Genomic DNA, 55,889 nt, shown 5'->3' with positions numbered 1-55,889 from the left:
CCGCTAAACACGGGGGCTGCGCGGCGGACACGCCGACGTCACAGCTACTGCCACGCCATTTTTGCAGAACTTGACGCACACAACTGCGGAAGCGAAGTCGCGGCTGATCGAGGCGACACTGAAGCCGGGCGCGAATGTATCGGCCATCGCCAGACAAGCGGGGATGGCGCCAGCCCAGCTGTTCGGCTGGCGGAGCAAGGCGATCAAGAGCGGTGCGGTCACGCCGCGGCGAGATGCGGATCGGCTTGGCTTTGTCGAGGTCACCCAAGCGGCGTCCGCGTCGGTGGAGATCGAGCTGGGTGGCGTGGTCATTCGCGCCGGTGCCGATATCAATGAGGAGCAGCTGGTGCGGATCATCCGGGCGGTTCGCCAGGCATGATCCCGGCCGGCGTGAAGGTGTTGGTCGCCAGTCATCCCGTCGATTTTAGAAAAGGTCCCGACGGCCTTCTGGCGGTGGTGCGCGATGCCGGTTCGGATCCGTTCAACGGCGCGCTTTATGTCTTCCGCGCCAAAAGAGCGGACAGGATCAAGATCGTCTGGTGGGACGGCAGCGGCGTGTGTCTTTATGCCAAGCGACTGGACGACGCGAAGTTCTGCTGGCCGCGGATCGGCCACCACCGGGTCCAGCTCAATCATGCTCAGCTCATGGCTCTGGTTGACGGAATGGACTGGAAACGGGTTCGGACGGAGACCGTCAGGCGGCCGCAATCGGTTGGGTAAAACCCTGCGGCATGATGAATCAGGGAGCTGAAAAAGCGGGAAAATTGCCCGCGAATATGCTCTGATTTTGGCCATGTCGGCACCCGAACTCGCGCTCCCGGACGACGTTGACGCGCTCAAGGCGATGGTTATTGCCATGGCCGAAAAGGCCGCCCTTCTGGAGGAGCGCAACCTCCATCTCGAGCTGGTCAACAAGAGCGCCGATGAGCGGATCGCACGCCTGACGACGGTCGTGAAGATGCTGGAGCGGGCGCGCTTCGGCACCCGCTCCGAAAGGTTGCGGACCGGCGCGCTGAGCGAGGAACAGTATGCGCTGGTCTTCGACGAGATCGAAACCGGCGTGGCGGCCATCGAAGCGCAGATGGAGAAGTCTGCGGGCGGCTCGAAAGCGAAGCGCGCTCCGCGTCCTCGCAAAGGCTTTGCGGCCCATCTCGAACGGGTCGAGGTGGTTATCGAGCCCGAAACGCCTGCTGGCTGCGAAGCGCTGGAAAAGATCCTGATCGGCGAGGACGTCTCCGAACGGCTCGATGTCACCCCGGCGAAGTTCCGGGTGATCGTCACGCGTCGCCCCAAATATGCCTACAAGGGTTGGGACGGCGTCACCCAGGCAGCCGCACCCGCCCGCATCATCGAAAGCGGCATTCCGACCGAAGCGCTGCTGGCGCAGATCGCAGTGTCGAAATACGCCGATGGCCTGCCGCTCTACCGCCAGGAAGCGATCTATGCCCGCGATCAGGTCGAGATCGACCGGTCACAGATGGCGCAGTGGATGGGCAAGGTCGGCTTCGAGCTCGAGCCGCTCGCCGATTACGCACTGACCCGCATCAAGCAGGGTGAGCGGGTCTTTGCCGATGAAACCACCCTGCCAACGCTGGCCCCAGGATCGGGCAAGGCCAAGACGGCCTACCTCTGGACCTATCTCCGCGATGATCGGCCGTTCGGTGGCAGCGGACCGCCCATCGTCGCCTACCGCTTCGAAGACAGCCGTGCCGGCGAATGTGTCGCCCGCCATCTGGACGGCTATCGCGGCATCCTGCAGGTTGACGGATACGCCGCCTATAACCGGCTGGCCCGATCGGATCGGGGCAATGACGGCGTGACGCTGGCGGCGTGCTGGTCGCACGTGCGGCGCAAGTTCTACGAACTGCATGCCGCAGGCTCCTCCGTTATTGCCTCGCAGACGGTGGCGCAGATGGCCCCGCTGTGGGCCGCCGAGGAGGCCGTGCGCGGCCAGGACCCGGTACTTCGGATAGCTGCGCGTCAGGAGAAATCCGCCGCCGTCGTTGCCGCTCTCTTTGCGCTGTGGGAAAAGGAGCTGCCGAAGCTGTCGGGAAAATCGAAGCCCGCTGAGGCGATCCGCTATGCGCTCGGCCGGCGTGCCGCGCTGGAGCGCTTCCTCACCGACGGCCGCATCGAAATCGACTCCAACACCGTCGAGCGCGCCATCCGGCCACAGACAATTACCCGAAAGAACAGCCTCTTCGCTGGCAGCGACGGCGGCGGACGGACATGGGCCACCATCGCCACGCTGCTGACCACCGCCAAGATGAACCAGGTCGATCCGCACGCCTGGCTCACCCAGACCCTCGAGCGTATCGCCAATGGCTGGCCAAACAGCGATATCGAGGCGCTTATGCCTTGGAACTACCAGCGCTGAACGGCATCAGCTACCCGCTTACTGTATACCGATACACTTGAACGGCTATACTAGCGAGTGATGGCGTTCCACATCAAAAATCCCGAGACCGACGCACTGGCCCGCCGGGTCGCCGCACTTAAGAGAACTGGTCTGACAGAGGCCGTCCATGCCGCGCTCAAGCATGAGCTTGAGCGCGAACAGGCTAGACCGTCCCTCGTAGAGATCGGCGTCAGGTTCTGCCGAGATCTGCGAGCCCGGGGCAAGCCTGATCACGGCAGGCCCGCCGACAAGGCGTTTCGCGACAGCCTGTACGAGAATGATGATGTTCATCGACGCCTCGGCCCTGACGGCGCTGATGACCAACGAGGATGATGCGCGCGAACTCCTGGTCGGGACCCGGCGCGGCTGAACGGTGTTGAACCGGACTTTACTTGGCTGGCCACGGTCCAGATTGGATCACGTTCAAGAACCTAAAATGCGGCGGGCTTGCTTCGGATGGTTAAGGCCAGGAGCGCCTCCGAAAGTCGTTTCTTCGCCCGCTCCACCCCGTTCTCGTCGATTGCCTCAACATCGAGGAACAAGTCGAGACCAGTCGTATGCTCGCTGATGACCTGAGGGCGCTGGGCGAGTTCACCCAGGAGGCCCTCGACTTCGTAGGGGACAACCTCCCGGCTGATCCCCTTCATGGCAATCGGTGCTAATGGACGCGCCCGGACAAGGTCGCGCACGAGCGCGTAAGTCTCATAGCTGAGGCAGATGCCGCCGGGCTCGGCAATCGACTGCAGCCGGGCCGCCAAGTTCGCCTCGGCTCCAATAATCGTGTAGTCCATCCGATCATCGGAACCGAAGTTCCCAACATTGCAATAGCCCGTGTTGATGCCCATGCGAGCTCGGAAGGGCCGTTCAACTCCGCGGTCATGCCACACCCTGTTCAACTGCTCCAGCCGACGCTGCATGTCGACAGCCATGCGCAAGCAGGCTCTCGCGTCTTCCTCGACGCCCTGCGTCTCGGGGTCTCCGAAGAACACAAGAAGCGCGTCGCCGATGAACTTGTCGACGGTGCCGCCGTGTTTGAGCGCGATCGTCGACATCTCGGTGAAGTACTCGTTGAGGAGAAGCGTCAGGTCCTCGGGCTGGAGCCGTTCCACGATCGCGGTGAAATCCTTGACGTCGGAGAAAAAGATCGTGAGCTTCTTGCGCTCGGTTGCGATGGTGACGTCCTTCTGGCCGCTGAAGATGCTTTTGTAGATTTGAGGCGAAAGGTATTTGGCGATCTTCAATGAAATCGCGGCCAGAAAGTCGTTTGCCTCGGAAAGCTCCTTGTTGATGCCCTGAATCAACGCGGACTGCCGACGCTGCAGGAGAATGAACGTCAGGCCCGCCGCCGCCGCGAAACCGAAATATAGGAGCAGATACTTGAAGGTGAGGACGTTCGCAGCAATAGGCTGATTGACTGATATCTCCTGGATCCCTCGGACATCCCCTACCTTCCAGTCCGTCTTGGGGCTGTCCGGGTGTGAGTTATGGCAGGTCACGCAGACCTGTCCCATTACAACAGGGGCCACGGCGCGGACCTGCCGGTCAAACAGTGAACCCGAGACTTCGATGATCGGCTCCTTCGGGTTGGCGCGCAAAGCAAAGATTGCATTCCGCTCGAATACATCGAGCTGGTGGGGGGCGCGACCTTTGAAAGGCAGATCCGAGACGAACCGATATTTGACGGACCCGTCGTGAGCGCTGATGCGCTTGCCGAGTTCGATCGAGAGGGTTGCTGGAATAGGGATCGCGCCTGGCACGTCCCGGTAGTTGTGCGTCGCAGTCACGGCGCCGTTAGCTTGCAGCACGCGTCCCACGACGTCGCTGCCGTAGAATCCGCGCATCTCGTCGATGATGCGGCTGATTTCGCTGGCTTGCCTGCGCAGCATCCGTTCCGATAGGTCTCGGAGGTCGAGCCAGGCTGCGACGGGCAAACCGATAAGGCCGATGACCACTGCCGTGACCAGGAGCGGTCCCATGGTGCGCTGCTGACGCGCAATCTGTTCACTCAGTCCAGCCATTGTGCAAGCCCCCGGCCGTCACAGTATCTGAACTATAGCTCATTCCCGGCACGGTACCAGAGTCAGTCTTGGCTCGATGAAAACACGTCAGCCCTGCAACCTCGGACCGACCTTGAGCGGTTGCTAAGCCCCGACCCTCACAGCGGATTTCGCATTCTGGCGCTAGACGGGCAGTGAATCAGTGAGGGGGATGTCGCAAAGTCGGTTGTGACCCGGAATGCGCTCCGCGATAACCGCTCAGGGGTCAAAAATTCACCTCTGGCAAGGTTGAGACTTCTGCGGCCGGAGAGCGCGTCGGAAAAGAAAGTGTCCCGCCAAACGTATCCGCGTTTCGGCCGCACTATGGAATGGGACACCGCGGCGGCTGACGCGGTGCTGCGCGCTGCCGGCGGCATGACGCGCACGCTGGATAGCGCGCCGCTCGCCTGCGGTAAGCGCAACCAGAGCGACGACGAGGATTTCGCGAATCCGCATTTCATTGCCAGCGGCAAGGCTGCCACGGCCGCTTAGGCACCATGATGAACTCCGATCCCATCCCGGCTCGTCGCCCGCGCAAATGACGCTGTCGCGCATGCGACGCTTGAGTGAAGCACTTATTTTCAGCCGAACGCTCGTGGCAGGGAGTAACTATCCGGTGTGGATCGTGGCAGAGGCCCTTCGCGTGTTAGGCTGCTTGCATGGAGATCGACACCGACAAGATCGACGAAGCCGTTCTGGGCCTGCTTTGGCTGACGCTGCATGAAGAGAGGCGCGCCTGGAAGGGTTTGGATTGGAACGCTCTGGATCGCTTGCACGAGAAGGGGCTGATCGCGAATCCAGCAAACAAGGCGAAGTCAGTGGTTCTGACAGATGAAGGACTGCGGCGTGCGCAGGAGCTATTCCGAACCCTGTTCACCCGTCCGGCGCCATGAGCCATGAGCGCTGGGAGGGCGCCGCGAGATGATGGCGCACCTGGCTGAATTTCGATAGTGGCGGCGCGCTGACCGCAGGCGGGACGGGCAGTGCCCTCGCCGTGGCGGCCAAACTCGTCTTCGTCACCTAGGCCAACGGGGGCATCCTGTCTGTTAAGGCAGTGGCAGAGAACACCGCAGTCGCGACGCTAAATGTCAACGGCATTGGCGCGAGGTCCATCCGCAAGATGCTTTCTGCCGGCGAATCGGCGCTTCCCGGGCCGAGTTGCAGGCAGGCAGCGGGTCTGCGCCCGCTGCTGGTACATGGATGTTTAAAGGGCAGACTACCACAAGGAATGTGTCATCATGGCTGCGGATTTCCGAAGGCAGGTTTCTCAAGAACGAGCACATGACTACCAAGAGGGGATGTGTGAGTGCTCTTAACTTGGAATCCCTCGTCGGACAGCGTTTCGATGAACGCGGGCAACAACGTTTGAGGTGCGCCTCACAATATTGGAAAGCACCCTTCGCGCCTTGCCTGGGCCGATGTTGCGCTGCATGTGCTGATAGACGGCCAGCAGCAGGACGATATCGTTCGGTAGAAGGATATTGCCGAGGCGCCGGCTGCCAAGATTCAGGCGATCGAACCGGGCATGCACCGGGGAGCAGCTCAATAACATTTTTGCAGTCTGGATGTGCGGCTTGGCAATGTCGATCCCGTGGATCGAGCTGGGTTTCAGCTTGGATATCTCATAGGCGACAACACCCATATTGCAGCCAACATCGAGAATGGATTTCCCGGCGTAGTCGACCTTTGCGGAGAATAGCCCGTCCAGTCTGTCGTCCCACGTTCCGGCAAAACCCCTTTTGAATCTTGACCACCACAAATCATCAGCTCCTTTGGAAAGAGCCCCCTTGAGCGCCTCCTACCACGAGAGAATTAATGGTCGATACCCATTCAACTGGAATTGATCACATTGACGAACCAAGGCAGGGACGTGTGCGGCGGCGTCACAACCCCATCACCCTGAGTGCCGCCGGAACCGGATAGCGGTTGCCGTCATAGCGCAGCCGGTAGGTCCGCTTCACAGACTTGGCGGGATGGGACTTGCATTCGCCATCTTTGTCGGGGGAGGGATTGTCGGTATCCGTCCGCTCGACCGCAATGATGTCACGATAGCCGTGGTGGCGCGCCGGGCTCATCGCCAGGCTGACCTGGCTGGAATGAAACGATCCGGCGCAACTGGCATCGCCTTCGCCGCCATGGCCGGCAACCACGAGGCCGTCGAGCACCAAGCGCAGCGCATCGCTGGCGACGGCATAGAGCCGCAGGTCGGTTTCAGTGAAGGGAGTAGCCTGCGAATGGTTTGCCATTTCGATGCGCAGGCCGAAGGCGGTGACCTCAGGGGCCAGTGCGTAGCGGCCGGTGTCGAATTCCACCTTACGGATCGCGATGGCATCATCGGTCATCAGTCCAGGCTGGAGCAGGCGCTGGCGCACCCGCAGGCTCTTTCTATCGACGACCAGTAGCTCGATGTCGCCGACATGCAGGTGGTCGCTGTTAGCGCTGTCGATCAGCGGTACCGCGACCAAAAGCAGGTCGTCATGAGCCGGCCAGATCTTGCAGGCCAGGCCGAATGGCGCATCGCTCTCCGGGAGCGTTGAGGCGATGCTCGTATGGGGTACAAGCGTGAACGAGGCGCCGTCGGGGCTCTTTCGGGCCTTGGGATAGGCCTGCTGCACCAGGGCGGCGGCATCGCCGCAATCGCCGGCCGCTGCCCGGGCGGGCGACAGGCTGGCGAGGGCCGCGCCGAGCAACAGGACAGGCAACACTATTCGCATGGAGTTCTCGCGTCGCAGGGCCGGGTTCGGCCAGGGCCCTTCTACGCGAGATTAGTGGCGGCGCACAGGGTGTAGGGAAGTGACGGCTAGCTCCAGCCGCTGCGTCAGGACCATAGGTATCCTGGAAAGTCGTAAAGTCCGAGCTCGCTTAGGAACGGTGATCATGAGAACGCCGCCCGAGCGCCAATTTTTGCCAATGCTGTTCGAGCTACCTGAAACAGATACTGACAATGTGATCTCGGTTGCCTTGTCGCGCTCCGATTAGATAAAGAAGCGCTCCGACAAGAAACCTCTACAAAACCGGACCTCGCCGATCCGTCAAGCGCACCTTCTAGGGTGTACATTCCAAAATTAGTGCGCCGGGAGACCGGCAAGGAGTAGGTGGTGGAAGTCCACTGCGATGAAGGAATAGCGATCCACATCGGCCCCGAGCCGTGCGCAGACATCCGCGAGGATGCCGGCGAAGCGTCGGTAGGGGAGTGCATAGGCCAGCCATTGAGCCACGAAAGGGAATTTGTTCCGGATGCCGACGCCGTTAATTTAGCGGAAGGCGAAATGGACGGGCGCGTTTTCGCGAGCGCCTGTTCGATCCGGCGTGGTCTGAGACCCTGGCATGTGCGGAAGCTCCTTGTGCGGGAACCGGGAGATCTCTGGATTGGCCATACGCCCCAGGAGTACGGGGGGATGGTCCGCAACGGGAAGGCGAGGAGCCGTAGCCGTTGATGCACGATCCAGAGAAGTCTGACTCCGGCATAGTAGCTGCGAAGCCGACGAACAAAGCCGGACAACCGGCGGCGGAGCTGGTGGAGCCAAGGCCGGGGACCAAGGGGAACGCGGAACAGCAACACATGCACCGGACACAGAGCCGGGCTCGCATGTCCCAGTCGCTGGATCGCGTACGGCAAGCCGCAAGGCTGAGGAAGAAGGAGAAGTTCACCGCGCTCTTCCACCACATCAATGTCGATACACTGCGGACGGCGTTCTACGTGCTCAAGCGCAAGGCCGCTCCCGGGGTGGATGGCATGACGTGGCAGGATTACGAGACAGACCTTGAGCCTCGGCTCAGGGACCTGCACGAACGGGTTCATCGGGGAGCGTACCGCCCGCAACCGTCTCGCCGGACGTTTATACCGAAGGCAGATGGAAAGCAGCGGCCGCTGGTGATTGCCGCTCTGGAAGACAAAATCGTCCAAGGGGCAACCGTCATGGTGCTCAATGCCATCTATGAAGGCGACTTCTGCGGCTTCTCATACGGGTTTCGGCCCGGTAGAGGGTCGCACGATGCATTGGATGCACTGTGCGTAGCGATCAACACGCGGAGGGTGAACTGGATTGTAGACGCCGATATCCAGAACTTTTTCGGGAGCGTCAGCCAGGATTGGCTCGTTCGCTTCGTGGAACACAGGATCGGCGACAAGCGCATCATCCGCCTGATCCGGAAATGGCTGAAGGCGGGCATTCTCGAAGACGGGATCGTGACGGTAGATGACAGGGGCACGGGTCAAGGCTCGGTGATTTCGCCGCTTCTGGCCAATATTTACCTGCACTATGTCTTCGACCTGTGGGTCAACCGCTGGCGACGGCGCGAGGCCACCGGCGACATGATCATCGTGCGCTATGCCGATGATGTAATCGTCGGCTTCGAGCGCGAGGGCGACGCCCGTCGTTTCCTCGATGCGATGCGCGCGAGGCTTGAGGAGTTCATGCTGTCGCTGCATCCGGAAAAGACTCGCCTGATTGAGTTCGGCCGCTTCGCGGCGGTCGACCGCAAGCAGCGCGGGCTCGGCAAATCGGAGACCTTCGCATTCCTGGGCTTTACCTTCATCTGCGGTAAATCGCGAAAGGGGCGCTTCCTGCTTAAGCGGAAGACCCGAGGCGACCGCATGCGGGTGAAGCTCAAGGACATCAAGGCGGAGCTGCGGCGTCGGATGCATTGGCCCATCCCCGAACAGGGGAAGTGGCTGAGGCAGGTCGTGACAGGTCATTTCGCCTATTATGCGGTCCCGACGAATGGCGGGGCGCTCGCGGCGTTCCGGCACCATGTGACCGATCTCTGGCGGCGGACGCTTCGGCGGCGCAGCCAACGAGACGGCTTCACCTGGGCCCGCATGACGAAGCTGACCGACGACTGGCTCCCCAAACCACGCATCCTTCACCCGTGGCCCAATGAGCGCTTCGCCGTCAGCCACCCAAGGTAGGAGCCGAGTGCTCGAATCGGGCTCGCTCGGATCTGAGCGGGGGGCGCCCAGTAATGGGCGTCCCTACCGCGATACTCGGCATGACCTCCGTTTCTGACCCCTGAGCCGGGCGCGTTCGCTGTCGGCGCGTATCGAAGCAGAACCAATGCCGCGCCTGCTTCGGCTTTCCGAAACCGCAGCGTGTCTTTCCTTGAGACTTGGCAGCACGGCGCGTTCAATCGGAACCGTGCTGCCTTCAATGTACAGCCAGTTGTCCAATCAGCCGGCGGGCTTGTAAACGCCGGCAGCCTTTTTGGCAACTGCGAGCACCGCCTTCATGTCGAGTTCTTCGAGGACAACGAGGTCGTTTACCGAGCCGCTTGCCCGCACCGCCAATGCTAGACCCATCCCAGCAGCCTGGTCCGGAACCTCAGCATTGATCATAGGCGCCGCGAGTAAACATCATGCCGGACACCTTGCCGCCAACGCTTTCAAAAAGCGCCTTGATTGCAGCTTCCCGGTCTGAGCCCTGTATCAATCCCTTATAGGCCTGGGGTGCATAGTTTGCCAGTATTGTCACTTTCATGGGTATTCCTCCCTATCTTGTACTAGTTTCGTTATTGATCGTTTCACCAACACGGAGCTATGGCGGACGGTTGGGTCAGCCGTAAACCTGCATTGGAACGGTCTTGCTCACATCCAAAGCTGGCAGCGGGAAAGGTTCGACCTGCCCTGCGGTCTTGTCCAGATACTGCATCAAGGCCGTCACGAGGTGGTAGAAAATGCTCGCGGGCACCTCCGTTGCCAGTGACCTTCCGCGCTCGTCAATCCTGTCGATCCACAAGCCAAGCGGTGCGGGATCGATATGCCATTTGAAGAGGCGGGCGACACGAGCTTCGATCTCGGGTTTCAGATCAGGCCCGCCGATGCCGTCCAGGGCGACGGCCGCCTTGACGGCTTCGCATTGCGGCCAGCTGCGGGAGAGCCGGTCGAAGGGAATTCCCTGCCGCGACACGGCTGCATAAGCCAGGCCCGTCGCCCGGTTCAATCCGCTGGCGATCGCCGACGAATAGAGCTTCCTGGCGTAGGCTGCCAAGTCTTTCTGCCCGCTTGCCCGCGCGAACTCGACGAGGAGCGAAGCCGCCCGACGGAGATATGCACGCTCGCCGGTGACGCCATGCCAGGCAAGGAAGGATTCCAGCATGTGCATGTGCGGGTTCGAGAACCGCACCCCCTTCCAGCCGGGGGTCTCGAGGAAGCCGTTCAGGCTGACGTCCTCGAGATGGGTGTCGATGAAATGGAACGTCTCTTGTGCCAGCTGCAGGGCATCCTGATGGCCGCATCGGTGAGCATGGGCAAGCGCCAGGAGCACGCAGGAATGGTCGTAGGCGTCCTCCGTCGGGTCAGCCACGCTGCCGTCGCAATTAAGGGTGCGCACCCAGCCACCGCGATCGGTGCGGCCGCGTTTCGCGATGAACTCGATGCCGTGGTCGATGAGCTTGTCGGCCGGTCCAACCCAGCCGCGTTCTTTGGCCACCGCGAACGCGTAAATCTGGCGAGCCATCGTCCGCATGCGCTTGGGTTTGCCCAACGGCCTTGCATCGAAACCGAGCGCCTCGTGGAAGCCGCCATACGCATCGTCGACACCTGCAGTGGACCACAGCGGCAGGGTTTCGTTGAAGAGCCAGTGCTCGACCCGCTTGCGCCATGACCCGCTGATGATGACCCGGTCGTCCGACCCCGTGAACTTCGTTTCAAGGCGTCCGCTCTTCTCGAGTTGTTCGACGACTTTCTTCATGTTCTGGCTGTGGCTGACAGGAGCGACGAATACCGCGTCCGGTGTCGTCACCACCGCCACATGCTTCATCCCAATGACTGTCAGCAGTCTGCCCTGGCTTCTGAGATAGGAGTTGCCGCAATTCATGGCGACAACGTCGCCCATTACGACATTGCCGTCGCGGTCCGTCGGGCTGGCTTCCAGCAGCGATTGCCACGATCCAAGGTCGTTCCAGCGGAAGGAAGCCGTAACCATCGCAATACCGCGTGCATGCTCCATGACTGCGTAGTCGATCGACGTCGACGGGACGGCCGAATAGAAGCCCTGGGGCAGGTAGATGCCCAAGACGTCGGTCCGTGCAGCCTTATAGGCCCGTTCCGCGGTGTCCCAGATGTCTGGCCGGAACTGGAGAAATGCCTTCCGCATCGTGTCGGCACGAAACAGGAAGATGCCGGCGTTCCAGTAGAATCTTCCCGAAGCCACATATTTGCGGGCCGTCTCGGCATTGGGCTTTTCGACAAAGTGCGAAACGGCGGCCACTCCGTCACCAGTTGCCGCAACCTCGATGTAACCGTACCCGGTTTCGGGATGCGTCGGCTTGATGCCGAGCACGACAATGCTGTCTGATTCGGCGGCAGGCATGCCCGCCTCGACGGTTTCCCAGAATTGCGTTTCGGTCGATATCTGATGGTCGGAGGGGACCACGAGCACAAGCGCGTCCTCGCCATATTCGGAGATCGTGTGCAAGGTGGCTATGGCCACCGCAGCGGCGGTATTGCGGCCGACGGGTTCGAAAATCGGTCTGCCGCCGTTCAGACCGAGCGGACCGATATCCGATAGAACGCGGTCTGCATGCCGTTCGGAAGCTAGCAGGTAGATCGGCAGCTCGCCGTCCGGCCGCGCCTTGAGGCGTCGGACAGTCTTCGCGAGCATGGAACCGTCGCCCGAAAGATCGTGAAATTGCTTGGGATTGTCTTCGCGCGAGAGCGGCCACAGCCGTGAGCCGACGCCGCCACTCATGACAAAACTTATGATCCGGTCCGACATGGTCCAGTCCCTCTCAGAATGTCTGGTTGTAGGCTCCGATCTCTGGATTGCGGCGCAGCACGGCACCCTCTGGGCAGTGGGGCGACATTGTCGGTCTGCTGAAGGTCAGCGGCAGATCGCGGTAAAGGTCCGCGAGTGTCTTGCCCAAGCTGCGGTCGAGCATCTCGCAAACGGCTATCGCCGTGAGGCGCCCGTCGTCCTAGCTGCACCCGATCGGCGGGTTGAAGATGAAATGCCCCGACTTCTCGAAGCCAGCTATGGCATTGACGAGTTCGGCAACGCGCCTCTTGATGGGAGCTACGGAGGTAGTGCCCAGTGATGGTGTTTGGGGCTACACCCGTTCGGCGGATCATGGTGCCAAGCCCCAATGCGATCGCCTCCACGCGCATCAGGTTGAGTTCGGGCTCTTTCTCCCAGTCTGGATGGCCAAACCACCAGCGTGCGTCGTATTCCCGAAAGCCAGTGGCTTTGATGAGAGCACTGTTTTCGAAAACGAATGTGTTCGGCCTGGCCTGGCCGAGTATGTCCAGGGTCACGGTTTTGATCCGCTATTGCGCGCAACAGTCCTAGCACGCTGCCGGGCGCAGGCCCCTTCAGGAATTCGGGGTAGTCCTAACACGCTGGTTCGCGCGCCGCCTCACCCGATAGGAGCATGCCCGCCGATCCGCGAAACGAGGTTTCGTCCAAGCACGGCCGTCCCGAGAATGTCGACGAAAGGCGTTTCGGACGCTTGGCTCGCCTTCTCAATGGCATTCAAGTGGAATCGAGAGGGATCAGCGGAACTCCGTCTGCCCGGAGAAAGGATGATGGACTGCGCCGCGTTCGTCTTGGAGGCGATGGGAACACGGCGAAACCCCGACCGCATGTACACGACCATCAATACCCTCACGCGAAAGGGTCCGCGGACGGCAGGTCTCTCTGGGGACAGCAGATGTCATTCGTCGACAGGACGAGAGGACGTTTGGGGGCCGATATCGACGACCATGATCTCCGGCGACACGCCGAAGCGCACCGGCAGCCACGATACGCCCAAACCCCCGGATACGATCATGTGCCGCCCACCCTCGACAACATGCCCATAGGCGAAGCGCTGTCCGTAGGCTGAATTGCTGATGGGAGGGCCGATGAACGGCAAGCGCACCTGTCCACCATGTGTATGGCCGCATAACGTCAGGCTGACACGGTCAGGGACAGTAATGAAGATGTCCGGTTCATGCGCAAGGAGCAATATCGGATTGCCGTCGTCGGGTATTGCGGCCATTGTTCCAGGCAGATCGTCGACGCCCTTGTAAACGCCGCGAGAAAACTGCATGGCCCACTGGTCGCCAAGACCCGCAAGCCAGAATGCTGGGCCATCCTGCTGACGGATAAGCGTGGCGGTGTTCTCGAGGACCGGAATGCCATTGTCGACGAGGGCTGCGCGGACGCTGTCGACACCGTGCCACCAGTCGTGGTTGCCGAGAATGGCGTGGCAGCCGAGTGGCGCGGAAAGTTTCGAAAGTGAATTGCCCCAAACAGTGTCGGGCACGAACCCGGTGGCATAGCGCGGCGACACACCCATCACATAGTCGCCAAGGAGAAGGATGATGTCGGGCTGCAGGCTATTCGAAACACCAACGATCTCGTCGATCCTGGAAGCCGGCATCCAAGGCTCGCAGGCATGGATGTCAGCGACCACGACGATGCGCAGGGGCTTGGCAGTCGTCGGCCAGCGCGGCGGTAGGACCTTGTAGCGAGTGACACGCAGTCGAAACCGAGGTTCAATCGCGAGGGCATAACTCGCCAGACCGAATGCCGCGAGCGACACGGCGCCAAAGAGCTTCAGGAATGACCGCCGCGACGTCAGCACTTGTATTTCCCAGCAGAACGAGGTCGGTTTTAGGGATCGCCACGAATTCAGCTGCGGCAGCCTGAATCAAATCAACCGGGTGAGAGGCCTCGCGGGGTCAATAGTTTCCCAAATCGGCATCACCTGCAAGCATTGGTGTTTATTGCGCAGGGGAGGGAGCTCGGGCTAGGACCCGTCAACTGCTCCGATTTGCCACTGATCTCGGGCGGATGGTGTAGTTCCATTCCGGATGAATGCGTCGCCTTCGATGGCGAGCGCCTCCATCTCGACATCGTTCACTTGATCCCTTTTTTCGTCGGTCGCGGAATCGACCGCACCCCCCACTTCAGGCCCGTTTGGTTGTCGTGACTGCGATCAGCTCGACCACGGCCACGCGATCGAGGAGGGCGCCGTCCGCGCCAGGTTTGCGTGACGCGGCAGAACAGGGGTGTTCGATGTTGCTCCACGTCGATATGCCCGTCGGATGGTGATGCAATGTGGAGCGCGAGGCCTGTCTCGCGAGGGTGTTGTGCAGTTCGACCTTCCACAACCGGCTTTGGTCATCCAGCTTCGAGCCGACCGCTTTCCGCCTTTGACGTATCGCATGCTTCGGCTGCGCCTCGACAAGATTGCGGCGCTCTCGAGTTGAAACCGGAGGGCGAACTTTCGTCGGCTGCAAACCGGCTTCTTACCGCTCTCGCAGTGTTTCCTGCTTGTATTGCATCATTGGCGAGAGAAAGTAGCTGATGATGCTGCGCGTGCCAGTCTGGGATGTTCATTCGGACCCGAAGCTTGGTAACTCCAGTCTCCTCGGTTCGGTCCGAATGGACAACCTACAGGAAGCTCACAACTAGAGCCTGTTCCATCCCAATGGCATCGGGATGGAACCCCATATCTTTTTTTGCTTGAGCAGATCTTCTCCGAAAAGCGGGCTCCCGCCTTTGCTACGCTGACTTCGGTTCGGGATCATGGCTTTGAGGTGCTGTTTATCCAGTCCTTGCTTGGCCACGGCAGCCCCGCGTTCCTTCAGGTCACATAGAATGAGGCTGCGGCTAGCGAGAGATGTGGGGAAAGGGTGGCGAACTGTATTTGAGATGCGCCGCCGGCCCCGTCACTGTCAAAAGCGAGCGCCCCAGTTTCACTGTTGTAGATGATATGATCGGAACTGTCATGCGCGGCTGCACCAACAAAGAAAGCTTTGGATGGAAGCCCTCCCGGCTGAAGCCCGGCAAAGACGGTATCGCTGAGATGGAACGTGTCCTGGGAGCGCTTGAAGTCGGTGATCTTATCGACATTGCCGGCTCCAAGAGCAGTATTGAACGAGAAGGCATCGTGGCCTCCGTAACCGGTCAAGACGTCGGCGCCGAGCCCGCCGTTGATGACATTGTTGCCGGCATTGCCCTGGATGGTCTGGGCGAACTCGTTGCCGGTGAAGCTGATCGCCTTCGTGCCGGACGGGTTGTTGGTGGCGAGATGCTCGATCTCCGAGCCGGCCGAAAGCGCATAGCTCACCGAGGCGATCACACTGTCGTTGCCGCCGCCCACTGCCTCAACCACCTTCTCGTTGGCATTATCGACATAGTAAGTGTCGTTGCCGCCATAGCCGATCATCGTGTGACCGCTGGTTCCATGCAATACATCGGCGCCGCTGGTGCCGTACAAGGTGCCATCGCTGGTGCTGCCGGAAGTAGGGATAGACCCAGTCTCGGTCCCGGTCGAGCCAGTGGTTGGGGGAGTGACGTTCGCGCCCGTGACGGTGTCACCGCTGCCTACCTTTTGATAGAGCTGAACCTCATCGATTTGCATCTGCATCGACGAAGGGGTCGAACTATCGAGAGCCGTATGCCATCCGGTCGTGTTCGAATTCGCGACTCCATTGTTCATGATCAATTCCATCGGCTCATTCGGGATCGTCGCCTGTGCGCTGGTGACCTGCGCCATCTGCTTCCCGTCGAGATACCAGGTGATCGATTTACCGGGATCCCAGTTGATGCCGTAGGTGTGGAAGCCGGCCGTGAGGTCGACGCCGCTGTCGATGCTCGCGCCGACCCATCCAGATGGGCCGTGAAGGTGCCAAGTGAAGTTATTGTCAACCGGGCCGGAGCTTTCGGTAAACCCGCCTTCGTGCATATCGATCTCGAAATTGTCGCCGCTGCTGCCGGCGCCTTGGCCGGGCAACAGCCAGAGGGCTGGCCACGCGCCGTCGCCGCTCGGCGCCTTCATGCTGACCTGAAGGTAGCCGCCGTTGAATTCGAAGTTGCCGTAGCTGCTGACTGCGCCGGACGTGACCGGGAATGTCTGTGCCGTCCCATTATTTGTGCCGCTGACGGGCTGTTTGATCGCCGTGAGATTCAACTGCCCGTTGCTCACGGACACTTGGCTCGGCATGTCGTAGTCGGCATAATACGTCGCGCCGACGCCGCTGCCTCCTGATCCATTGCTGTTCCATGGCCAGCCGTTGGCGGCATTGCTGGTGGTATAGGTATGCCAATCGCTGTCGAGCGACGTGCCGGAGAAGTCTTCCTCGAAGACCAAGTCGCTAGACGCAAAGCCTGTGGGTGCGGAAAGAGCCATTCCGTGATCCTTATTTGGGGTTGAAAACAGGGAATTTCGACGACCGCGCACCCCGAAGGCGCGCGACATGCCGCATGCTCGCAGCTAGGCACCGCGAACGGATTTCAAAGCAGCGGAGATTTGGAAGTCCTCGCCCCAGACATTCTTGTCGAGCGAGCTTAACGTTGAACTCGCCATCGAAGGTGAGTTGTGTCGACGGGAATGCTCATCAGGCGCTCCCCCGTGAAACCATGAACGGTGTCGCTGCCGACGCACGCAAGGTGTTCAACGGTTCGAGCCGCGGCCAGAATGAAGTCGAGCGCAGCTCTTCCGGCGGATGCACCGCCAAGCTTGCTGTTTAGCATGAGCACTGTAGATCCTTAGTTAATCGCGTTTTTTTTTGTTCTTCATTCCACCCGCGTCCCTAAGTAAAACGCAGGCATTTCCGCTGTCCTGAGTTGTTCACACACACCGTCCCTTCGTGAATTGATCATTCGAGGACGATGTACGCAAGCCCAGCGACCTTACTGCCTTTTGCGGCGAGAATGAGGCTAGGTAAAAACTTATCAACACTTCTAATACAGGAGATGCGGCTTGTCGAAATGGCGGAACGTGGCCCTAGGGCGCGCGGACGCTTCGTCGCCGCGGGACGGCCCGCGGATTGTCAAATTTGAACCGCGCAACCAGTCGCCAAAGCTCCACCTTGTGGCCGTCTGCTAACCGCCTGGCGTGCTCTTTCGCCGCATCGTCGTCTGTGCAAGCAAGGTTGACCCCCCATAAGCTGGCCGTGTTCGTCCAGAACGTAGACACGAATGCGGCATTGCTTGTCCTGACCGGCGACAACGTTCTGACAGTCAGCCTCGCTTTCACGCGCGGAGCGCCCGTTGCGTGCGGACGGACGCGACCGCGCAGTTCAACTCGTGCCAGCGGTCGAGCGTGTGCGCACAAATGACGACGGAGGGCTTCAGTCATGGGACTTGCGGGCTGAGTTCTAAGGCCCGGCTGGTTTCGCGGGTCTGCGTCGCCCGAGCCGTAGCGGCTTTGAGGATGTTCCAGAGCGCGCTTCCGTCATTGTGGACATCGAACTGGTCGTATTCGTCGACGGGATAGTGTCCGCTGTCCTGCCGCGACACCAGCCGCCACACGATCCAGCCGGCGCAGTTGCGATTGCGCGTCAGCGTGTCGAGCCACATGGCGTAAGCCTCGGCGAAGTCCCGATTGGAGCGGGCATAGCCGAATTCCTCCAGAAGGACCGGCTTCTTGGCGCGGGCCGCCAGCTGGCAGAACTCGGTAATCATGTCGTTGAATTGCTGGACCGTGAGGTCGTAGTAAAGCGGGTAGCCGTGCCAGGTCCCGAAATCGAGGGACGGGATCGTCAAATCGGAGAGCTTTTTGAGAATGTTGGCGTTCCCTGAGCTGACAAGGTGATTGGAATCGAGGGACTTCACGTAGGCCGACATTTCGGCAGTCCAGGCCAATCGCAAGGCCTCTGGCTGCGCATTGCCTTCGTTCATCAGCTCCCAGGCCATGATGGTTGGATCATCCCGGTAGGCGAGCCCGGTGAGCGGGTTGACCCTCTGCACGACGTGGCTGACCCAGCTCTTGTAGTCGCGCTTCGTGCGCGGATCTTCGAAGAAAAACGTGGACTCGTCCCGGCTCCCATACCAAGCCCGCATCTGCTGGGCGCCACCCGTGTAGTTCCAGAAATCCAGGAAGCCGATGATGAGCCTCAGGCGTCGCTTGCCGGCCTCGGCGATGAGGAAATCAACCTTCTGCATGCCCTTGGCGCCGTCATTGATCGCCATCCCGTTCGTGCGAGGGTCCCAGGAGAGCAGGTACGTGCCTCTTACCGCGAGATTGCTGGCATCGGCTTCGAGCCGCCAGTTCCAGATCGTCGCGATGCTTCCGTCTGGCGACCCGATCACCGGCTGGAGGAAGATGCGAACCACATTGGCGCCCATCGCCACCGCGTCCTCGAGAACGCGGGTGACCTCATCCTGCGACCCGTAGGTCAAATAGTGGTTGTTCACGCCGGTCACGAAGAACGGCCTGCCGTCGACGGTAAACTCCGTGCCCGAGGTCTTGATGAAGGACGTTGCCGACAAGCTGTCCGGGGCGCTCACGGCTGCCGGAACAGATAGCAACGCGAACACCAGCACGCGCAGTCCGGCGTTGCGCAGCTCACTTTTCACTCGTTGCCAGTCGACAATCATCCCGGCATGTGGCTCTCGCCGGGCGCCGAGTGCAACGGCCCCGAAGGATTACCTCCTCTGGCTCCGGGGTGCGATGCGCTCATGCTCTGCGGGAAGCATTATGGGACAGAAGCACGCCGCAGCCTTGCCGGGATGGCACGGGTTGCCCCGGCGGCCTGTGAGGCGAGCGCTGCTCTCGCGAAGGAAAAGGGGCATTTCCCTCTTTACGATCAGGAGCGGTATCTCGCCCGCCCCTTCATAAGCCCGTCATAAGGGGGCTGGACCGGGATTGTGCGTGACGCGATCGCAGCAAATGGCATGCGCAACCGCTTTCTTCTTGCGATCGCGCCGACGGCACATTTCGCTGTGCGGGTAATATCTCTGGCGCATCGAGCCGGTTTTCGACCAGGAGTGTCGATGCAATGTCCTAGATTATCTCGATGTCCTAGATTAAGGTCGATCGCCGTCCACCGAGAAGCACCGAAACTCAATTCCGAGCTCCTTGAGCCGCTCTACGCCGGGAACCTCTGCCGTCGGGTGCACGAGCCCAAGGATTGAATCGGATCGGAAGGGTAGGGGGAGATGCAGGGCCTCAGCTGCCTTGAGGACGCCACTGACAAGCTGCCAGGGCACGGGGACGGCGCGCAGTGTTCTGCCTTGTGACGCGGCGATTTCTTTCATGAGCCGTCGGAACGGTACCGGTTCGGGGTTGGCCAGCCCTACCGGTTCCGGCAGGGGCATGTCCGACTCGACAATACGCACCATGGCGGCTGCCATGTCCGCCTCATGCACGGTGAACTGATGGGAGCGTGCCCCGATGAGAGGTGTGACCGGCAGGTTGGTGAGCTTGCGCAGCGCGCCTATCATCCCGCCCCAACCGGGGCCGTACACCAATCCGAGGCGGGTGGAGACACCTCCCAGACTGCTAGCGGTGCGCTCGCAAGCTAGCTTGGCCTGACCGTACAACTGTCGAGTTCCCTTATAAGCGGACATCGAGGAGATAAAAATGACCCGGCGAACCCCTGCGTCGGCGGCATTGCGGAGGAGGTGCTGCGACCCGGACACATTGACACCCCACACATCGCCGGCGCTGACGAGAGTCAGGTCCCATGCACCGTGGATGAGCACATCTAGGTCGCTGAATGCGGCCGCCGACGGCGGGCGCTCGATCTCGTATGGGCGCCACTCGCCGACGCCGACCATTGCGGCGGCAGATTCGGAGGTCACCCGGTTCGGACGGGCGAACGCGATGACCTCATGCCCTTCTTCAGCGAAGGCGGCACGCAGGATGGTCCCGACATACCCGTTAGCTCCCGTGATGCCGATCCGCATTGAACGCTCAACCCTTCAGTTCCATCGCTTCGCAGGCGATGCGATGAGAATTGGCCATCACCGTCAGGGTAAAGGTAGTAGCTGGAACATTTGGGAAAACGGACCCGTCGATAAGATGGATCCGGTCCCAGCGCGCCAGCCGCCCGAGGCGGTCTGTCGTAGCATTTCCAGTATCCGGCTCAGTGGCGTGGGGAAAGCTGCCGCCAAAGTGGTAGCTCTTGGCCCCGCCCGACCACAGCATCTTCCGCGTGATTGGCCACAAGTCAAGGTAAGGTGCCGCCCTCCAAATCCGCTTTATTACGTCAGAGAGCATCAGAGGCACGTCTTTGCCCCTGGCCTTGGCCCCGCTGAAGCCCTCCGAAGTGAGCGTGATCTGGGGAAGCTCGTCAGGAGCTGCGGGCACCCGGGCGGTGACCCGGATCTTGGGTGATGCCCAGGACGGCAAGTAGCCCAGGCCTACCGTCAACCGGCTCAGGAGCCGATGCGTCGCGAAGGCGGCGGCGCGGTGTTGGAGGAAGCCGGGTAGCGCATCGTAGTACGCCTGGTTGAACGGATAGAAGTGAATCTGTGAGACATCGAAGCCCTCATCGTCCCGGGCGATGACCATGTTGAACTGGTTGAGCGTGAACTCGGGCCTTATACGTGGGTCGGGGGTCGGCTTCACGGATATCATTGGAAGAATGAACTGAGCCGATTCCGAAAGATGTACCGGCTGGTCCGATCCGAGCGAGCCCAAGATCAGCCGAGTGGTCCCAATTGCTCCGCAGCCCACAAAGATCCGGTCGGCTGTGAATCGCTGGATCCGCCCGCTGGACAGATCCCGGGCCTCCACGATGGCTGTGTCGGCCTCCTGGTCGACTCGCACCGCGAGCAGCCCGCTGTGGTAGTCGATCCTCCCGCTGCGCCTAAAGCGGTCGAAGCTGTGCGAGGCCGAAAAGACTAGCGACCGCGGGCACCCGGTCATGCACAGGCCGCAGGGCTGGCATTCGGGCGCTGAGAAGGCGAGCCGGGCGCGGCCTATCGCTATTCCTGTGGAGCGCACACGATCGCGGTGCCGGTCGTAGTTGGCCAGGACCATCTGCGTCCGCGGTGCCAGGGGCGGAAGGGGGTCCGGGGATCCGATGAGCGGGAACCACTCCTCGAGATCGTCGGACTCTCCAGCGAAAGGAATGTGACCCAGGATGGTCCGATAGTGCTCTTGCATATCCGAGAAGCCGAACGGCCATCTTTTGAACGTGGCGGCGCTGAAGGGCATAATCTGGGCCCCCCAGACATTGCTGAACCCCCCGTAGGCGCTTGAGATGACAGCTGAGTTGACTCTACCCTCGCAGTGGACGCCGTCGAGCTGGCCCTTGTTGACAAACGGGAAATCGGATCCGTAGCTTCTCTTTTCCGGCAGCGAATCGGACCGGACCTGCTTGGGTTGCAGGCTGACCCGGCGGACGTCCTCCTCATCCCAGTCGCCGACACGCAGCTTGGACAGCCTGGAGATTACCTCCTGCGTCTCCGCGTCCAGCACTGTGCCCGGATCGAACACGGTTATCTTCTCATCCGGCTTCTCGGACAGCGCCAACACGGCGGCGGCTGCAGCTGGACCCGAACCAATGATTATCGAAGACGGCATTTATTTCCCTCGCCCACCGGCTTGCGCGGCTGTGTCCAGCAACTGCTTGGTTGCCTGTTGGCGCTGCCGGCGCAATCGCCGCGCCAGTTCGATCCGGCCGGCGACGTGGCCTGCCGTGGCCAGCCCCACGCCAGCGATTATCGCCGCGGACCGGGCCAGCCCGTGGGCATCACCCTTGGCCGCTTGCGAAATCCCCCGCGGTACGCCCTTGGTCAGTGCGTACCAGACGAAGCGGGCCTCTGCACTCAGTGTGGCGGCGTCGCCCATCTGGGCGAAGGCCTCGACCTTCCCCTTGTTGACGAAGAAGCAGCGGCGCCAAAAGTACTTCCAAGTCGCCCGTGAGGCGGGTACGAAGTGGCGGACGGTCGCCGCCGGTTCGTAAATGACCGCCGCACTGCCCTTGATGTGCGCCACGCGGTGGCACATGTCCATGTCGTCGTGATTGTCGGAGTGGAACCCTCCCACCTGCTCGAGGAGGGTCCGCCGGACCGACATGTTGGCTCCTATGAGATGAGCCAAAGGGCCTCGGCTGGTCGGGAGGCCGTCATAAGCGCATCCGAACACCCAGTCGAACTGCACGGGGAACCAGGCCGGGCGGCCAGCCTTGAAAACCGGCATCGGACGCCCGCCGACGGCGCCGATGCGCTCATCCTGGTACGGGGCGGTAAGAATCGCGAGCCAGTCCTTGTCGGCCGCTGCATCGTCATCCAAGAACGCCACGATGTCTCCGGCAGCTGTCTCGGCTGCCGTGTTTCGGGCCGACCCCAGGTGCCCGTCGTACTTGTTCTGGATCACCCGTATCGGAGGGGTGGATGCGGCGAAGTCAGCCCAGCACGCGGCACAATGGTGGAAAAGGGTCTCATTATGGTCGATGCATACGATGATCTCGCAGGGTTGCAAGGTCTGCTCCTGAACCGACGCCACCGACTGAAGCATCAGCTCCCATCTGTCCACGGTGTAGGCACAAATGATCACTGAGATCGTGGGGGAGGGCGGGACCTGCCGGTGTTCGCTGCAGACGTGATCCTCAGTCTGCCCGGTTTTCGATCCAGGCTGATCGGTTGTGGCAACGGCAACGTCATGATCGCGGCGGGGTGCATCGATACTTAGCTTCCGGACGTGGCCGTCTTGGCCACCGCCAATCGGCAGATAGGATTGCGCACGCATCAAGATACGCATCCACGAATTCTCCCGACTTGAGCTGCCAATGTCTGCCCAAACTCTTCGATAAACGGTGCGATGGTCTTGGTTTTGACAAGCCAGGCTTCCACGCGCTGGATTCGGCCCACCCGGAAACCTGTTTTCAGCATTAAGACCACCAGGGCCGAGGTTTGCGCCACAGAGCCTCGAGGCGGCCGCCGGCACCAAGCACGCGTGGATCGGCGTAGGGCATCAGCAACTCGTCCAGCCATCGCTCGCGAGATTGCTGGCATCGGCCTCGAGCCGCCAGTTCCAGATCGTCGCGATGCTTCCGTCTGGCGACCCGATCACCGGCTGGAGGAAGATGCGAACCACATTGGCGCCCATCGCCACCGCGTCCTCGAGAACGCGGGTGACCTCATCCTGCGACCCGTAGGTCAAATCGTGGTTGTTCACGCCGGTCACGAAGAACGGCCTGCCGTCGACGGTAAACTCCGTGCCCGAGGTCTTGATGAAGGACGTTGCCGACAAGCTGTCCGCGGCGCTCACGGCTGCCGGAACAGATAGCAACGCGAACACCAGCACGCGCAGTCCGGCGTTGCGCAGCTCACTTTTCACTCGTTGCCAGTCGACAATCATCCCGGCATGTGGCTCTCGCCGGGCGCCGAGTGCAACCGCCCCGAAGGATTACCTCCTCTGACCTCGCACGGCCCGTCGTCGTTCGGGCATAGTGGTGCTTAACCGATTCCGGTCGCTCGAGTATGGACCCGTGCTGTCAGACATCGCTCCCAACCAAGAGTTCGGCTCCTCGTATTGGCGAGTCCCCGCGGTAGTAGCAGGTGGGAAGTATTCTCGCGCTGTGGCGAGCGCTGTGGCTTTTTATCTCCCTCCTTGGCTCGCGGGCCCGCGGACAGCTGGCAAGGCGCCTCGCTCGAGGTGGTTCTCGTCAAAGCTGTCGTCTTGTTGAAGCCGCCGTGAGAACACAATGCGCATTTGCTTGAGTCTCGATCCGTCGCGGCCGCTGCGCTGGCATCTGTGGCTGGCAGAGGCGCTTGCTGAAGTGCCCGGCAACGATATCTCCTGCGCTTTCGCGACCGGCTGCCGCCCGCTGCCGTTGATCTTCCGCCTGCTGCTCGAACTCGAACGACTAGTCTATGGCTTACGTGTCAACGGCGCCACCGACCCCGTCGAGGCGGCGCTGCGATCCCTGCCGCCGCCTCCGGCCGACCAAGTGGACGTGGTGATCGATTTGAGCGGAGCGGAGCCCCTCCCGTCGGGGCGGCGCGTGCTGACGCCGCTCTTCAACGGCGTACCCGGCGAGATCGGAGTCATGGCGGCCTTGGCGAATGATCAGGACCCTCTCGTCGACCTGCACGACACGGCGCGGCCGTCGCAGCCGTGGATGGCGCGCCCGGCCCGTGTAAACCGTGAAGTGTTCGCAGCCAGCCTCGATAGCGTCCTCTCCTGCGCTGTGGCGCTGATCCTAAAAGCCTTGCGCGAGGAAACCGGTTCAGCTGCGTCCGGTGTCTCCGGCCCACGCACGGCCGTGCCTTCGCTCGGCGCGCTTCCGGCCCTTGCAAGAGCGACACGCACAGTGACATCGAAGGCAATCAGGTTCTTGGACATCCTGGCGAGAGGCGGCAGGAGGTGGGGGATTGGCTGGCGCTTCGACGAATCGGCGAGCCTGCTCGACAAAGGCGACGCAGCATTCCGGGTGCTTACCGGGGACACCGACAGCTACCTTGCCGACCCGTTCCCGTTCCGGCACCAGGGGCAGGATTTCATCTTTGTCGAACAGTACCTCTACTCGAAGAAACGGGGGTGCATTGCAGTCGTGACAGCGAACCGGAACGGGACCGCCGGCGCACCCCAGATCGTCCTGGAGGAACCGCATCACCTCTCGTACCCGTTCGTGTTCGAGCAGGATGGGCAGATCTGGATGATCCCCGAATCGGGGGCGGCCAAGAATATCAGCCTCTACAGGGCCGTGGAATTCCCTTACCGGTGGACGCGGGAGGCCTGCCTCATCGAGGGCATCGAGGGCTACGACACCACGCCGCTCTGCCACGAGGGTGGCTTCTGGTTTTTCGTCAGCCCAAGGCTGTGGAGGTCCACGTCCTGGGATGTCCTCAGCCTCTACCGTGCCGAGAGCCTGACCGGGTCCTGGACGCCCCATGCCGCAAACCCCGTCCTGCTCGATGCCACGCTCAGCCGCCCTGCAGGCGCCGTCATCCGACACGGCGGACGGACGCTACGCCCGGTCCAAGACTGCGCGCGCGGCTATGGCGGCGCGGTGACGTTCTGCCGGATCGATGCGCTCGGCGAGTCGGAATTTGCCCAGACACCGGTCGGTCGCATTCGGTCCGGAGCGTTCGGGTGCCACACCTACAACCGGCGGTCCGGCCTGGAGGTGATCGACTTGTTCGGTCATATCGGGGGTCTACGAGAGGTCACGACCTCGTATCGGTTGCTTGTATCCGATCCGCCGGTCTCGGGACCGCACGGGCAGCACCTCTCCTGGCCGGTCTCGCGTCCGGTTTAGCTACCCGTAGCCAGCTGGCCTAGCGAAAGGTACCCCCTGCGAAGGGCCGGGCGCGCTCAACCCTTCTCGGACACAGAACAAGTGGTAGCTCGGAAATCACGGCCGGGTGAAGGAGCGAACCCACCTGCACGTCGCAGCTTCTGGCCAGTGGCAATGTCGGCGTTGCGCGCGAGGTTCATCGCGCCGGCGACCTTCGCTGCATGCTGCACCGCTCGCTTGGTAGAGACTGTCGCTCGAGATCCGGCCGCGGGTCGATGATTGTCATCGCTGGCGTTAAAGGCATTGCGATGTTGTCGGCTCCAGAGGTCGGACCTACGGGTTTGGCAGCCCTGCCAGCGTAGCTGCTGAAGGTGATCGGTGCCGCTGCCGTATCATCTGCGCTGGCGTTTGGGCCGGAACTACCCTGAAGGGATAATCACAAAGAGCTAATCACCTATTGTGCTTTCTAACCATCTATTGTGCTTTCCATTGCGGAGCCTCATTAGTAATGTTCTTAGTAATGTTCGCATTGCTCAGACGAAGAGAGGGAAGTCTCTTTCCAGAGAGGGGAAATCTCTTTCCATCGCTCATTTTTATTTCATCTCATCTTTGTTTCATCATGTCGTGGAGTCCGCATATGCTTAGAATAAGCACATCCGGGGATGTCGCTGCCATCGAAGCTGGCACCTACGGCTTGTCGCTGGCGGCGCATTTGCGTGCGCGCAGTGTGGAGCACCGGATTTTGGATTTCATCGGTCCCTCCGCCGCGAATGGCTTCGGTCCCACGTGCCGGTTCCGGTCCGGGCCCCGTCCTCTCGCCCGACACTTGTCGGCAGTCCTGGCTCGCTTCCAACCTTCGCCGCTGGTCCGACGGCTCGACCGCACCGTGCTGCCATGAATGCCCCTGTCTCCAGCATCGTCGCCCGCGGCGCTGCCGTGTCGACGCCTGACCCAATCAGCGTCGCGCTGCGGCGGTCGCTGACTCTGCCCCGAGTCAGCTTTATCGTCCCGACGCTCAACGAAGCCGAGAACCTACCTTGGCTTCTACCGCGCATCCCCAACTGGGCGCACGAGATCATCATCGTGGACGGTCGTTCGACGGACGACACAGTCGCGGTCGCGCGCCGCCTGCGCGAGGACGTGAAGGTTGTCATGGAGCCCCGGCGGGGCAAGGGCGCCGCATTGCAAGCGGGATTCCTGGCCGCCACAGGCGACATCATCGTCATGCTGGACGCCGACGGCTCCATGGTCCCGGAGGAGGCGATCGTTTTTGTCAGTGCGCTGATGGCCGGTGCGGATCTGGTCAAGGGCTCACGCTTCCTCCAAGGCGCCGGCACCAACGACATGTCGCTGTTCCGAATGCTCGGCAACTGGGGGCTGACCCTGATGGTGCGGCTGCTCTATGGCGGTTTGTTCTCCGATCTATGCTACGGATATATAGCCTTCTGGACCAAGCACGTCGCCACGCTGAACTGTGACTGCGATGGGTTCGAGATCGAGACCCTCATCAACGTGCGGGCTTTGAAGAACCACCTTATCATCGTCGAGGTGGCGAGTTTCGAGGCTTCGCGCATTAGCGGTGTGAGCCATCTGCGCGCCATCCCGGACGGCTGGCGCGTTCTCAAGACCATCCTGCGCGAGAGGCTGCACGAACAGCACAGGCGAAATGCGAAAGCCTATGATGCCGGTGGATAAGCCCCGAATGCGAATCCTGATGGTTGCCGCTCGCTGCTATCCGTTCATGGGCGGTATCGAAACTCACATCCAGGAGGTCGGTCCTCGCTTGGCGGCGCGTGGCCACACGGTCGATGTGCTCACCACCGATCCCTCGGGGGAATTGCCGGTGGAGGAGGAGGTGAGCGGCATGCACCTGCAGCGCGTGCCGGCCTGGCCGAGGGAGCTGGACCTCTATGTGGCACCTGGCATCTATACCGCGATCCGGCGCGGGGCTTGGGATATGATCCATTTCCAAGGTTACAGCACCTTCGTGGTGCCGATCGGGCTGCTCGCGGCGGTCCGCGGGGAGGTGCCGTTCATTCTGACCTTCCACAGCGGCGGGCATTCCTCCCGGCTGCGCAACGCCGTGCGCGGCACCCAGCACGCGCTGCTTCGGCCGCTGGTGGCCCGGGCCGCGCGGCTGATCGGCGTCTCCGAATTCGAGGCCAACTTCTTCAGCGCCAGGATGCGCCTGCCGCGGGACCGGTTTGTCGTCATCCCGAACGGTGCCGCAATGCCCGCTGCGAGCCCCAGCGTTAAGATCGATCCGCACCTGATCGTCTCGGGCGGCAGGCTGGAGCGCTACAAGGGCCACCACCGGGCGATTGCGGCCTTGCCCGAACTGATCCGCCGGGTGCCAGACGCGCGACTGCATGTCGTCGGAACAGGCCCGTATGAGGGAGAATTGCGGCGCCTCGTGGCGACACTCGGCCTCGAGAAGCGGGTCACTATCGCGAGCATCCCCGGATCCGACCGGCAGAAAATGGCTGACCTCCTGGCGAGCGCCGCGCTATTCGTGCTGTTCAGCGAATACGAAGCCCATCCGATCGCCGTGATGGAAGCCCTGTCGCTGCGCCGTCCGGTCCTCGTCAGCAACACGTCCGGTCTGGGGGAGCTGGCCGCCAATGGCCTGTGCCGGGCGATTCCGCGCAACGCCGGTCCTGGAGAGCTGGCCGCCGCCATGGCCGAAGAACTGAAGGCCCATCGGCAGGTCCCGGATTTGGCGCTGCCGGACTGGGATGCCTGCGCGCAAGCGCTGAGCAACGTTTATTGTGATGTCCTGGGCAGCCGATCCACGGTCCGCTTGCCCCCCGGCGGCGCGACGTCGTGGCCCCCTGTGCGGAGGGCATGACGCTGATGATGCCGGCTCATTTCACCGCAGGAACCAGGATCAACCCGCTCCAGGCCGGGATACGATTCGTCTCGGCCGTTATCGGTCCCGACCTTCGCGGCGGCAGCGCCGGTGACCCGCCGCAAGGCGCCAATTCCGGATGGATCGCGGTTCTGTGCCTGACGGTCGCCACGGCTGTGCTCCTGGTCGTGGCCGGGCACGCGGCCGGGCGCCGGGGCTATGACGTGGCGCCGCCGCTCTTCTGGTCCGGTGTCGTCCTCCTGATCGCTCCGACCTGCCTTCGCATCGCCTGGCCGACGACAGCCCGTGGTGAGCGCCTGTTCCTGCTCTTCCTGCTTGCCGAAGCCCTGTTCTACTGCAAGATAGTCTATTCCCCGACGAGCTTCAGCGGTTATGACGAGGTCTTGCACTGGATCTCGGCCGAGGATCTCGTCACGGCCCGCCGGCTGTTCCTTTCCAACCCGCTTTTCCCGATCGGGCCAACGTATCCCGCCCTGGAAATCCTGACAACGGCGATCGTCGATCTGACGGGACTTCCCTTGTTTGTGTCGGGGACGCTCTTGTTGGTCATCCTCAAGGGCACGTTCATCGGTGCCCTGTTTCTGTTCCTCGAGAGCATCGCCGGATCGCCGCGTATCTCGGCCATCGCCTGTCTGGCCTATATGGGCTGCTCAACCTTCTTCCTGTTCGATTCGATGTTCTCCTACGAGAGCCTCGGCATCGTGCTGTGCGTGCTGACCTTCGCGGTCGAAGCAGCGTCCAAGGATCTCGTCGGGCGACCGAGGCTGAAGTCGCTCGGGCTGATAGCCTTGCTGTTGGCAAGCCTGGCGGTCACACATCACCTCTCGGCCGCCTTCGCCGCCATCTATTTCGGAGCGCTGGCGGCCCTCGAGGCCTTGCGCCGGCACGACCCCCTGCGGATCAAGACCAGCATTGCCGTCGGCCTCGCGGCGATCCTCGCCATAGCCCTGCCGTCCCTGTGGGTGCAGGCCCGTGGCATCCCTCTCACAGGCTATCTCGGCCCGGTGATCGAGTCCGGTTTCGACACATTGCTCGGGAAGATCCTGGGCGCGCCCACCCCGCGGTCGGAGCACCTCGGAGCGCCGGACAAGGCCCTCTACATGCGGCTGACCACCTTGCTGGCGCTCCTGCTGGTGGCACTCGGACTGGCAACGGGATTCTTTCGGTCGCTGGCCATGGCAGCGCCGAGTGGTCCGCGCTCCGGTTGGCGTCCGATCCAGGACATTCTTAAACGCCGCTGGCGCGACAGCCGCCTCGTGCTCCTCAGCTTGCTGGCCTTCGGGCTCCCAGTCTCGGTCGCCTTCCGACTGACCATCGCTGGATGGGAAATCGGCAACCGCATGGGAACGTTCGTGTTCATCGCCGTCGGGCTGGTCGTCGCGGTGAGCATCGTCCACTTCTGGCAGGGCCGCACGCCACGCGGGTGGCGCCGCATCGCACCGGCCGTTGCTCTGGCGGTCATCGTCCTGGGCGGCGTCACGAGCTCTTCAATTAGTCCGATCCATGGGCGCTACAGGGTCTCCGCAGATCAGGAATCGATCGAGCCGATGGGGATCGAAACGGCACGCTGGGCCAAGGAATGGCTTGGTGCGGGCAACCGCTTCACCACCGACCGCATCAACCGCCTTTTGCTCGCGGGCTATGGCCGGCAGGACGTCAGGGTCACTATCGTCGAAGGGATCGATCCCGCGCGCATATTCGAGTCCGAGACATTGGGGCCCGACGAGTTTTGGGCCCTGGCGGGAAGCGACATCGATTTCCTGCTGATTGACCTGCGCCTGACCACGGCTCCGCCGGTGCTCGGCTTTTACTTTCAGCCGTGGCAAGGGCAGCAGGGAACACCGCTCTCGGGCGCAGCGCTGCTCAAGTTCAATGACGTCAAGGGCGTCGCCCGCATCTACGACAACGGCTGGATTGTCATCTATGACGTGAGGGAATTGCATGAGAATTTGTAGCAAGCGGGACCTTCTGGCCGCGTGCCTGTGGGCGGGGGCTGCGGTGGCGGCCGTTGCGGTCAGCGACAGCGTGCTCCTCCGTACTGCCCTGGGCGCGCCCATGGTGTTCCTCGTCTCGGGCCACACGGTGCTGCGGGCCATTGGCATCAGGACCACCTCCGCGTTGCAACACCTCGTCTACGCTGTCGGAGCAAGCCTCGCCGCCGGCATTGCCGGGGGCTTTGCCCTGAACGCCGCAGGCTTCCTTACGCCGCTCGGCTGGGCGCTGTGGTTCTGGGCCGTGACGGCCACCGCGGCGTTGGTGGCCGCCGGCCGCCGCGACACTCCCGATCTGCCAGCCTGGCCGGCTCCGGTGCGGGTGCGGCTCTGGCAGGGCGCCGCGCTCATCCTAGCGGTGCTTGTGGCGACCGGAGCCTATGCGTTGGCCGTCCGGGACGAAGCGACCTACCGGGAATTCAAATACACCGAGCTCTGGTTGTTGCCATCGGCCAGTGGCGAGTCCGGCCGGATCACCGTCGGCATCAGGAGCGCTGAGACCCAAGCTCAACGATTCGACCTGGAAATCACCCTCGACGGGCAACCGTTCGCCGTCTTCCGATTGCTCACCATCGCGCCGGGCGAGACCTGGGCGCGGGAGATCCCGGTGTCCGTTTTGGCTACCCCGCAGAAGGCGGAGGCCCGGCTCTATCGGCCGGAAGACAACCGACTCTATCGCCGCGTTTCGACGCTGGTGCCGCGCACCTGAAAACGAGGCTCTACCATGCGAATCCTGCTGCTGTCGCAGTTCTATCCTCCGGTGATCGGGGGAGAGGAGCGGCACGTCCGCAACCTCGGCGCGGCGTTGGCGCAGCGGGGCCATCATGTCAGCGTCGGCACCTTGATGCATCCCGGATCGCCCGAAACCGAGCTGGACGGCGCGGTCCGCGTGCATCGCCTGCGTGGCACGCTCCAGCGTCTGTCAGCCCTCCATGCCGATCCCGAGCGCCGCCATGCGCCGCCCTTCCCGGATCCCGAACTGGTCCTAGCCCTGAAGCGGCTGGTCGCCCAGGAGGAGCCGGACATCGTCCACGCCCATAACTGGATCTATGCGTCCTTCCTGCCGCTCAAAAGTCTGAGCGGGGCACGCCTCGTGGTCACGCTCCACGATTACGGCCTTGTCTGCGCCAAGAAAAACTTCATGCACTTGGGCGCCCATCTCTGCAGTGGCCCAACGCCGGCCAAGTGCCTGCCCTGCGCCACAGGGCATTACGGCGCCGTGAAGGCAGCCGCGACCACCTTGGGCAACTGGGCGTCGAGCTTCGCCGCTCGGCGTGTAGTGGACCGCTTCATCGCGGTGAGCCACGCGGTGTCGCGTCACACCGGACTCACCCAAGGCCGCGCCCCTTACGAGGTCATCCCCAACTTCGTGCCCGACGATGTCGGGGTGCTTGGCCCGGAAGATCCCTGCCTGCGGGAGCTACCCGCGGATGGATTCATCCTGTTCGTCGGCGACATGATGCGGCTCAAGGGCATTGACGTTCTCCTGCAAGCCTATGCCGGCCTGGAGCGGGCGCCGCAGCTGGTCCTGATCGGGCGCCATGTCGCCGACACGCCAACCGAATTTCCGCCGAATGTCCGAGTCTTCACTACGTGGCCGCATTCCGCCATCATGCATGCATGGCGGCGCTCACTGTTCGGCGTGCTGCCATCGGTCGGGCCCGAAGCCTGCGCAACGGTCATCATGGAAGCAATGGCGTCAGGCAAGGCTGTCGTCGCAACCGATGTCGGCGGCATGCCGGATCTCATCGATCATGGCGAAACAGGGCTTCTCGTGCCCCCCGGTGACGCGCATGCCCTGGCCCACGCAATGCAGACACTTTTGGAGGACCGCGCCTTGCTGGCCCGCCTGGAGGCGACAAGCCTCGCCAGGGTTGGACGCCTCAAGGCCGGAGCGGTCGTGACCCGGATCGAGCAGGTCTATCAGGACGTCCTGCGCACCGCCGCCAGCAGGTCCCCGGTGCCGGCGCAGCAAGGCTCGGGAGAGCCATCATGCCTGCCGGTAGATCTCGCCGGGATGGCCATTATTCGCGTGCGCCGGGAGCTTCGAATGTGCGCAACGCTAGTCATGAATACCGGCGCTCTGGCGATCGGAACGATTGCAGCGGCCGGTCTTGGGTTTGTTTATTGGTGGCTCGCGGCCCGGTTGTTTGCGCCGGAGGTGATCGGCAACGCCTCCGCCCTCCTGTCCGTGATGGCGCTCTTCGGCCTGCTGGGGGAGGCCGGGCTCGGGACCCTGCTGATGGGTGAAATGGTACGGCATCCCGGCAAGGAGCGCGGCCTCGTGGCCGCTGCAGCATCCGTCGGGGTGGCGCTGGCGGTCGGCCTGGCCTTGTTGTTTGTCTTCGGGGAGGCGTACCTCAACAGCTCGACCGGCCCGATCCGCGGCTGGCTCGAGGGTATTGCGTTCGTTCTCGGCTGCGGCCTGACCGTTCTCGGCATTGTGGCCGATCAGGCGTTCATGGGCAACCTGCGCAGCAGCAGCAAGATGATCAGGCAAGTGCTGTTCTCCACGATCAAGCTGATGCTGATCGCCGCCGCCGCGTCCGCCGGCTACGCCTCCAATGCAGCGCTTCTTCTGACCTGGGCGGCCGGCTTGCTGGCGTCCTGTATCGGCGTCGATCTGTTGACCCGGGGCGGTGCGCGTCGCCTCGTCGGGACCCCCAATTTCCAGCTGCTCCATACGCTTCGACGCAAGGTGTTCGACCACTACTCGCTCGATGTGGCCTTGCAGGCCCCGATCGTCATCATGCCCTACCTTGTGCTGGTTCTCCTGTCGCCGATCACAAATGCCGCCTTCGTGCCGTTGTGGATGCTGGTCTCCATGGCCTCGTTGATTCCAGCAGCCATGGCCACGATCCTGTTTCCCGTGGTCAGAGCGAGCCCGAAACAATCCAGACACGACTTCCTTGTGTCGCTCATGGCGTCATTGCTCTTCTCGCTGGCTTGCGCCGTCTTTGTCTTCATCTATTCGCAAGAGATCCTTGCGGTCTTCAATCCGGCCTATTCTGAGATCGCCGGTTCGAGCCTGCGCTTCCTCGGCTTCAGCCTGTTGGGATCAACGCTCAAATTTCATGCCTGCACGCTGGCGCGGCTGGGCGACAGGATGCGCAAGGCATCTCGCTGGTTCGCGCTTGGAGGATTGCTGGAGCTGTGCTTCGTGGTCGCGGGGGCGAAGCTTGATGGACTTCAAGGCCTGGTCCTAGGCTGGACGCTCGCCGTCAGCGTCGAGGGTGCATGTGCGGCTCTCGTTTTGGCCTTTGCGACGAAACTGAATTCTGCCGCCGGGCCTGTACACGAAAGCCCGACCGCGTCGCCGCTCCAGACTTGAGGAAACCGCTCATGGTGCAGTGTTATCGACGGCAACTGGATGGAAAACAGCCTGCCTCCGAAGGTCCAGACAATTTGCAGAAGGAACAAGAAACCAGTCGCAGCAGAGAGGCAATCCCGGCCGTGGTGATCATGGTAACGGCTGCGGCGCACACGTCCGATTGGTGTTGCCGCCTGCGGCAGAAAATAGAGGATCGCATCTCCCAAATGGGGGGCTCCTGTGCGCGCGTCTGAGTGAAGGCTTCCGGGCCGAACCAGGATGAAGATTCAACCGCCAGCACTCGCTAGCAACTGGAGGCAAGGTGGACTCGACAGCCAAGTTACTCCCCCATGGGCTATTGCGCTGCCCGCGCTGTAAATCCGGCATTGCGGTTGTTCAGGCGGGTGCGCCAGCACGCGCCTTCGTATGCCAGGCCGCCGATTGCGAAATGTCGCAAGCTGGATTTCCGGCTCTCGACGGCATTCCTGTACTGGTTGACTTCGACAACTCCGTCCTGTGCCGGGAGGAGGTGCAACTTACCGGAGGTAGCTCTTACAAGGAACGCAGCGCGGGCTTTCTCCAGAAGATCCACGACTTCTTCTGGCGATCCGCCGGCCCGACCGCCGCGAATGCCGACCGCTTCATCGCCGAGGCGAAGCACCTTGATGCCCATCCCACCATCCTGGTCATCGGAGGCGGCACAATCGGCAGCGACGCGGAAGCGCTTTATCGAGACCGCGACCTTAGCTTAATCGGAACGGATATTTACAAATCCGACCTCACCTTGATCATCGCGGATGGGCATCAGCTTCCGTTGGCCTCGGGTGCGATCCACGGCGTCTGGGTCCAAGCCGTCCTGGAGCATGTTCTAACGCCCGAGCAGGTCGTCGCCGAGATTCATCGTGTTTTAGTCCCGGACGGGGTGGTCTATGCAGAGACGCCCTTCATGCAGCAAGTCCACGAGGGGGCCTACGATTTCACCCGTTTCACCCCAAGCGGACATCGTTGGCTGTTCCGCCATTTTGACGAGATCGACGGCGGCATTACGCGTGGCCCCGCGATTGTGATGCTCTGGTCCATCCGCTACTTCGTCGGCTCTCTTTTTGGGAGTTATAAGATCGGCACGATGGCGGCCACGGGGCTGTTCTGGCTTCGTCATTTCGAAAGACTCTCCCGGCCGGGATATGCAGCCGACGGCGCGAGCGCAGTCTATTTTCTTGGCCGGCGTTCGGAGCGTGCAATGAAACCGAAGGACATCATTGCCTACTACAAGGGCGCGCAGCGATAGTCGTCTCTGAAGAAAGCGCTTGAGCTCTGATTCAAGCGAGTTGCCGAGCTGCGCCGGTCTTGACGAACGTCCGGATCAAAGCACGTAAAAGCTCTGCGAGCCAACGCAGGAGCTGGCCGAAGTTGCAGTTGGCAGCGGCGAGCCTGCGGGCCATCGCGATCGGATTCGTCGGCGTCGAGCACTTTGGCGGCCGTCGTGCCGCGCGTGAACGAACTATCCCGCGGCCTTCAGCAGATGCCTACGTTTGAGCGTTCTTGCGGATCGCCTCTTTGTTGACCGGCGAGTCGGGATAACGCTGAGCCAATCAGCACCTAAACTCTGATTGTTCTTTTCGGTATGTTGAAATCGGTTCAGTTTTGATAGCGCGCCAGATCACACGGCGCAGCGTTTCTTTCGCGGCTTTTGCTGACTCCAGTAGCGCCGGACCTGGATCGTCCCAGCGCCAGTAGGCGTTGTGAATCCGATGACTCGGCGGATAGAAACAGCCGGCGCCAAGGAGCCGGGCCGAGATGAAATCCCTGAATTCATCGCGCCAGACGTGCGTCGGATCAAGCTCTAATGGTGGGTGTGGCTGCCCGGCGGCGTCGCAATAGCCGATATGACAGAGATTGACGCCACAAAGGGCGGAGATCTCCACCTGCCCATCGATCCGGCCAACGGTTGGCTCGACAAATCGAAATACACCGTCACGCCGGTCGCGCTTGAATTCCATGCTGGCGAAGCCGTTCGTCAAACCGATTGATTGGAAGAAGCGGATTGTCAGCTCCTCCAATTCCTCGGCGACTTCCGGCGCCGCCCAGCAACTAGCGGTCACGCCGATCTGAGGCGGCCAGGAACGGCCTTTGCGGCCCGTAAAGGCGACCGAAGCACCCGGGCGCAGGTAGCACAGGCAAAAGTAGATGGAGTCATTCGACCCCTCAATCCACTCCTGAACAATCACCTCGCCCACCGTGTCCAGCACTCGCTCGCAAAGCAGCCGAGCATCGGCTTGGGTCTCGATGCGATAAGCCTTCTTGAAAGAGCCGTCATACGCCGGAGAACGGCTGTTTGGCTTCACGCACAACGGAGGGCGAAGGTCACGCAGGCCAATCAAGTCACCATGGTTCTGCGCCAAGAGGGTTCTTGGCACCGGAAAGCCACCGCGCTCGGCCAAACGAAAAAATGGCTCCTTCAGCGTTAAGTCGACCAGCAGTCCGTGGAGTGGGAGTTGGAAGTCGAACCAGGGAGCTACACGGTCACGGTACCGTGACACAGTCAAAAGTGGACGGTCATCGGCAAATATTATTACACCGCTCTGAGGCATTCCCTTTCGCAATCTAACTAGTTCCTCCACAAATTCTTCGCCGTTAAATGTCGAAACGATAACTCTTTGGGCATATCGCGATACAGCTGCCACATCATACCTTGTCTCAACTACTACAATCGGCCGCAGTCCCGCTTGAGCCAAGCTGCGTACAGCGGACAGGCCGTTTATTCCTCCTCCCAAGACGAGGGGTGTCGGTGCGCCATCGGCGGCTAGAGTGTGTTGCCGCGGATTTATCACGTGACTAGGCATGATAGCCCCAATCCTAGCGAGAAGACTGACTTCCCTTGATTGGTTCAAGGCGAGCGTCCACATTTCCGGCTGAAGATGCCGGCACAGTGGGGCGATGCTGCCCCGCTCGCCACGGCCTAGGCCGCAGACTCGCCAGGTGCCTTGATATCGTGCGAGAGGTGAAGTCGGTGCCAAACACGAAACGCATGACCGGTCCAAACGTCGTAGTCGATACATGCCCGACGAAATACAAGCCCGGGATGGACGACTCGAAGTTCGCGGACAGCCTCGGAGTTTTTCCGACAAGACGCAGCTGTTCGACAATTGAAGAGCTTAAGAAAGGAAAACGACGCGCGTCGGCCTTATATCCAGTTGCCGCGATTACATGATCTGCCTCTACGATGTGAGTGTTGCCGTCCATGGAGAGTAGTTTTAATTGCACTCCGTGCTCTGACAATCTCACCTCCTGCGGCGAGCGTCCCACAAGCAAAGGAATGGTTGCTGCCCGATCTTTCATTGGCTCCCCTCCGGACGGCGAGGGAAACTTTTCTGCCATTTCAAGTCGATAGTACTCGGGAAAATACCGAAACAGCCAAGGCCAGTCCGCGAACAGTCGATGTCTCCAACCCGGGCCGATTCCAGAAACGGGACGTGCCAGGCGGCGTAGCCCCGGGTGCGAGCCTGAGCCTCCCCACCGACCACTGTAAATGATGGCCGGCTTGCGCGAGATAAGCTGAACGTCGACCCGCGCTTCGTTCAAGAGCACCGCTATATCAATTGCGGATGCTCCGCTTCCGAGTACCGCGACCCGCTGCCCCCCGAATCTTTGGAGGTCGTGAACGTCAGCGGCATGCGAAAGCTTATCGGTGGGCAGTCGGGAGAACAGCTCGGGGATATGGCGGAAATAGGTCAGGCCTGTTGCGATCACCACCTTGCGCGTCCTGAGGGATAGTCCGCTCTTCATGCGAAGATCGAATCCTTCTGGAGCCGGAACCAAGGAAACGAGTTCCTCGTCTTCCACGTCCGGCACGCATCGTTTTTGGAACGCCAACCCGTAGGCGGAGAATGTTTCCAGCGGAATTGGAAGATCCAAATGGTCATAAGGACTGCCGTGCTCGATGCAGAATTGCCGAAGAGTAAAAGCATGCTCGGGATCAGAAAGGTTTGATGCGAACCCAGCTGACTTGAGCAGCATGCCTTTCGGCATCTTGCTTTTCCAGCTCTCCATGGGGCTGCCGATTATCCGGCAGTCAATGCCCAGTCCGCGCAAGTGTGCGGCTACCGACAGTCCATAGGGGCCAGCACCGACAATGGTCACATCGCACATCGTATACAAAGCGCACCTCCTGTTGATCCTCGCCTGCCGAAGGTCCGCACCCGCCGACCACATATCCAAGAACCTGCTACAATACTTGACATTGAGTGGCGGGTCCTTTTTTGGCCGACGCCTCAAACCGCGGCCTGTTTCATCCGGGCAACAATGCGCCCCAGCACCCGCTTGGCACCGCGCAGCTTTGCCTCGATGCGGCGCTCCGGATTGTCTCTGCCTATTGCGATCCACTTCATGGGATGCTCCGCATTGGCCAGGTGGGACTTGTGCCCGGAGAAGCCTGCCAGAAAATCGTAGCCGCATTCCCCGCGTCCGATGCTGTCCTCAATAGCCAGAACATGGCTGATAAGCCCGGGCTTGAGCCGGCCGTCGCGCTCATACAGAAAGCCGCTTTGGTAGTTGTAAACACGGCCGTCATGCACGAAATTGTACAGGATCCCAATTGTCTGGTCTCCAGCCAACGTCCGTGAGATGCGGACGGTCCCGGTGGGAGCTCCGCGTGCAATGAGCTCCTCGTGAAATCGACGGAAGCTCGGATTTGCAAAGGCTCCCTTGCGTCCCCACCGCGCCTGATGAAGCTCGGCGAGCAAATCAAACGCGGCGAGTGCCTCCGATGTCATTTCCATGGTCCGGAACGCAATGGGGCCGCGTTCCGCATATAACCGCATGGCACGGCTTACCGCCTGCCGAGTATTGCGGCCCAATGTGGCGCGGTAATTTCCGCCTTTCTGGCGGACTTTGGCGAAATCGATCCACCGTGCCGTATCTTCTGCTTTCACCTCGGTAAGGAACCCGGCCCGGCCCGCGGTGCGACAAGCGGCCAACTCGAACTCCGGTTCAATTCCGGAGAGCACCAGTTGGTCAGAGTGGCGCAAGTGATGCGCCAAGGCCTCGACGCATGCCACTCGAGTGGCATCGGCCAGGGATCGCTCCGCAAGAATATCGTTGTACTCGATGAACAATCGATCGAAACGAACATCTCCGGTTTCATTGAGCAACCAACGCGCCCGCGCATGCCGCCCGAAACTCCACGCCCTCCGCCGGCAAATAATCGCCAACCCAACGACCCTGCTTGACGTCCGAGCGACTAGAACATGTGGTTGCGCGCCCCCCGGCAGATGCCGCAGCCAAGTTCCGATCCAGAGCCAGGATAGGTAGAATGAGTGAGTTGCTCGCGCTTCGAGCTCCTTCCAAACGGGCTCGAGTCTCGCGATGTCCGGCAAGGCCTCCACGGTAACGTCGATGACGGTATCCTGGCGCATGGCTTGTTCTATTGAAGGCACACGATAGCGTTCCGCACCGATGGCTGAGACATCAAGAGGTTCTGACATACAGAGATCTTCCTGATCCTTTGCGCATTGCGGCGGGAAAGCCAGGAGTATCCTCGCTGCGAGCTGCTGTTCGTCCATGGAGCACTCGGAGTTTTTCCTGTTTGGTGAAGACTTCATGTCGCGAGCGCTGAAAGTGAAGACTTGCAAGCGCCGGAAGTGTAGACGCTAGCGCAAATATCCGCTCGAGCGTGCGCGCCGTCGTGACAAAATTCCGAAATCTTTGACCAATCCCGCTTGATGGGCACCTGTGTCCCGTTCGATGTCATCTCACTGCACCTTTGCCAATGATCCGAACTCCTGAGCGGAGGCGGACATGCTCGTTCCTGAAGCGTTCAAGCTGTCGGCGAGTGGTCGTTTCGCGCTTCCCACTTCGTCCCGACGAGTTCATCCATGGAGACCGGCCATGCAGATCAATCCCCTTGCCGGGCATCAAACCGATCCTCTACTCCCTCACCACGCGGGAAAGCTCGACATCGTTGCGGTTGGACGCGGCCGGTAAGCTCTCGCTGGTCGGCGACGAGGTCGGGACGGGCGAACCGGCCGGCTCTCTTGGCTCGTTTTCGCCCACGATGATGTTGACGAGGTCGCCTGGCTGCAACAGGGTCATGCCGACGGAGTCAATGCTGACCGGCCCGGCTGACGATTGCCGCACGATTTGATAAGTTGCGCTGTTCGCGTCCTTAGCAAACTGGACGCGGGTCACCGGCAACGTGTACAGGACGCCTTCGCTGGCGTTCAACTCGCGCATATTGGCCGCGATCTGGCTCTCGATGGTCTCGATCTCGACCTCCAGATCATTCCTGAGGTCGGCCCGGGTCCGCAACACCTCAGACTCCAGCGAAGCGAGGCGCTGCTTGGCGCTCGCGTATTGGTTGAGGGCGTCCTGCCGACGCTGTTCCGCGTCGGACAACTCACTCTGGATCTGATCCATCACCGTCATGCTGAGAACTTTGCGGTCCACGAGTGTGCGCATGCTGTTGACGCGCTCCTGGCGCAGCTTGACGAGTTTGTCGAGCGACTCCATGCGCCCATAAGCGACAATATCCTGCTTGGCCGCCTCCAGCGCACGCAGGTTCGCGCGCTCGCGATCCTTGCGGGCCGTGGCGACGGCCTTGCGCCGGTCGTTCTGCTCGTTGACCAGGTTAGCCGCTTCGGTCGCGCCGGCCAGTTCCAGCAACTGGCGCGGGATAGTCGGTGCCGTACCGTCGCGCTCGGCCTTCAGCACCGCCGCGCGCGCGAGCAACTTCAACATGGCATCGATCGCCCCGCTCCGCTTCTGGGTCTCACGCACGGCTTCGATCTTCTGCCACGGCTCGCTCTCCGTCCGGTCGAGTCCGCCGGCCAGCGCGATCGCGTGCAGGATCGTCATGCCGGGCGCGTACTTGAACGAGCCTGGATTCTTGACCGGCCCCAGCACGTAAATGGGCGGGCGCTCCAGCGGCAGGATGTTGACCAGCCCCTTGCGGCCCAGTAGTTGATCGAAGGTTTCCACCAGGTCGGCCTGTACCTGTTGCGTTGACCGGTTGGCGACCGGAATGGAGCCAAGCAAGGGCAGGGAAATCGTGCCGTCCTCTTGGACAATATATTCGCCGCTCAGTTCCGGACGCTGCAGGATGCCGTGCAAGGCCGAGGACGCGCCCCCCCACTTGTCTTCCTCGACGTCGACGCGCTCGTAGAATGCGACCTTGAGGCGGTCGCCGACGCCGAACAGGGCTCCGGTTGGCATGCCTGGCGCCTTGCTGAGGGTTTTGGGGCGCTCGGCACTGGTGGGGACGGCAGGGACGACGGTCCGCTCGACCAACGCCGCGGCCGATGCATCCGGTCCCGTGCTGAGGATTTTGGGGGGCTCGGCACTAGTGGGGACCGCAGGGACGGCGCTCCGTTCGACGAACGTCGCGGCCGACGCATCCGGTCCCGACACGATCGCACGGGAGGGTTCGGCCATGGCTTGAACCGGTTGTTCTTGCCAGCTATCGATAGCAGCAGACACCTTCTGCACCACGGCTCCGGAGACATCCTGGACCCCCTGCACCACGGTTCCGGAGACATCCTCGACCTTCTGCACCACGGTTCCGGAGACATCCTCGACCTTCTGCGCCACGGCTGCGGAGACAGCCTCGACCTTCTGCGCCACGGCTGCGGAGGCAGCCTCGACCTTCTGCGCCACGGCTGCGGAGGCAGCCTCGACCTTCTGCACCGCGGCTGCGGAGGCATCTTCTACCTTCTGCACCATGGCTGCGGAGGCATCTTCGACCTTCTCCATTACGGCTCCGGAGGTATCCTCGACCTTCCGTCTCACGGTTCCGGAGGTAGCCTCGACCTTCTGCGCCACGGCTCCGGAGGCAGCCTCGATGGGCTCCCAGTTTCTGACCGCTCCCGCCCCCAGGACGGCGACCCCTGAGACCCCCAAGACAAGCAGGACGGCCTTCATTCCCCTGCGGCGGGCCGCCTGTGACGAGGGAGTGACGGGCTCGGAATTGTATTTTGCATCCATGGCCATGGCGCGTGGCTTTCACTTTCAGTGGTGGCCAGCCCGTCCCGAACTGGCGAGCATCGGTCGACGAAGAAGGCTCTGCCGTATCGTGACCCTTCACCGCCAGCGGCACAACTATCCCTTTGTAGGCACTCCTTCCGGATAAACACCCCCTTAGGCGAACTCGTCCAATGAGCAGATTTGCTGCGGTGAAGGAGAACCTCTTTGATGGCAAACGGGACAAAGGCGATCGAACGCAACGAAGAGCCGGAAATAGTGGTCCGACGCAGCGTCTCGAACCCCCTGCGGCCCCAACATGCGTTCGCAGAATGGCTGGGCCGTCTCCAACTTCGTCGTCCAGGCCCTGGAGAACGAGCCGATCACGATCTCCGGCTCCTAGTCGCAAACCCGGTCATTCTGCTATGTCGATGACCTGATCGACGGCTTGCCTCGCCTGATGAATGAAGAGGCGACCTCGACGAAGCCGCAATCTTGGCAACCCTATCGAGGTAGCAATAGCAGAACTGGCCCGCCTCATCATTTCTCTCGCCGGATCTCACCAGGCTCGAATTTCGGCCTCAGCCACGGGACTTCCCCGGCAGCGCTGCCCCGATATGGGCCGCCCCAGGGGCCGCGCCAGGCAACTCCTCTATTGCTCACCGCAGGTGCAACGCAAGGAGCGGCTCGGCAGACCATCGCCCATTTCGATGCCCGGAAGGTATCCGTGCTGTTGTGCGCGCTGCGCCGCATCGCCCTGGCCCACACCCAGTCGCCATGCCAGCTGTGGCACGTTGCTCCTCAAGCTGGTGAAGCTCGGGCGCTGGTCAGGATCAGCGCGCGCCGCGTCAAGATCACCTTCTCCTCGGCCTGCGCCCTCATCCCAAAATGGCGGCTGGTCGCGGCGCGGCCCCCTGGGCCCGCGGTTCTCCCGCCTGACACGCCGCGCCGCCCCGCGCCAGACCGGCGGCACCACCCACGCCCCACGGGAGACCAAGTCCGGCAACTCTCGCGGCCCGCGCATCCGGCGCCACGATGGTGCCGGCTGCCGCCCGGAGCGGCTGAAAGCCAGGGCTCGCACCCCTCACCAAGGCCTCAGGCTTGAGAATCCGGGGTAGCCCTCGACGAAGCTACCCTACGCCTAAAGAGGGTGTTCTTGTCTAGGGTTTTCATAGCGTAAGGTAACACGTCAAAAAAGAAACTATGCGAGGAGCGCTTTGCGAGACGCGCGTACCTCAATCGCGTCAGGGGAGGCTACGATGACAGCGAAATCCTTGATGACCACAAAGTCTTTTATAACAGTGCTTGTCAGCCCAAGCGAGTTACTCCGAGAGGGCCTCGTTCTAATTCTGGATGCAGCAAAGTTTCGCATTCTTTTCTCTGCGGCTTGTGTTCACGACCTTCTGCAGAAGCCGATACCCCAGCACCGGTCCATCTTGCTCATCATGGATGTCGACGGTACTGATGCGGATGCTGGATTCGCACAAATTGCAGATTTTAAAGGGATCTATCCGACCAGCCATGTCGTTGCGCTAGCCGATCACTGTCGACCGAACGATATAGTTTCAGCCCTTCGTGCGGGGGCTGACGCGTATTTGACAAAAGTAGCCGCTCACGACACCTTCATCAAAGCTCTCGAATTGGTTATGCTAGGTCAGACGGTTCTACCTGCAGAAACTTCGACGTTTATTCAGGACATAAGACATGGTCTGAAATATGATGCGGTACATGAGTTTACAAATGTGGATGTTACAATGGAGAATGCTGATCGAGAACCATCAATGTTGTCAACTCGAGAAGAGTGTATTATACGTTGCTTGATCGGAGGGGAGTCTAACAAAACAATCGCGCGCAAGATTAACATCGCCGAAGCGACGGTGAAGGTGCACGTGAAGGCTATCCTTCGAAAGATTCGGGTCGGCAACCGTACCCAGGCTGCAGTTTGGGCGATGAACCATGGTATGCTCACTTCCGCTCCTGGCAATCGCCCGTCAGGGACCGAAAAGACGGCAACTCAGCCTTCTCCCCATCCGCAAGAGCTACTTGAAGCACAAAAGGAGTACCACCTTCTCAAGAACACTCATCCGATGTGACCGCCTCCGCGTCTTGACATATCGTCCTTCGGGCTGGTGACCTGTACGCTGCATTATGCTGCCGCACGAAGAAGACCCCGGTCGAACGATGCGACCAGCTACCCAGTACATTAGATCCCGATGCTGAAAACCGCAATTTGGAGATGGTCTCAGGTCCCCGCAACCACACCTTTCTACGATGTACTTTCCAAAACTACGCCCTGATACGAGGTTCCGCGATCAAGAACGCGTAGGTTCAAATCACCCCCGGCGATGGTAGCGTAAGGAGGGTGCAGTAGAGACTGATCGCAATGGGGCGCTCAGGTGGACCCCGCCAACGGGACCACGACCCGGCCTTTTATGATTGCCGTCGCGGATTTCGAAGACAGCTACTTCCCCGCCCACAGCCGATCGATAAAGCAGTGGCTGACGCATGTAAGATCACGGGTTCATCGCGACGTGGTGTTAACCCAGGCCAGGTTCGACGCCCATCAGGACCAGCGGGAGGTCAACCAACTGACCTGGAACGTCTTCCGCGATCATCTGGTGCTCGAATGCCGCCCCGAAATGGGACGGCGACCTTTGCCAGCCCAATGCCTACGTGCCGCTCACGGCCGACGTGCTGGAACGCAAGATCGAGCGCCTCGACAAGCACTTCGGAACGCAGCGCTCCAAGGACTGGTTCGACCGCCAGACACTCGCTGGGCTTGCGAGGTTGCGCTGGATGGAATGCCGGGCACCCCAGCATTTCGCCGAGGCTTCACGCTCCGAAAGGCCAAAATTCTTTAGCAGTTTGCACACATTCTCTCGCAAAAAACGTGCGGGGCGACCATCGAAAAATGGAGTGGGCCTTGAACTCATCGGGCGATCTGCTAACTATTCGTCTACAGCGGTCCGGCCAAAAGACATCTACAAGGAAAGACAGTACAGAACTGGCCATTCGGGCCGACCGTTCTTACTATCCATTTTGAAGTTGAGGGATTCATCAAAGTGGGCGAAGCAAAAATTGCTCATGGATTTTCGTTCAAGAAAGCCCGGATCGGAACGGTCGAGGGCGGAGAATCCGGGGTTCTGGTGTGGAAATGGGACCAACTGGTCGCGGTCCTTACTCAGATCGACGAGGAAGCCTACTCCACGAAGGGCAAATGGTTCCTTGAGACAGGCTTCGGGCTGCTGAGCGGGCAGCACAAGAATTTCGATACGATCGAAGAAGCCATAAGATGGGTGGCCAGACACACTTTCCCTGACACTGCAGATGGATCGGCGGATTCAGCGGCAGGAAGTTAACCCGAATCCCGGTCAGCTTCCGAGCTGGCGGAAGTCGCGCATTTCCCTTTTCAAGCGGTCGTCCTCCAGGCCAGTTTCCTGTTGGCTGGAATCTTCTTGGCTTTGCGTGCCGCCCTGTGCGGGTCCCAGCGAAGCCCTTCGGCGACACCTAGATCCGTTTGTCAGACGGCCGTCACCTTATTGGTCCGCAACCGAAGTGAGGTCGTGCTCATCACCGCCAGTCACCGTCGGCGGCCGCTATCATCTTCATGACAGCCGCCTCGTCGCGGGTGCAGCTGATGACGAGAGCGGGATGAGCACTCCACGCCTGAATGTCCTGCAGGAACACGGGACGGTATGTCTACGCCGGCTTGCCGTCGGGTCGAGCGCCGAGAGCTTCTGCGGCCGCATGCGGACCACTGCCTCTGACACCGCCCCCTTGGAACAGCTTTCCAGAGGACTGCAGAACAAGATCATCGCGACGAAGCCGGGCGCTTCGGAGCACCCCGCCAAAATCCCCTACAGCATATTATCAGAAAGCTCGGGGCAACGAACCCACCGGGGCGGGGGGCCGCTGTATCTCGGGCCGCTCCCGGATGCCATTCACTGCAACGGAGATCCCCCGACTTTCACTAAGACGGCCCGCCGGGATTCACCCGAGGGCTGGCCGTCTTATTGCTTGGGATACGCTTCAGCAGGAGTTCCTTTCGCGAAGAGATCGTTGACTTTGTAGGCGACTTCCGTGCGGTTGGTCGCCTTCAGCTTCTTCATGATATTTCGGATGTGGACCTTCACGGTGCTTTCGCGCAAGTTCAGTTCGTAGGCGATGATCTTGTTCGCCTTTCCGCGCCGGAGCGCTTGGGCGACCTCGGCCTGCCTGAGCGTGAACATGCCTGTCAAAGGCTGCGTGTCGCGGCTGCCCGAACCTATCAGGTGGCGCATGCAAAGGACACTGCTCGCCGGGACGAAGATGCCTCCCGCTGCCGCAAGGTTGATAGCCTCGACACAGACATCGATTTCGACCGAGGTCGGAATGTAGCCGCGTGCGCCGCATTCGAGAGCGGTCAGTATGTGTGCAAGGTCTTCGGTGTCGGCCAGGATAACCACAGGGACTGATTTGAATTCGGACGAAATATGCCTAATCTCCTCTGCGATGCCATGATCGGTGACCTTCCGGCCGCCAAGGTTGAAGAGTATGGCTGCAAGGGGAGGTGCCGAGCCCTTCTTCACGCGCCATTCATCGATCGAACCCATGGCGGCGATCTCCATGCCGAGTTCGTGGTCCGCGAGAGCCGATGCGAGACACTCGCGGCCTAGAGCCCTTCCGTCCAGGATGAGGAGGCATCCCCTGCCTCCTTGGCCGTGGACACTTTCCGTTCCGCTGGACAGCACTCCTGACCGATTGGCCGTGTGTTTACGCCGTCCTGCTGTGGAACCCATGTCAATCCCCAATCTTTTCGCACAAGCCGCGTTGCGGCTGCCAAAACACCCCTCATTCTTCGCAATCTGAAAGCTTGAATACGCTGCCCTGTGTTTGAATGCGCTTGTGATCGAACACCCAGCCCTTGTGAAAGCGTGAGGCTCACCCAGCAGTCTTCAGCAGTTCTTCGCCCCTAGCCGAGAACAGCTTGTGCAGCCTATCGTCTATTTATAAGCGTTCTCTAACATAAGTTAATTTTTAGAAAATTTCGCGTCGACGGTCGCCTGAGGCATGTGTTGAGACCGCGTCACCCCGCCTTGAAGCTCCCGCGAGTTCGATCGTGACGCGCGGGTCCGGTCAGGTTCAATCTCTTTGGCCATGTGCCAACCGTTGGAATGCTTCCCGACCGCTTAAGGAATGCCAAGGAGTGGGATAGCTCTGCGAGGTTGACTAACCGGGTAGGCGATGATGCCATTCTCAGGATGGGACCGCTCAGCCAAACCCCAAGCCCAGCAGCCATTCGAGGGAGGATCGGTAGTTCTTCGCGATTGTGGACGAGAAATCCTGAAGGTGGATATTGGCATGACCAGGGCGCAGTTCGTGGCATCCGTGGCCAAGCGCTTTAGGTCCAAGAACACCTGGCTGTATCTGCCGCAGTTTATGGGCAGCTTACACGCATTTCGGCAGCACGTTCTCCTCATGCGATAGGCCATGGTGCCGTCGGTCATGATAATCGGGCCTTTGCCGCTGCCCTCGTCAAGATAGATTGCGGGCCCGCCAGGTAAGCCGCGCACTAAGCATCGTCTGGAACTGCTCAAGCGACGGCGCACTGTCGTCTTCCAGCAGAAATTTTGCTGATGGCCTACGCGCTGGCGCCCAGCACCGCGCCGCAGGCGGCGACGCGAAAGTTCGCGAGACGGTTGAACCCGAGCTAGAGGGAATAACCTTTACCTGAGGTACTCGCTGTCGAATCCGGCTGTCTTGACCAGCTTCTTGCGGTTGATCACCTCTACATGGCCTGCCTTGAAAGCGACGAGATCGGCCTTGCGGAGTTCCCTCAACGTCCGATTGAGGTGAACGGTGGTCATTCCGAGGATGTCGGCCAATTCGTGCTGGGTAAGGGGACACTCATATCTTCCATGGGCCGACAGGCCAACGATCGAGAGCCTCTCCTCCAACTCGAGCAGGAAATGGGCGGTGCGGCTCATCGCGTTCCGCCGCCCGGCATTCATGAGATGTTCGGCAAGGATGGCGTTCAGGCGGGCTAGGGAGCAGGCGATGGTCTTCCCAAGGCGGCCTTCCGACAAGATGGCCTCTATCAGTTTCTTGCTGGAAATTTCATAAACAGCTAGTTCGGTTATGGACGCCAGGGACGCTAAACGGGGTCCGTCCACGGAACGGAAACCGACAATGTCCCCCCGCAGAGGAGTGTCGATGATCTGGCGTTCTCCGTCCAGTAGTCCGCGGTAAAGGAGGGCCCAACCCGATTTTACGATGAATATCCCATCGTTGTTGTCATCCTGGCGGGATATCACCGAATGGGGTTTGTAAATTCTTGCGGTAACACCGAGAAAATCGTTGTTACCCCAATCGTCCTTCGAGAATGTCCCCCCTACGGGATGCGAGTGTATGAACTGCAACAGTGTTTGCATGTTGCTTCAATTTCCGCACAACCTACGATAATTTCTCCCGCACGAGTTTGACAGAAGGACCACCCACGGTAGAGGCAGCATGGCCTACTGTCCTCGTCTGTTCGAATGAGGTAGACTGCGTTTAGATCAAGGGGTTGCAAGCATCAGGCGGTCAAGTCTTCCGGCTTCGGCGAGACGATCTACGCCCCTGCAGAAGTGTGGTGAGATCATTGCTCAGCAGCAGCTAGCCTGCACGAAGCAAGGGCGGAGCCTATCCAGACTCGCATCTTTACGAGCACTTCGGGCTCGTACGTCTGACCCGACTTGGACGTGGCGTGTCGTGGGTGAAGGTGTGAGTACTTGTCCGAGAGCCGCATGCGGGAGATCTGCAGGTCCGGTTCGATGAGCGGGGTGTGGAAACGGAGCCAAGGTTGAATCAATAAGGCAGGGCCAGACGAAGGGGCGGCAAACAGATATGTTCAACCTACCGCCATTGCGCCACACCTCGACTCTACCGTTTCTTCGCGTTCACCAAGGGCGAAGAAACGCGGAAGGCTGGCATCTGATTGACGGTCGGAAACGCGCGGTCGCGCCAGTTGTCGCACCTCATTAGACCGTTTCGAGCCGGCTGAACCGAACCGGGATGAGTTTGCGAGTCTTCAGTTGCCCTGCCGCATCCTTGTCGATGACCGTCAGCAACTGCACATCTTCAGGTCCCACAGGCAGAACCAGGCGTCCCCCCGGCTTGAGCTGCTCAAGCAAGGCCGGCGGCGCCCGCCCAGCCGCCACGGTGACCAGGATCTTGTCGTATGGGGCGTGCTCAGGCCAGCCGCGCGACCCGTCTCCGACACGAATGCCGACATTGGATAAGCCGAGGCCCTGCAGCAGAGCCTCGGCATGGCTTGCGAATTCCTCGATGATTTCGACGCTCCAAACTTGCCCGGCGAGCTCCGCGAGGATTGCGGTTTGGTAGCCTAGGCCGGTGCCGATCTCGAGCACTACCTCGTGCGGTTGCGGCGCAAGGAGATCGGTCATGAGAGCAACGATGAAGGGCTGCGAGACGGTTTTATCAAAGCCGATCGGCAGCGGCATGTCTTGGTAGGCATAAGGCGCAACTGATGCTGGCACGAAGAGATGCCGCGGTATCCGCCTCATCGCCGCCAATACCCGCTCATCGAGCGCCGCCTTGCCAAGTTCTTCGCTTGCAAGATCGGTGTGAATTGCAATCATCTCGACCATGTGCCTGCGTAGGACCGCGAGGTGCTCTTCGTTCATTGGCTTCATGACGGTGGGGCTTCCCTCAACCAGCTTGCTGCCAGAGAGCCTTATATCCTGTTCGTCACGGTAGCGCCCGCGATCATTTCCATTACGGGTGCCCAGGGCAAGCGTGGGTGACAGTCACAGTCTTGGCAGGCTATCGCCGGCGGCGACTCTTGAGATTCTGGGCGCGCCGCAAGGGTCGGATCGATCTGCGACTCAGACGATTATCCGCGCCGCCCGCCCGAGCGTGCGTTCCGCGTCATTGTAGTAGTTCGAGGCCTGCTGCACAGAGCGATGCTGCGACTGCTGCATGGCTTCGGGCAACGGAATGCCGCGGCGTGCGGTTTCGGTGAGATAGCCGGAGCGCAGGCCGTGGGCGGAGAAGGCTTGCGGATCGAACCCGGCCTCGGCGATGCGGCGCTTCAGGATCAGATTGACGGCCTGCGGCGTCAGGGCGCGCGCTTCGAGATTGCCCCAGCGGTCGATGCCGCGAAACACGGCGCCTTCAGTGACGCCGGCGCGCTCGAGCCACGCTCGCAGCACCGTCACCGGCCGGCCGACGAGCAGCACGAAAGCGTCGCCATCGGCCTGTGTCGTCTTGGTCCGGCCGAGCCGGATTTTTAGGCAGGGAATTTTTTGCCCCTCTGAATCCTTGGGATCCGCGGGCACCGGCTCTTCTTCGATGAGCTGTTCGACGCGGAGGTCAGAAACCTCGCTGCGGCGGCGACCGCCCGAGGCGAAGGCGGTGATGAGCAGCGCGCGATCGCGCATGTCGACGAGGCGGTCGCCGGCGCAGGCCTTCAGGAGGGCGGTCAAAATGTCAGCGGTCACCGCTTTCTTGCTCTTGCAGTTCCGCGGCCGGGCGCCGGCGCGCACCGCCAGTCTGATGGCGCTCTGCAGCCCCGGCGCGTTGAAGTTTCCGACAAGTCCGCGCCATCTGGTCAAGGTGGACCAGCTCGACAGGCGCCGGCGCACGGTGGACGGCGCATGCGGTCTTTTTGTCACCCGTAACAGGCCCTGGGCTACCAGCGACGCCGCTATGTCAGCCGGCATGCCATGGGTCGGATCACTCTCGCGCCGGGAAGAATCCCACAGGTGGTGGGCGACGAATTTGATCAAAAGCGTTTCCGGCGCCGGCCAGGGCAGCGGAGAACCGGTGGCGGCAAAAGACCATGCCTCGAGATAGCCAAGGTCGGAGGCCAGCGCGCGGAGAGAGTTTGCGCCGATGCCTTCTTTGGCCAGGTGGCGCAGCGTTGCGACATCGTCGTCGGTCAGGATTTCGGCCAAAAGATCGCGCCGGTCGAAGGGCAGCACCGAATCCAATGCGTCGAGCGCCTCGGCGCGTCGAACACCATTGCCAGGTGGCCGAGCGACGAGGTCAGTTGCCATTGGCGAGCGGTCCGAAAATGCGGACTCCCTTGCCGCGCGCGGCAACGGCGAGCTTGCGATCGAGGGTCGCCAGCGGCAACTCGGTTTCGATGGCCAGCGCAAGGTAGGCGGCGTCATAGGCACTGAGACCGTGCGCGGCCGCTAGCGCCAGCACCGCGCCGTCCGACCCGCCGCCGGCGTCCTCCAGCGGCAATCGGCGCAGCCGTGCCATGGCGGTGGCCGCTTCGCCTGCGGCGATGCGGCTACGCCGCTCGGCCATCAGCACGACACTGCGCGCCTCGTGCCAGAACAGCGACGGCACCGGCGATCGCCCTGTCAGGCCGGCGACCAGGGTCTCGGCGACCGCGCTGTGCTCCTCCGGCAGCAGCCAGGCCGCGGCTATGGACGCGTCCAGGACGAGACGCATCAGTAACGGTGGCCTTCATGCTTCCAGGCCAGAATTTCCTCGGTGGTGACAGGTTTTGCGTGGGCCCGCGCGGCGCGGACCTCTTCGATCAAGGCGCCCAGATCCTGGTTTTGGGGAAGGCGGGACAGCTTGGCAATGGGATCGTTGCCGCGCGAAATGATCACCTCCTCACCGGCCTCGACCTTAGCGAGCAGTTCCGAAAGGTGGGTTTTGGCCTCGCCAATTTTCACCGTGATGGTCATTGTTTTGTCCTCGTAGGAGCTTGCGGTGCTGTAGCGCGCTATGCGACTCGCGTCGCGCTGAGCCCAGCCATGCACGACAAACACGGTTCTGCACCACGATAGCGCCGATTCCGCAGATTGGTCAAGCCTTGGTCTGATCGCTATCGATAAGAGAGAATTATCGATAGTGAGAAGGCCCGAGAAAATCCCCTGCAAGTCAGCTTAAATGCCGGATAGCTTGACTATCGCTGAAGGCGCAGCGGTAGTCGGCAAGTCAATGGTCGTCGCTTGCCAGTTCTACGACCGCCGCCTCGCTGCAGAGCCGACGATGCTCTTTGTTAGGTTCGTGCCCAACCAAGAGTAGGGCTTTCGGTCGCAGATGCTAAGGAGGCACTAGGTTTCCCTCTTCCTTGGCCGCTTCGAGAAACGCCCTGCGGACCACTTCGGGTTTCACCTGATCGATCATGGCATCCATGCAGAGCTGCACTGCGCTGTGCCACTTGGGGCCACGCTTGGTCCACTGCAACAGTTGCTCGGCGGCTCCCTCGACGTTGTTGCACTGATAAGCAATGCCAGGACGGGTGGTCCTTACGGAGACCGGCGGAGAGAACCAATGGAGCGACATTCGTACATAAGCGACGGCTTAACTAAGAGTTCCCTCAACCACGCCCGGTTCGAGCAAGGATCGGGTAAACCGGCTCGGGGCCTTACTCCTCCGGCCAGCCCTGTTGCGGAACCTATTCACTGGCCGCAAGGTTTGGGTGGAAGGTCAGGAGTATGCCATGAGTTCCAAAGCTGGGGATGGCCAGCTCGCTTTCATTGAGTTCCAGTCGCCCACGCTGGTCGAGAATGCGCCCGAGGGCGGCGAATGGCTTCACGAGATCAAATACGACGGCTACCGCACCGAGCTGATCATTGAGGGCGGTAAAGCGCGGGCCTTCACGCGTCGTGGCTACGACTGGTCGCATCGATACCGACGAATTGTTCAAACAGCGGCGGGTCTGCCGGTGAAGGCGGCGATCATCGACGGGGAGGCTGTCGTTCTCGGCGACAGCGGCCTGCCGGATTACCAAGCCTTGGAACGGGAGTTGGGCAATCCAGACTCGGCGAGGCTCATCTTCTACGCGTTCGACCTGCTGCACCTCAACGGGCGCGATCTACGACAGCAGCCGCTGGTGAGGCGCAAGGCAGCCCTAGAGAAGCTGCTTAAGAACTCAGCGCCGACACTGACCTATGCCGAGCATCTGGAGGTGAGCGGCACGGACGTGTTTGAACATGCCTGCCGAATGGGCTTGGAGGGGATTGTCTCCAAGCGCACCGATGCCACGTACCGCTCGGGCGTCCAGACGAGTTGGCTCAAAGTGAAGTGCATCAAGAGCGACACCTTCCCCATTGTCGCTTTCGTGGAAAAGCTCGGCGCTCACCCGCGCCGTATCGCATCGCTTTACATAGGCCGCCGCGAGGGCGACCGACTGCTCTATGCCGGCAAGGCTCGCAGCGGCTACACCTTGAGCGCTGCGCGACTGGTTCGAGAGCGGCTTGACCCGCTGATCATCAACAAATCACCTCTGTCAGAGCCGATCGTGAAACCGAAGGCGACATGGGTCAGACCGGACGTGCTGGCCGAGGTGCAATTCAGTGGCGTAACAGATCGCGGCGTGCTGCGTGAAGCCGTGTTCAAGGGTCTGCGAGAAGACCTCGTGGCGATCCCGGCCAAGCCTCCTGCGCCATCAAAGCGACGTGGGCCAGCCCGGGAATATGGCGTTCCCAGCGAGAACATCCTGCAACTGCTGCCCGAGGCGGTCTCGCCGTCCAAAGAAGAGCTTGCGCGCTATTGGCAGAGGGTTGCCGATCACGCACTCGTCCATCTCGGCCACCGACCGCTGAAGCTGGTCCGCCATGCTCTCGGCGCAACCTTTTACCACAAGGGCGCGCTGCCGAAGATCCCGCCAGCAGTGCATCAGTTGCGCGTTCAGAAGCGCGAGGGTGGCGAAGGTGTGCGCGTGTGGATGGACGACCTTGCCGGCCTGCTAGGGCTGGTCGAGATGGATGCTGTAGAGCTGCATCCTTGGAATGCCACCGTTGATGACATCGAGCATGCCGACCGCATCGTTCTGGACCTCGACCCGGGTGAGGGGGTCGAGTGGGATGAGGTCATCCGGACCGCGCTAGCGCTCCGCGACATCATGGGAGCAGAAGGCCTAGAGAGCTGGCCGAAGGTGACGGGCGGCAAGGGAATTCACCTGATGGCCCCACTTGCGACGAAGATCCCGCACGACAATGCCCGGCTCCTTGCCCGGTCGTTCGCCAAGCGCCTCGCTGAAGCTCATCCTGATCGCTATCTGCTCTCCGCCGCACCGGCAGCCCGAAAGGGCCGCATCTTCATTGATTACCTCCGCAATGGGCGCGGCAACACGGCGGTCGGCGCCTTCTCCCCACGAGCGCGACCTGGCTTCCCAATCGCTCATCCCGTGACCTGGAGCCAGGTTGAGGCAGCCATCCGTCCAGATGCCTTCACCATCGACCGTCCGTTCAGGGCGGCCGTCAGAAAGGCAGCGTGAGGATCAAGGGCAGGAAACGAAATTCCCGGCAGGGATTTTTGTCAGCAGTCGGCGAAGACGCCTAGCCGAACAATGGATCACTCAACTATTTGCCGCAGAGGTCGAGCTCTATCCAGGCGAGCGCATGATCACTCGGCTTTTGCCAACCTCGCAAATCAGCGTCCACGCCGGCATCACGTAACCTGTTCGAAAGTGATGGGCTCACGAGGAGATGATCCATCCGGAGGCCGGAACTCCGATCATAACCGCCCCGGTAGGAGAAGTTCCAATACGTGTAGATGCCTTTCTGTGGATGGATGCGGCGGACGGCATCAATCCAGCCGTTACCCAGCATTTCGGCGTAGGCTTGCCGGCTCTCCGGAAAGGTGACTGCGTCCGCCTAGCCAACGTCTCGGCACCACGGTTGCCACGAACGAGCTTTTATCGGCCGCACGGCCGCAAGCCGCTCTCCCATCTGGTTTAGACATTGGTCATCCTCTCGGCTCTCCCTAACCGCCGAGCATGGGAAAAGATTCACTTCGCCGGTCTCGAGCATCGGGGATCACTTCAGGCGCCATATTCCGCGGAGTCCGTCAGGCTGGTGAACTTTTAGGGCCGGCGCTGCGTTCCGTGCAGCGAACTCGGTTGATGCACAATGACGGAATCCAACGCTCGTCCCGCGCCGCAGAAAAAGGATGCACGTGGTGCCGAGGCCCGCTTTTCGTTCGATCGAATGGCGATCGAGCGGTTTCAGCAAACCTTTCCGCGTGCCAGATGGAGCGACGAGCGCAGCAGCTGGTTCGTACCCGGCAAGACGGCGGCCCGGCGGATCGACCGCTGGCTGGCGCAAGAGGCGGCGCTACGGGCGCCCCATGACGATAGCAAGGGACGCGATGCCTTCGCCTTCGACCCAATATCGAGCCAGTATCTGGAGATCGCGGACGACCTCCGCATTCGCACCTCCTATTCGAGGACCGTGCTTGAAGAATTGCGCGCTGTTCCGTGGGCGAGTTGGGACGATGAGTTGCGGGCTTGGAGAGTTCCGTTCCGCTCATATGAAGAGCTACGGCGCCGATGGCCAAGCATCGAAAAAGCTGCGCAGCATGCCGAACCGGAGGAGAGGAAACGGCGACGAGCAGCCGCCAGGAACACCGAAGCATATAAAGCCGCACAAAAGCGGGCTGCTGAACGCCGGCGCCATCGCTATCCGCTGCCAGCTCAAGATCTACCTACTCTGGGCCGCGCTGTCGCAACCGAGCAGTACGGGATTGTCGTCTTCACTGAAATTTCCGGTGAACTGGTTGAGCTATCCGACGTAGCCGCCTTCTACCCCCGCGCAATGCCTGCGAACGGCGACTTCGTTTGGGGCAGGTGGCGTTCGGCTACGCTGGCCGAACTTGTGAGCACATGGCCCGCTCGGCTATCCGCCGGGCCGACCGAACGCTTCAGAGGCTGGTGGAGGCCAACGCTCGCCGAACTTAGAGTTGCCCGTCGAAAAGCCCGCGGCAGTGAGCGTAGTAGGCGAAGTCGCGAGCGGTAGATGCGGCGCTCACATCCGGCGTTAAGGCGGCCGCAACACACGGATTCTTCGGTCGGGCGGAGCTTGGGCAGGTCTACTGCTGACTGATGGCGACCGCCTTGGGTCCAGCCTGTGTGGAAACGCATTGATTTGGTAAAGTAATTCCCAGATCAGAGAGGGGGGGCGGGTATCGCTTGGAAGTTAACCGCAAGAATTGTCATATCGCTCCTTAGCAGCCTGGAGAAAATGTTCGTCGCTGGATACCGCCCTTACAAGGCGGAAAAGGGCACCGCGGCGGAAATGACAAACCCGCCGAGCGCGAGGGGCGGCGGGCGGTCACGCGTCGCGCCAGGCTGGGCAGTGGCTTGGGGTATGCCTGGTGCAGCCCTGTTCCATGCCGGCGAAGCCGACTGACAGCGCGCCTGGTCAGGTGCCGGCCGCTGAAGGCGGCTCGAGCGTCGACGATGCGGAGACCCACACCCGTCCTTGAGGCCATGCAGCGTGCCAGTCTTAGCGACCCTCGGCCGGGCGTGCCGATCGGCGAGCTGATCGCCCGCCTGCCAGCCCGTCTCCGCGCCATGACACCTCCGAAAACAGGATCGATAGTGTCCTGAAGGTTCTGCAAAAAGTTTTGGAGAGAGAACGGCGCTTGCTCTGAAGGGCGAGCGGCCATGGCACGGTGGTGACGTTGCAATCACCGATT

Annotated in this window: 41 protein-coding genes and 3 pseudogenes; 18 read left to right on the top strand and 26 right to left on the bottom strand. The window is 61.3% G+C overall.

Annotated features, from left to right (window positions below):
- Positions 1 to 70 precede the first annotated feature (70 nt).
- The 4 genes and pseudogenes from NKH37_RS31780 to NKH37_RS31765 all read left to right on the top strand — a co-directional run.
- A complete protein-coding gene (locus tag NKH37_RS31780) occupies positions 71 to 379 on the top strand; it encodes a transposase (protein WP_353042319.1) in 309 nt (102 codons plus the stop codon).
- On the top strand, positions 376 to 720 hold the full coding sequence (gene tnpB, locus NKH37_RS31775; protein ID WP_352480562.1) for an IS66 family insertion sequence element accessory protein TnpB: 345 nt from the start codon (positions 376 to 378) through the stop codon (positions 718 to 720). Before NKH37_RS31780 ends, tnpB begins: the two co-directional genes overlap by 4 nt.
- Positions 721 to 793: 73 nt before the next feature.
- Positions 794 to 2,377 (top strand): IS66 family transposase, encoded by a 1,584-nt coding sequence (gene tnpC, locus NKH37_RS31770; RefSeq protein ID WP_353042317.1) that lies wholly within the window; start codon positions 794 to 796, stop codon positions 2,375 to 2,377.
- A 60-nt stretch (positions 2,378 to 2,437) separates the two neighbouring features.
- A pseudogene (locus NKH37_RS31765) lies at positions 2,438 to 2,605 on the top strand (type II toxin-antitoxin system VapB family antitoxin); the annotation flags it as partial.
- Between the two features lie 224 nt (positions 2,606 to 2,829).
- On the opposite strand, the gene NKH37_RS31760 reads toward NKH37_RS31765, so the two are convergent.
- Positions 2,830 to 4,416, bottom strand: a complete 1,587-nt coding sequence (locus tag NKH37_RS31760) for an adenylate/guanylate cyclase domain-containing protein (RefSeq protein WP_353042315.1) — start codon at positions 4,414 to 4,416, stop codon at positions 2,830 to 2,832.
- 321 nt (positions 4,417 to 4,737) lie between these two features.
- Here NKH37_RS31760 and NKH37_RS31755 point away from each other — a divergent pair.
- Positions 4,738 to 4,926 (top strand): annotated as a pseudogene (locus tag NKH37_RS31755) (inositol monophosphatase family protein); the annotation flags it as partial.
- 167 nt (positions 4,927 to 5,093) lie between these two features.
- Positions 5,094 to 5,327 (top strand): DUF6429 family protein, encoded by a 234-nt coding sequence (locus tag NKH37_RS31750; protein WP_352642469.1) that lies wholly within the window; start codon positions 5,094 to 5,096, stop codon positions 5,325 to 5,327.
- A 419-nt stretch (positions 5,328 to 5,746) separates the two neighbouring features.
- On the opposite strand, the gene NKH37_RS31745 is transcribed toward NKH37_RS31750, so the two are convergent.
- Complete coding sequence (locus tag NKH37_RS31745) at positions 5,747 to 6,193, bottom strand: class I SAM-dependent methyltransferase (RefSeq protein WP_353042313.1); 447 nt, start codon at positions 6,191 to 6,193, stop codon at positions 5,747 to 5,749.
- Between the two features lie 124 nt (positions 6,194 to 6,317).
- Positions 6,318 to 7,148: a PA3715 family protein gene (locus NKH37_RS31740; RefSeq protein ID WP_353042311.1), complete on the bottom strand. Its 831-nt coding sequence runs from the start codon at positions 7,146 to 7,148 to the stop codon at positions 6,318 to 6,320.
- A gap of 722 nt (positions 7,149 to 7,870) precedes the next feature.
- Here NKH37_RS31740 and ltrA point away from each other — a divergent pair.
- Positions 7,871 to 9,346, top strand: coding sequence for a group II intron reverse transcriptase/maturase (gene ltrA / locus NKH37_RS31735; protein WP_353042309.1), 1,476 nt, complete (start codon positions 7,871 to 7,873; stop codon positions 9,344 to 9,346).
- 258 nt (positions 9,347 to 9,604) lie between these two features.
- Here ltrA and NKH37_RS31730 read toward each other — a convergent pair whose 3' ends face one another.
- From NKH37_RS31730 to NKH37_RS31675, 12 genes and pseudogenes are all read right to left on the bottom strand, one after another.
- Complete coding sequence (locus tag NKH37_RS31730) at positions 9,605 to 9,733, bottom strand: hypothetical protein (RefSeq protein ID WP_352642473.1); 129 nt, start codon at positions 9,731 to 9,733, stop codon at positions 9,605 to 9,607.
- A 22-nt stretch (positions 9,734 to 9,755) separates the two neighbouring features.
- Positions 9,756 to 9,911: a GYD domain-containing protein gene (locus NKH37_RS31725; protein WP_352642475.1), complete on the bottom strand. Its 156-nt coding sequence runs from the start codon at positions 9,909 to 9,911 to the stop codon at positions 9,756 to 9,758.
- A 75-nt stretch (positions 9,912 to 9,986) separates the two neighbouring features.
- Entirely contained in the window at positions 9,987 to 12,149 is a 2,163-nt protein-coding gene (locus tag NKH37_RS31720) for an AGE family epimerase/isomerase (RefSeq protein ID WP_353042307.1), read from the bottom strand.
- Positions 12,150 to 12,216: 67 nt separating this feature from the next.
- Positions 12,217 to 12,441 (bottom strand): annotated as a pseudogene (locus NKH37_RS34125) (phosphomannomutase/phosphoglucomutase); the annotation flags it as partial.
- 642 nt (positions 12,442 to 13,083) lie between these two features.
- Complete coding sequence (locus NKH37_RS31710) at positions 13,084 to 13,998, bottom strand: metallophosphoesterase (protein ID WP_353042303.1); 915 nt, start codon at positions 13,996 to 13,998, stop codon at positions 13,084 to 13,086.
- 325 nt (positions 13,999 to 14,323) lie between these two features.
- Positions 14,324 to 14,656: an ISAzo13-like element transposase-related protein gene (locus NKH37_RS31705; RefSeq protein ID WP_353042301.1), complete on the bottom strand. Its 333-nt coding sequence runs from the start codon at positions 14,654 to 14,656 to the stop codon at positions 14,324 to 14,326.
- Between the two features lie 347 nt (positions 14,657 to 15,003).
- Entirely contained in the window at positions 15,004 to 16,551 is a 1,548-nt protein-coding gene (locus NKH37_RS31700; protein WP_353042300.1) for a family 16 glycosylhydrolase, read from the bottom strand.
- A gap of 947 nt (positions 16,552 to 17,498) precedes the next feature.
- Complete coding sequence (locus NKH37_RS31695; RefSeq protein ID WP_353005859.1) at positions 17,499 to 18,743, bottom strand: glycoside hydrolase 5 family protein; 1,245 nt, start codon at positions 18,741 to 18,743, stop codon at positions 17,499 to 17,501.
- A 429-nt stretch (positions 18,744 to 19,172) separates the two neighbouring features.
- Positions 19,173 to 20,054 (bottom strand): NAD-dependent epimerase/dehydratase family protein, encoded by an 882-nt coding sequence (locus NKH37_RS31690; RefSeq protein WP_353042298.1) that lies wholly within the window; start codon positions 20,052 to 20,054, stop codon positions 19,173 to 19,175.
- Positions 20,055 to 20,061: 7 nt separating this feature from the next.
- Positions 20,062 to 21,678: a Rossmann-fold NAD(P)-binding domain-containing protein gene (locus NKH37_RS31685; protein WP_353042296.1), complete on the bottom strand. Its 1,617-nt coding sequence runs from the start codon at positions 21,676 to 21,678 to the stop codon at positions 20,062 to 20,064.
- A complete protein-coding gene (locus NKH37_RS31680; RefSeq protein WP_353042294.1) occupies positions 21,679 to 22,857 on the bottom strand; it encodes a glycosyltransferase family 2 protein in 1,179 nt (392 codons plus the stop codon).
- Positions 22,858 to 23,070: 213 nt separating this feature from the next.
- Positions 23,071 to 23,457 (bottom strand): hypothetical protein, encoded by a 387-nt coding sequence (locus NKH37_RS31675; protein WP_353042292.1) that lies wholly within the window; start codon positions 23,455 to 23,457, stop codon positions 23,071 to 23,073.
- A 346-nt stretch (positions 23,458 to 23,803) separates the two neighbouring features.
- Here NKH37_RS31675 and NKH37_RS31670 point away from each other — a divergent pair, with 346 nt between their 5' ends.
- From NKH37_RS31670 to NKH37_RS31640, 7 genes are all read left to right on the top strand, one after another.
- Positions 23,804 to 25,360 carry a glucosamine inositolphosphorylceramide transferase family protein gene (locus tag NKH37_RS31670; protein ID WP_352812663.1) on the top strand — a complete coding sequence of 519 codons (1,557 nt, stop codon included), beginning with the start codon at positions 23,804 to 23,806 and terminating at the stop codon, positions 25,358 to 25,360.
- A gap of 873 nt (positions 25,361 to 26,233) precedes the next feature.
- The gene (locus tag NKH37_RS31665; RefSeq protein WP_352592113.1) at positions 26,234 to 27,034 is read left to right on the top strand and encodes a glycosyltransferase family 2 protein; all 801 of its coding nucleotides are present in this window, start codon (positions 26,234 to 26,236) and stop codon (positions 27,032 to 27,034) included.
- Positions 27,035 to 27,041: 7 nt separating this feature from the next.
- Positions 27,042 to 28,187, top strand: a complete 1,146-nt coding sequence (locus NKH37_RS31660; protein ID WP_352592116.1) for a glycosyltransferase family 4 protein — start codon at positions 27,042 to 27,044, stop codon at positions 28,185 to 28,187.
- Positions 28,184 to 30,163, top strand: coding sequence for a putative glycosyltransferase family protein (locus NKH37_RS31655; protein WP_352812660.1), 1,980 nt, complete (start codon positions 28,184 to 28,186; stop codon positions 30,161 to 30,163). Before NKH37_RS31660 ends, NKH37_RS31655 begins: the two co-directional genes overlap by 4 nt.
- Before the next feature lie 43 nt (positions 30,164 to 30,206).
- Positions 30,207 to 30,908 (top strand): hypothetical protein, encoded by a 702-nt coding sequence (locus NKH37_RS31650; protein ID WP_352592122.1) that lies wholly within the window; start codon positions 30,207 to 30,209, stop codon positions 30,906 to 30,908.
- Between the two features lie 15 nt (positions 30,909 to 30,923).
- On the top strand, positions 30,924 to 33,530 hold the full coding sequence (locus NKH37_RS31645; protein WP_353042288.1) for a glycosyltransferase: 2,607 nt from the start codon (positions 30,924 to 30,926) through the stop codon (positions 33,528 to 33,530).
- Positions 33,531 to 33,831: 301 nt separating this feature from the next.
- Complete coding sequence (locus NKH37_RS31640) at positions 33,832 to 34,797, top strand: methyltransferase domain-containing protein (protein ID WP_352592127.1); 966 nt, start codon at positions 33,832 to 33,834, stop codon at positions 34,795 to 34,797.
- A gap of 304 nt (positions 34,798 to 35,101) precedes the next feature.
- Here NKH37_RS31640 and NKH37_RS31635 read toward each other — a convergent pair whose 3' ends face one another.
- The 4 genes from NKH37_RS31635 to NKH37_RS31620 all read right to left on the bottom strand — a co-directional run bounded on the left by NKH37_RS31635 (position 35,102) and on the right by NKH37_RS31620 (position 41,255).
- Positions 35,102 to 35,950: a hypothetical protein gene (locus NKH37_RS31635; protein WP_353042286.1), complete on the bottom strand. Its 849-nt coding sequence runs from the start codon at positions 35,948 to 35,950 to the stop codon at positions 35,102 to 35,104.
- 415 nt (positions 35,951 to 36,365) lie between these two features.
- Entirely contained in the window at positions 36,366 to 37,658 is a 1,293-nt protein-coding gene (locus tag NKH37_RS31630; RefSeq protein ID WP_352812749.1) for an NAD(P)-binding domain-containing protein, read from the bottom strand.
- 122 nt (positions 37,659 to 37,780) lie between these two features.
- Entirely contained in the window at positions 37,781 to 39,070 is a 1,290-nt protein-coding gene (locus tag NKH37_RS31625; RefSeq protein ID WP_352592133.1) for a GNAT family N-acetyltransferase, read from the bottom strand.
- 364 nt (positions 39,071 to 39,434) lie between these two features.
- On the bottom strand, positions 39,435 to 41,255 hold the full coding sequence (locus NKH37_RS31620) for a polysaccharide biosynthesis/export family protein (RefSeq protein ID WP_353042283.1): 1,821 nt from the start codon (positions 41,253 to 41,255) through the stop codon (positions 39,435 to 39,437).
- Between the two features lie 1,466 nt (positions 41,256 to 42,721).
- On the opposite strand from NKH37_RS31620, the gene NKH37_RS31610 reads away from it, so the two are divergent.
- Both NKH37_RS31610 and NKH37_RS31600 read left to right on the top strand, forming a co-directional pair.
- Complete coding sequence (locus NKH37_RS31610; RefSeq protein ID WP_352885258.1) at positions 42,722 to 43,555, top strand: LuxR C-terminal-related transcriptional regulator; 834 nt, start codon at positions 42,722 to 42,724, stop codon at positions 43,553 to 43,555.
- A 969-nt stretch (positions 43,556 to 44,524) separates the two neighbouring features.
- The gene (locus NKH37_RS31600) at positions 44,525 to 44,821 is read left to right on the top strand and encodes a hypothetical protein (RefSeq protein ID WP_352549117.1); all 297 of its coding nucleotides are present in this window, start codon (positions 44,525 to 44,527) and stop codon (positions 44,819 to 44,821) included.
- Between the two features lie 651 nt (positions 44,822 to 45,472).
- Here the strand turns inward: NKH37_RS31600 and NKH37_RS31595 are convergent.
- From NKH37_RS31595 to NKH37_RS31565, 7 genes are all read right to left on the bottom strand, one after another.
- Positions 45,473 to 46,240 carry a LuxR C-terminal-related transcriptional regulator gene (locus NKH37_RS31595; RefSeq protein ID WP_352549119.1) on the bottom strand — a complete coding sequence of 256 codons (768 nt, stop codon included), beginning with the start codon at positions 46,238 to 46,240 and terminating at the stop codon, positions 45,473 to 45,475.
- Between the two features lie 927 nt (positions 46,241 to 47,167).
- Positions 47,168 to 47,872, bottom strand: a complete 705-nt coding sequence (locus NKH37_RS31590; protein WP_352496223.1) for a Crp/Fnr family transcriptional regulator — start codon at positions 47,870 to 47,872, stop codon at positions 47,168 to 47,170.
- Positions 47,873 to 48,460: 588 nt separating this feature from the next.
- Positions 48,461 to 49,135 (bottom strand): protein-L-isoaspartate(D-aspartate) O-methyltransferase, encoded by a 675-nt coding sequence (locus tag NKH37_RS31585; protein ID WP_353042281.1) that lies wholly within the window; start codon positions 49,133 to 49,135, stop codon positions 48,461 to 48,463.
- Between the two features lie 192 nt (positions 49,136 to 49,327).
- Entirely contained in the window at positions 49,328 to 50,500 is a 1,173-nt protein-coding gene (locus NKH37_RS31580; protein ID WP_352813500.1) for a site-specific integrase, read from the bottom strand.
- Positions 50,490 to 50,906, bottom strand: coding sequence for a type II toxin-antitoxin system VapC family toxin (locus tag NKH37_RS31575; RefSeq protein ID WP_352548630.1), 417 nt, complete (start codon positions 50,904 to 50,906; stop codon positions 50,490 to 50,492). The genes NKH37_RS31580 and NKH37_RS31575 overlap by 11 nt, the downstream gene beginning before the upstream one ends.
- Positions 50,906 to 51,148 (bottom strand): type II toxin-antitoxin system Phd/YefM family antitoxin, encoded by a 243-nt coding sequence (locus tag NKH37_RS31570; protein WP_031195006.1) that lies wholly within the window; start codon positions 51,146 to 51,148, stop codon positions 50,906 to 50,908. The genes NKH37_RS31575 and NKH37_RS31570 overlap by 1 nt, the downstream gene beginning before the upstream one ends.
- 361 nt (positions 51,149 to 51,509) lie before the next feature.
- Complete coding sequence (locus NKH37_RS31565) at positions 51,510 to 51,752, bottom strand: DUF982 domain-containing protein (protein WP_352484268.1); 243 nt, start codon at positions 51,750 to 51,752, stop codon at positions 51,510 to 51,512.
- A 157-nt stretch (positions 51,753 to 51,909) separates the two neighbouring features.
- Between NKH37_RS31565 and ligD the strand changes: the two genes are divergently transcribed.
- Both ligD and NKH37_RS31555 read left to right on the top strand, forming a co-directional pair.
- Entirely contained in the window at positions 51,910 to 53,688 is a 1,779-nt protein-coding gene (gene ligD, locus NKH37_RS31560) for a DNA ligase D (protein ID WP_352859597.1), read from the top strand.
- A gap of 634 nt (positions 53,689 to 54,322) precedes the next feature.
- A complete protein-coding gene (locus tag NKH37_RS31555) occupies positions 54,323 to 55,207 on the top strand; it encodes a hypothetical protein (RefSeq protein ID WP_352548626.1) in 885 nt (294 codons plus the stop codon).
- Positions 55,208 to 55,889 lie beyond the last annotated feature (682 nt).

Origin of the sequence: Mesorhizobium sp. M1217 (assembly GCF_040318275.1) — a bacterium.
Taxonomy (GTDB): domain Bacteria; phylum Pseudomonadota; class Alphaproteobacteria; order Rhizobiales; family Rhizobiaceae; genus Mesorhizobium.
Note: the sequence above shows the minus strand (reverse complement) of the source record. Positions and strands in the feature narration are given on the sequence as shown.

Coding starts and splice junctions, on each gene's coding strand:
- tnpB (WP_352480562.1), top strand. CDS start 376: ATGATCCCGGCCGGCGTGAAGGTGTTGGTCGCCAGTCATCCCGTCGAT.
- tnpC (WP_353042317.1), top strand. CDS start 794: ATGTCGGCACCCGAACTCGCGCTCCCGGACGACGTTGACGCGCTCAAG.
- NKH37_RS31760 (WP_353042315.1), bottom strand. CDS start 4,416: ATGGCTGGACTGAGTGAACAGATTGCGCGTCAGCAGCGCACCATGGGA.
- NKH37_RS31750 (WP_352642469.1), top strand. CDS start 5,094: ATGGAGATCGACACCGACAAGATCGACGAAGCCGTTCTGGGCCTGCTT.
- NKH37_RS31740 (WP_353042311.1), bottom strand. CDS start 7,148: ATGCGAATAGTGTTGCCTGTCCTGTTGCTCGGCGCGGCCCTCGCCAGC.
- ltrA (WP_353042309.1), top strand. CDS start 7,871: ATGCACGATCCAGAGAAGTCTGACTCCGGCATAGTAGCTGCGAAGCCG.
- NKH37_RS31730 (WP_352642473.1), bottom strand. CDS start 9,733: ATGGGTCTAGCATTGGCGGTGCGGGCAAGCGGCTCGGTAAACGACCTC.
- NKH37_RS31725 (WP_352642475.1), bottom strand. CDS start 9,911: ATGAAAGTGACAATACTGGCAAACTATGCACCCCAGGCCTATAAGGGA.
- NKH37_RS31720 (WP_353042307.1), bottom strand. CDS start 12,149: ATGTCGGACCGGATCATAAGTTTTGTCATGAGTGGCGGCGTCGGCTCA.
- NKH37_RS31700 (WP_353042300.1), bottom strand. CDS start 16,551: ATGGCTCTTTCCGCACCCACAGGCTTTGCGTCTAGCGACTTGGTCTTC.
- NKH37_RS31695 (WP_353005859.1), bottom strand. CDS start 18,743: ATGATTGTCGACTGGCAACGAGTGAAAAGTGAGCTGCGCAACGCCGGA.
- NKH37_RS31690 (WP_353042298.1), bottom strand. CDS start 20,054: ATGCGGATCGGCATCACGGGAGCTAACGGGTATGTCGGGACCATCCTG.
- NKH37_RS31685 (WP_353042296.1), bottom strand. CDS start 21,678: ATGCCGTCTTCGATAATCATTGGTTCGGGTCCAGCTGCAGCCGCCGCC.
- NKH37_RS31680 (WP_353042294.1), bottom strand. CDS start 22,857: ATGCGTATCTTGATGCGTGCGCAATCCTATCTGCCGATTGGCGGTGGC.
- NKH37_RS31675 (WP_353042292.1), bottom strand. CDS start 23,457: ATGATTGTCGACTGGCAACGAGTGAAAAGTGAGCTGCGCAACGCCGGA.
- NKH37_RS31670 (WP_352812663.1), top strand. CDS start 23,804: ATGCGCATTTGCTTGAGTCTCGATCCGTCGCGGCCGCTGCGCTGGCAT.
- NKH37_RS31665 (WP_352592113.1), top strand. CDS start 26,234: ATGAATGCCCCTGTCTCCAGCATCGTCGCCCGCGGCGCTGCCGTGTCG.
- NKH37_RS31660 (WP_352592116.1), top strand. CDS start 27,042: ATGCGAATCCTGATGGTTGCCGCTCGCTGCTATCCGTTCATGGGCGGT.
- NKH37_RS31655 (WP_352812660.1), top strand. CDS start 28,184: ATGACGCTGATGATGCCGGCTCATTTCACCGCAGGAACCAGGATCAAC.
- NKH37_RS31645 (WP_353042288.1), top strand. CDS start 30,924: ATGCGAATCCTGCTGCTGTCGCAGTTCTATCCTCCGGTGATCGGGGGA.
- NKH37_RS31630 (WP_352812749.1), bottom strand. CDS start 37,658: ATGTGCGATGTGACCATTGTCGGTGCTGGCCCCTATGGACTGTCGGTA.
- NKH37_RS31625 (WP_352592133.1), bottom strand. CDS start 39,070: ATGGACGAACAGCAGCTCGCAGCGAGGATACTCCTGGCTTTCCCGCCG.
- NKH37_RS31620 (WP_353042283.1), bottom strand. CDS start 41,255: ATGGAGAAGGTCGAAGATGCCTCCGCAGCCATGGTGCAGAAGGTAGAA.
- NKH37_RS31610 (WP_352885258.1), top strand. CDS start 42,722: ATGACAGCGAAATCCTTGATGACCACAAAGTCTTTTATAACAGTGCTT.
- NKH37_RS31595 (WP_352549119.1), bottom strand. CDS start 46,240: ATGGGTTCCACAGCAGGACGGCGTAAACACACGGCCAATCGGTCAGGA.
- NKH37_RS31590 (WP_352496223.1), bottom strand. CDS start 47,872: ATGCAAACACTGTTGCAGTTCATACACTCGCATCCCGTAGGGGGGACA.
- NKH37_RS31585 (WP_353042281.1), bottom strand. CDS start 49,135: ATGAAGCCAATGAACGAAGAGCACCTCGCGGTCCTACGCAGGCACATG.
- NKH37_RS31580 (WP_352813500.1), bottom strand. CDS start 50,500: ATGGCAACTGACCTCGTCGCTCGGCCACCTGGCAATGGTGTTCGACGC.
- NKH37_RS31575 (WP_352548630.1), bottom strand. CDS start 50,906: ATGCGTCTCGTCCTGGACGCGTCCATAGCCGCGGCCTGGCTGCTGCCG.
- NKH37_RS31570 (WP_031195006.1), bottom strand. CDS start 51,148: ATGACCATCACGGTGAAAATTGGCGAGGCCAAAACCCACCTTTCGGAA.
- NKH37_RS31565 (WP_352484268.1), bottom strand. CDS start 51,752: ATGTCGCTCCATTGGTTCTCTCCGCCGGTCTCCGTAAGGACCACCCGT.
- ligD (WP_352859597.1), top strand. CDS start 51,910: ATGAGTTCCAAAGCTGGGGATGGCCAGCTCGCTTTCATTGAGTTCCAG.
- NKH37_RS31555 (WP_352548626.1), top strand. CDS start 54,323: ATGACGGAATCCAACGCTCGTCCCGCGCCGCAGAAAAAGGATGCACGT.